The sequence below is a fragment of the Romboutsia sp. MSSM.1001216sp_RTP31141st1_G3_RTP31141_220114 genome (assembly GCF_039031195.1).
GTDB lineage: Bacteria > Bacillota > Clostridia > Peptostreptococcales > Peptostreptococcaceae > Romboutsia_C > Romboutsia_C hominis.
Genome location: NZ_JBCIUO010000002.1, coordinates 238837 through 296507, shown reverse-complemented (window position 1 = coordinate 296507; position 57671 = coordinate 238837). Strand labels below are relative to the sequence as shown.

51 protein-coding genes (1 of these 51 running past the window's edge) are annotated in these 57671 nt (G+C 27.3%); 42 read left to right on the top strand and 9 right to left on the bottom strand.

Annotation, left to right across the window (positions count from 1 at the left end; all coding sequences use genetic code 11):
* From ABCP60_RS06855 to ABCP60_RS06805, 11 genes are all read left to right on the top strand, one after another.
* Window positions 1-523, top strand: partial view of a glutathione peroxidase gene (locus ABCP60_RS06855; RefSeq protein WP_092923842.1) — the 3' portion only. It extends 11 nt beyond the left edge of the window; 523 of the gene's 534 nt are visible here — the last part of the coding sequence; its start codon lies beyond the left edge, outside the window; its stop codon occupies window positions 521-523.
* Between the two features lie 696 nt (window positions 524-1219).
* Window positions 1220-2275 carry an Ig-like domain-containing protein gene (locus ABCP60_RS06850; protein WP_092923845.1) on the top strand — a complete coding sequence of 352 codons (1056 nt, stop codon included), beginning with the start codon at window positions 1220-1222 and terminating at the stop codon, window positions 2273-2275.
* A 175-nt stretch (window positions 2276-2450) separates the two neighbouring features.
* Window positions 2451-3368, top strand: coding sequence for a UTP--glucose-1-phosphate uridylyltransferase GalU (galU, locus tag ABCP60_RS06845; protein ID WP_092923848.1), 918 nt, complete (start codon window positions 2451-2453; stop codon window positions 3366-3368).
* Window positions 3369-3513: 145 nt separating this feature from the next.
* Window positions 3514-4560 carry a UDP-glucose 4-epimerase GalE gene (galE, locus tag ABCP60_RS06840; protein WP_092927393.1) on the top strand — a complete coding sequence of 349 codons (1047 nt, stop codon included), beginning with the start codon at window positions 3514-3516 and terminating at the stop codon, window positions 4558-4560.
* Window positions 4561-4719: 159 nt separating this feature from the next.
* Window positions 4720-6948, top strand: a complete 2229-nt coding sequence (locus ABCP60_RS06835; protein ID WP_343101519.1) for a cell wall-binding repeat-containing protein — start codon at window positions 4720-4722, stop codon at window positions 6946-6948.
* Between the two features lie 110 nt (window positions 6949-7058).
* Window positions 7059-7670: a DedA family protein gene (locus ABCP60_RS06830; protein ID WP_195237145.1), complete on the top strand. Its 612-nt coding sequence runs from the start codon at window positions 7059-7061 to the stop codon at window positions 7668-7670.
* A gap of 326 nt (window positions 7671-7996) precedes the next feature.
* Window positions 7997-9472 carry a L,D-transpeptidase family protein gene (locus tag ABCP60_RS06825; protein ID WP_343101512.1) on the top strand — a complete coding sequence of 492 codons (1476 nt, stop codon included), beginning with the start codon at window positions 7997-7999 and terminating at the stop codon, window positions 9470-9472.
* An 87-nt stretch (window positions 9473-9559) separates the two neighbouring features.
* Complete coding sequence (locus ABCP60_RS06820; RefSeq protein WP_243248250.1) at window positions 9560-10783, top strand: DUF6080 domain-containing protein; 1224 nt, start codon at window positions 9560-9562, stop codon at window positions 10781-10783.
* Window positions 10784-10803: 20 nt separating this feature from the next.
* Window positions 10804-11706, top strand: a complete 903-nt coding sequence (locus ABCP60_RS06815; protein WP_343101511.1) for a decaprenyl-phosphate phosphoribosyltransferase — start codon at window positions 10804-10806, stop codon at window positions 11704-11706.
* Window positions 11707-11714: 8 nt separating this feature from the next.
* Window positions 11715-12359: an HAD-IB family hydrolase gene (locus tag ABCP60_RS06810; RefSeq protein WP_343101510.1), complete on the top strand. Its 645-nt coding sequence runs from the start codon at window positions 11715-11717 to the stop codon at window positions 12357-12359.
* Window positions 12360-12419: 60 nt separating this feature from the next.
* Entirely contained in the window at window positions 12420-12827 is a 408-nt protein-coding gene (locus ABCP60_RS06805; RefSeq protein WP_166505968.1) for a GtrA family protein, read from the top strand.
* A 2-nt stretch (window positions 12828-12829) separates the two neighbouring features.
* Here the strand turns inward: ABCP60_RS06805 and ABCP60_RS06800 are convergent, their stop codons facing one another.
* The gene (locus ABCP60_RS06800) at window positions 12830-13915 is read right to left on the bottom strand and encodes an acyltransferase family protein (RefSeq protein WP_343101509.1); all 1086 of its coding nucleotides are present in this window, start codon (window positions 13913-13915) and stop codon (window positions 12830-12832) included.
* 148 nt (window positions 13916-14063) lie between these two features.
* Between ABCP60_RS06800 and ABCP60_RS06795 the strand changes: the two genes are divergently transcribed.
* Window positions 14064-14312, top strand: a complete 249-nt coding sequence (locus ABCP60_RS06795; RefSeq protein ID WP_195581424.1) for a hypothetical protein — start codon at window positions 14064-14066, stop codon at window positions 14310-14312.
* A gap of 141 nt (window positions 14313-14453) precedes the next feature.
* On the opposite strand, the gene ABCP60_RS06790 is transcribed toward ABCP60_RS06795, so the two are convergent.
* Window positions 14454-15728, bottom strand: a complete 1275-nt coding sequence (locus tag ABCP60_RS06790) for an IS3 family transposase (RefSeq protein WP_195581423.1) — start codon at window positions 15726-15728, stop codon at window positions 14454-14456.
* A 564-nt stretch (window positions 15729-16292) separates the two neighbouring features.
* Here ABCP60_RS06790 and ABCP60_RS06785 point away from each other — a divergent pair.
* Both ABCP60_RS06785 and ABCP60_RS06780 read left to right on the top strand, forming a co-directional pair.
* Entirely contained in the window at window positions 16293-17930 is a 1638-nt protein-coding gene (locus ABCP60_RS06785; RefSeq protein ID WP_343101508.1) for a cell wall-binding repeat-containing protein, read from the top strand.
* 199 nt (window positions 17931-18129) lie between these two features.
* Window positions 18130-18456, top strand: a complete 327-nt coding sequence (locus ABCP60_RS06780) for a PIG-L family deacetylase (protein ID WP_343101507.1) — start codon at window positions 18130-18132, stop codon at window positions 18454-18456.
* Between the two features lie 50 nt (window positions 18457-18506).
* On the opposite strand, the gene ABCP60_RS06775 is transcribed toward ABCP60_RS06780, so the two are convergent.
* Together ABCP60_RS06775 and ABCP60_RS06770 are read right to left on the bottom strand one after the other, a co-directional pair.
* Window positions 18507-18677, bottom strand: coding sequence for a hypothetical protein (locus tag ABCP60_RS06775; protein WP_343101506.1), 171 nt, complete (start codon window positions 18675-18677; stop codon window positions 18507-18509).
* Between the two features lie 167 nt (window positions 18678-18844).
* On the bottom strand, window positions 18845-19201 hold the full coding sequence (locus ABCP60_RS06770; protein ID WP_092923892.1) for a helix-turn-helix transcriptional regulator: 357 nt from the start codon (window positions 19199-19201) through the stop codon (window positions 18845-18847).
* Window positions 19202-19382: 181 nt separating this feature from the next.
* On the opposite strand from ABCP60_RS06770, the gene ABCP60_RS06765 reads away from it, so the two are divergent.
* Window positions 19383-20174, top strand: coding sequence for a conserved phage C-terminal domain-containing protein (locus tag ABCP60_RS06765; RefSeq protein WP_343101505.1), 792 nt, complete (start codon window positions 19383-19385; stop codon window positions 20172-20174).
* A gap of 8 nt (window positions 20175-20182) precedes the next feature.
* Complete coding sequence (locus ABCP60_RS06760; RefSeq protein ID WP_343101504.1) at window positions 20183-21487, top strand: DnaB-like helicase C-terminal domain-containing protein; 1305 nt, start codon at window positions 20183-20185, stop codon at window positions 21485-21487.
* A gap of 35 nt (window positions 21488-21522) precedes the next feature.
* Here ABCP60_RS06760 and ABCP60_RS06755 read toward each other — a convergent pair whose 3' ends face one another.
* The 3 genes from ABCP60_RS06755 to ABCP60_RS06745 are packed head-to-tail and all read right to left on the bottom strand — an operon-like array spanning window position 21523 to window position 22185.
* Entirely contained in the window at window positions 21523-21672 is a 150-nt protein-coding gene (locus ABCP60_RS06755; RefSeq protein WP_092923898.1) for a YvrJ family protein, read from the bottom strand.
* Between the two features lie 4 nt (window positions 21673-21676).
* A complete protein-coding gene (locus ABCP60_RS06750) occupies window positions 21677-21904 on the bottom strand; it encodes a DUF2922 domain-containing protein (protein ID WP_195928472.1) in 228 nt (75 codons plus the stop codon).
* A gap of 56 nt (window positions 21905-21960) precedes the next feature.
* Complete coding sequence (locus tag ABCP60_RS06745; protein WP_092923904.1) at window positions 21961-22185, bottom strand: DUF1659 domain-containing protein; 225 nt, start codon at window positions 22183-22185, stop codon at window positions 21961-21963.
* A 182-nt stretch (window positions 22186-22367) separates the two neighbouring features.
* On the opposite strand from ABCP60_RS06745, the gene ABCP60_RS06740 reads away from it, so the two are divergent.
* Complete coding sequence (locus ABCP60_RS06740) at window positions 22368-22646, top strand: Mor transcription activator family protein (RefSeq protein WP_330383783.1); 279 nt, start codon at window positions 22368-22370, stop codon at window positions 22644-22646.
* Window positions 22647-22972: 326 nt separating this feature from the next.
* Window positions 22973-25288, top strand: coding sequence for a cell wall-binding repeat-containing protein (locus ABCP60_RS06735; RefSeq protein WP_343101503.1), 2316 nt, complete (start codon window positions 22973-22975; stop codon window positions 25286-25288).
* A 308-nt stretch (window positions 25289-25596) separates the two neighbouring features.
* Here ABCP60_RS06735 and ABCP60_RS06730 read toward each other — a convergent pair whose 3' ends face one another.
* A complete protein-coding gene (locus ABCP60_RS06730) occupies window positions 25597-25794 on the bottom strand; it encodes a hypothetical protein (protein ID WP_092923913.1) in 198 nt (65 codons plus the stop codon).
* A 542-nt stretch (window positions 25795-26336) separates the two neighbouring features.
* Here ABCP60_RS06730 and ABCP60_RS06725 point away from each other — a divergent pair.
* The 21 genes from ABCP60_RS06725 (at window position 26337) to ABCP60_RS06625 (ending at window position 54568) form a co-directional block, all read left to right on the top strand.
* Window positions 26337-26822, top strand: a complete 486-nt coding sequence (locus ABCP60_RS06725; protein WP_343101502.1) for an acyltransferase family protein — start codon at window positions 26337-26339, stop codon at window positions 26820-26822.
* 401 nt (window positions 26823-27223) lie between these two features.
* Window positions 27224-27853 (top strand): DedA family protein, encoded by a 630-nt coding sequence (locus tag ABCP60_RS06720; RefSeq protein WP_343101501.1) that lies wholly within the window; start codon window positions 27224-27226, stop codon window positions 27851-27853.
* A 566-nt stretch (window positions 27854-28419) separates the two neighbouring features.
* Window positions 28420-30063, top strand: a complete 1644-nt coding sequence (locus tag ABCP60_RS06715; RefSeq protein ID WP_240275582.1) for an EAL domain-containing protein — start codon at window positions 28420-28422, stop codon at window positions 30061-30063.
* Window positions 30064-30395: 332 nt separating this feature from the next.
* Entirely contained in the window at window positions 30396-32738 is a 2343-nt protein-coding gene (gene secA / locus ABCP60_RS06710) for a preprotein translocase subunit SecA (RefSeq protein WP_343101500.1), read from the top strand.
* Window positions 32739-33252: 514 nt separating this feature from the next.
* Window positions 33253-35220, top strand: coding sequence for an N-acetylmuramoyl-L-alanine amidase (locus ABCP60_RS06705; protein WP_271933815.1), 1968 nt, complete (start codon window positions 33253-33255; stop codon window positions 35218-35220).
* Window positions 35221-35387: 167 nt separating this feature from the next.
* A complete protein-coding gene (locus ABCP60_RS06700; protein WP_092923930.1) occupies window positions 35388-36071 on the top strand; it encodes an exopolysaccharide biosynthesis polyprenyl glycosylphosphotransferase in 684 nt (227 codons plus the stop codon).
* Window positions 36072-36151: 80 nt separating this feature from the next.
* Entirely contained in the window at window positions 36152-37186 is a 1035-nt protein-coding gene (locus ABCP60_RS06695; RefSeq protein ID WP_271933818.1) for a cell wall-binding repeat-containing protein, read from the top strand.
* 27 nt (window positions 37187-37213) lie between these two features.
* Entirely contained in the window at window positions 37214-38752 is a 1539-nt protein-coding gene (murJ, locus tag ABCP60_RS06690) for a murein biosynthesis integral membrane protein MurJ (protein WP_271892595.1), read from the top strand.
* 53 nt (window positions 38753-38805) lie between these two features.
* Complete coding sequence (locus ABCP60_RS06685) at window positions 38806-40509, top strand: phospho-sugar mutase (RefSeq protein WP_092923939.1); 1704 nt, start codon at window positions 38806-38808, stop codon at window positions 40507-40509.
* Window positions 40510-40582: 73 nt separating this feature from the next.
* Window positions 40583-41317 (top strand): glycosyltransferase, encoded by a 735-nt coding sequence (locus ABCP60_RS06680; protein WP_092923942.1) that lies wholly within the window; start codon window positions 40583-40585, stop codon window positions 41315-41317.
* Window positions 41318-41319: 2 nt separating this feature from the next.
* Complete coding sequence (locus ABCP60_RS06675) at window positions 41320-42465, top strand: polysaccharide polymerase (RefSeq protein WP_092923945.1); 1146 nt, start codon at window positions 41320-41322, stop codon at window positions 42463-42465.
* Window positions 42466-42476: 11 nt separating this feature from the next.
* Complete coding sequence (locus ABCP60_RS06670) at window positions 42477-43316, top strand: glycosyltransferase (protein WP_092923948.1); 840 nt, start codon at window positions 42477-42479, stop codon at window positions 43314-43316.
* Window positions 43317-43336: 20 nt separating this feature from the next.
* Window positions 43337-44515, top strand: coding sequence for a CDP-glycerol glycerophosphotransferase family protein (locus tag ABCP60_RS06665; protein WP_343101499.1), 1179 nt, complete (start codon window positions 43337-43339; stop codon window positions 44513-44515).
* Between the two features lie 23 nt (window positions 44516-44538).
* A complete protein-coding gene (locus ABCP60_RS06660) occupies window positions 44539-45288 on the top strand; it encodes a glycosyltransferase family 2 protein (RefSeq protein WP_092923954.1) in 750 nt (249 codons plus the stop codon).
* A gap of 16 nt (window positions 45289-45304) precedes the next feature.
* The gene (locus ABCP60_RS06655; RefSeq protein ID WP_092923957.1) at window positions 45305-46210 is read left to right on the top strand and encodes a glycosyltransferase family 2 protein; all 906 of its coding nucleotides are present in this window, start codon (window positions 45305-45307) and stop codon (window positions 46208-46210) included.
* Window positions 46211-46258: 48 nt separating this feature from the next.
* Complete coding sequence (locus ABCP60_RS06650) at window positions 46259-47011, top strand: glycosyltransferase family 2 protein (RefSeq protein WP_092923960.1); 753 nt, start codon at window positions 46259-46261, stop codon at window positions 47009-47011.
* 98 nt (window positions 47012-47109) lie between these two features.
* A complete protein-coding gene (locus tag ABCP60_RS06645) occupies window positions 47110-48405 on the top strand; it encodes a UDP-glucose/GDP-mannose dehydrogenase family protein (protein ID WP_092923963.1) in 1296 nt (431 codons plus the stop codon).
* Between the two features lie 45 nt (window positions 48406-48450).
* Window positions 48451-49539, top strand: coding sequence for a glycosyltransferase family 4 protein (locus ABCP60_RS06640; protein WP_343101498.1), 1089 nt, complete (start codon window positions 48451-48453; stop codon window positions 49537-49539).
* Between the two features lie 141 nt (window positions 49540-49680).
* The gene (locus tag ABCP60_RS06635) at window positions 49681-51132 is read left to right on the top strand and encodes a nucleoside-diphosphate sugar epimerase/dehydratase (protein WP_330383784.1); all 1452 of its coding nucleotides are present in this window, start codon (window positions 49681-49683) and stop codon (window positions 51130-51132) included.
* Window positions 51133-51218: 86 nt separating this feature from the next.
* Window positions 51219-52226: a C40 family peptidase gene (locus ABCP60_RS06630; protein ID WP_195581405.1), complete on the top strand. Its 1008-nt coding sequence runs from the start codon at window positions 51219-51221 to the stop codon at window positions 52224-52226.
* A gap of 254 nt (window positions 52227-52480) precedes the next feature.
* A complete protein-coding gene (locus ABCP60_RS06625; protein ID WP_343101497.1) occupies window positions 52481-54568 on the top strand; it encodes a family 10 glycosylhydrolase in 2088 nt (695 codons plus the stop codon).
* Window positions 54569-54682: 114 nt separating this feature from the next.
* On the opposite strand, the gene ABCP60_RS06620 is transcribed toward ABCP60_RS06625, so the two are convergent.
* Complete coding sequence (locus ABCP60_RS06620) at window positions 54683-55693, bottom strand: LCP family protein (protein WP_240275591.1); 1011 nt, start codon at window positions 55691-55693, stop codon at window positions 54683-54685.
* A 182-nt stretch (window positions 55694-55875) separates the two neighbouring features.
* Here ABCP60_RS06620 and ABCP60_RS06615 point away from each other — a divergent pair, with 182 nt between their 5' ends.
* From ABCP60_RS06615 to ABCP60_RS06605, 3 genes are all read left to right on the top strand, one after another.
* Window positions 55876-56511 (top strand): RsiV family protein, encoded by a 636-nt coding sequence (locus tag ABCP60_RS06615; protein WP_092923981.1) that lies wholly within the window; start codon window positions 55876-55878, stop codon window positions 56509-56511.
* A 16-nt stretch (window positions 56512-56527) separates the two neighbouring features.
* Window positions 56528-57040: an amidase domain-containing protein gene (locus ABCP60_RS06610; RefSeq protein WP_166505935.1), complete on the top strand. Its 513-nt coding sequence runs from the start codon at window positions 56528-56530 to the stop codon at window positions 57038-57040.
* 114 nt (window positions 57041-57154) lie between these two features.
* Window positions 57155-57671: accessory gene regulator B family protein (locus ABCP60_RS06605; RefSeq protein WP_343101496.1), on the top strand; the 517-nt coding region annotated here is incomplete at its 3' end.

The following is a 57671-nucleotide window of genomic DNA, read 5'->3' as shown; positions in this document are numbered from 1 at the left end:
TTTCAATGTACAAGAAATAGGTGGCAATGAGGCTACAATGAAAGACTATGAAGGAAAAGTATTACTTATTGTAAATACTGCAACTGGATGCGGATTTACTCCACAATATGAAGGTCTTCAAAAAATATATGATAAATACAATGATAAGGGGTTTGAAATATTAGATTTCCCATGTAATCAATTCTTCGGGCAAGCACCAGGAACTAATGAGGAAATAGTAACTTTCTGTCAACTTAAATACAATACTACTTTTAAGACTTTTGCTAAAATAGATGTTAACGGAGAAAATGCATCTGAGTTATACAAATACTTAAGAGAGCAAGCTCCAAATGCAGAAGAAGATGCTGCTTCAGAAGGTCTTTATGCTATGCTTAAGCAAGGTGGATTCACAACAGAAGGTGATGAAATAAAATGGAACTTTACTAAATTCCTTGTTGATAGAAATGGGAATGTAATAAAAAGATATTCTCCAACTTGTGAGCCAGAAAAGATAGAAAAAGATATTGAAAGCTTACTTAAATAGATTAATTAATACTTTAAGTAAATTTAAAGATTATTATAAAAATAGTATACAACCTAGAAGTATTAATAAAAACAAAATACTAAGTCAGATGACTTAGTATTTTTATAAATAAAAAAAGTATAATGAAAAATACAATTATTACATTAAAATCTATTGTATAAAAATAATATTTTTTAATTCGCATTATTAATATAATGCGAACTTGGGAGTAGTTTAGTAAAATAATATAAAAACCACATCCATTTACTATTAATAAGTAGATGAATGTGGTTTTTATATTGTAATTCTAGTTTGATTATACTATTTGATTATATATAATCAAAATCAATTAATTGCAATATAAGGCTTACAATATATTAATTATACTTTTCACCATATATTCCATAATATAGTATTGTTTTTCTTTGTTTTAGCATAAAAATTTTTAGAGTATAAATGTAGATCAAGATAAAAAGGCTAATGATATAGTTAGTGAATCATAAGAATATATAATAACAAGTAATAAAAAATAAATGAAATGATTTAATTATGAAAGGTATAAGTAAAAAGAATAAACTAAATTATTTGGTGGAGCTTTTTATAATTAATAATTTCACTATAAATAATAAAAGTTACAATACGTAAAATTAATATATAAAAATATCATAAAGTTTTAGATACTAGAATGGTAGAAAAGATACTATGGAGGAATAAATATTGAATCAGCGTGTGAAGCAGAATAAGGTCATAATAATGTTAATTGCTATATTTTTATTGGTTAGCATCAGTGAAATTAACTCTTATGCAGAGGAAAAATGCTATAAAGAATTAGAAAATATAGAACCAGAAAATAATGAAGAAACAATAGATGAAAAAGAAATAAGTGAGATTATAAACATAAGCGATGTAAATTTAAAAAGAGCAATAAATAAAGAATTAGATAAAAGTGATATAAACTCGTCTGTAACAAAATCAGAAATAGAAAGTCTTAAAAGTATAAGCTCAGATAATGGAAGCAATAAAAATATAAAAAGTCTGTCAGGCCTAGAATATGCAACGAATCTAGAAAGTATAGATTTATCAAATAATAATATAGAAAGTATAAATGAAATAAAAAACTTATTTACAAATGGAAAACTAAAAAGTGTAAATATATCAAATCAAATCATAGATCTTGGAACTGAGAGCATAATAGAAAATAAGTACAGAATATATAATAGTATAGATAATCTAGATAACAAGCAAATAGTACCAAACTATATAAGTGATAATGGAAAATATGTAGAAGGTAATGTACTGTGGGATGATTTAGAAAGCTTTAAAGATTATAACTTATACTATAACTTTGAAGAAAATGTAGACAAAGATGGGAAGCACTTAGTATTTGGTGGTAGAGCATATAAGTATCTTCAAGTGGGAGGAGATGTATCATCAATAAATAATGATAAACAAGAAAATAATCAAGAATCAAATAAAGGTGAAAATTTAGATTCAAGCGATGATAAAGATGTTGATAATGATAATATAACAGATAATAATATAGACAAAGATATAAATGTAAACGAAGTAAATATAGATAAAAAAAATAACTCTAATAATGAAGTGACAAATACCGATGATGATAAAATTGAAGACAGCAAAGAGAAAAGTCAAAAACAAGAAGTAAAGAAGGAAGAAAATAAAGAAGAAAGTAGTTTATTAACACCAGAAGTGATGACATCAATAGCTATATTTGGTATAGGTATAGGTATTAAATTTATGAATATGAAGTAGCATTATATTACTTTAAATGATAAAACTAGATAATTTAGTATAAAGTTTATCAAATAAACTTCATTAAATTGAAAATTGTTGTATAATATAGAATGATAATTAAAATGTTAATAACATTACAGATAAATATACAATAGAAAATTATTATATTAATTTATGAAGGGAAGTAAATGCGATGACAGTTAAAAAAGCTATAATACCAGCGGCTGGATTAGGAACAAGATTTTTACCAGCTACAAAATCTCAACCAAAAGAAATGCTACCAATAGTAGATAAACCAACTTTACAATATATAATAGAAGAAGCAATAGAATCAGGTATAGAGGAAATATTAATAATAACAGGAAGAAATAAAAAGTCAATAGAAGACCATTTTGACAAGTCTGTTGAATTAGAACTTGAACTTGAGCAAAAAGGAAAAACTGAAATGTTAGAAATGGTAAGAAATATATCTAATATGGTAAATATACACTATATAAGACAAAAAGAACCAAAAGGATTAGGTCATGCTATACATTGTGCTAAAAGTTTCATAGGAAACGAACCATTTGCAGTACTTTTAGGAGATGATATAGTTGACAATGAAACTCCTTGTTTAAAGCAATTAATAGGTGCTTATGATGAGTACAAAACAAGTATATTAGGAGTACAAGAAGTTGCTAAAGAAGATACTTGTAAATATGGAATATTAGATGTTAAACACATAGAAGATAGAGTTTATAAAGTTAAGGACATGGTTGAAAAACCAGCTGTTGAAGAAGCTCCATCAAACATAGCTATACTTGGAAGATATATAATAACTCCAGCTATATTTGATATACTTGAAAATCAAGAGCCAGGAAAAGGTGGAGAAATACAATTAACAGATGCTCTTAAGACTTTAGGAAACCAAGAAGCAATATATGCATACAACTTTGAAGGAAGAAGATACGATGTAGGAGATAAGTTTGGGTTCTTAGAAGCAACTATAGATTTTGCTTTAAAAAGAGATAACTTAAGAGATGATTTAATGAACTACATGAGAAAAATAGTAAATGAAGAAGATAAAAAAGAATTAGTATCAGATAAAGAAGTAGCATCAGATAAAGAGTAATAGTTTATATATTTAAATTCCAAAACAAAGACTAAAAACAATAATATATATTTAAACTATTAAGTATGCCTAGACATAAATTTATGCAAAAATATTATGACTAGGCTTTAAAAATAAAAAATATTAGAGAAAGAATGTGATGAATATGGCAGTTTTAGTAAGTGGTGGTGCTGGGTACATAGGAAGCCATACTGTAATAAAGCTATTGGAAGAAAACCATGAAGTAATAATAGTTGACAACTTATGTAATAGTAGCAAAGAGGTTGTAAATAGAATAATAGAGCTAAGTGGTAAAACTCCAAAATTTTATGAAATAGATATTACAGATAAAGAAAAGATGGATAAGGTATTTGAAGAAAATAATATAGATTCCATAATACATTTTGCATCACTTAAGGCTGTAGGAGAATCGGTATCTATGCCTATTGAATACTATTCAAATAATCTAATAACTACACTAGTCCTATTTGAACTTATGAAAAAATATAATGTTAAAAACTTCGTATTTAGTTCATCAGCAACAGTATATGGAAGTCCTAAAACTTGCCCAATAAAAGAAGACTTCCCACTATCAGTAACAAACCCATATGGAAGAACGAAATTAATAATAGAAGATATGATAAGAGATATATGCTATGCAGATAAAGATTTAAATATAGCTATACTTAGATATTTTAATCCAATAGGTGCACATAAGAGCGGAAGAATAGGTGAAGAACCAGTTGGAATACCAAATAATATAATGCCATATATAACTAAAGTTGCAGTAGGTCAGCTTCCATATTTAAATGTATTTGGAAATGATTATGATACAGTAGATGGAACTGGAGTTAGAGATTACATACATGTATTAGACTTAGCATATGGACATGTAAAAGCACTAGAAAAACTAGATGAAAATCCAGGTTTAGTTACATACAACCTTGGAACAGGGAAAGGATATAGTGTATTACAACTTGTAGAGGCATTTTCTAAAGCAAGTAATAAAGAAATTCCATATAAAATAGCACCAAGAAGAGAAGGTGATATAGCAACTTGCTATGCAGACCCTTCAAAAGCAGAAAAAGAGCTTGGATGGAAAGCTAAGTATGGAATAGAAGAGATGTGTGAAGATTCATGGAGATGGCAAAGTAATAATCCAAATGGATATGAAGTAAAAAAGTTTGATGAAGTAGCAATTGGCAAAGAATAGTATAAAAGCTATTTTAATAGGTTCTATGTAGAACATATTAAAATAGCTTTTTTAATTACAAAGAAAATAAATATTTAAGTAGATGAAATTTTGTTTAAAATTTATTATAAAAAAGCATAAAAAGGAAATAATGTAAAATAAAAATAATTAAAAGGAGAGATTGATATAAAAAAATTCATAAGTTTAGTAACTATATTAAGCACACTAATTCCCATACAAATATATGCATCAGAATGTGTAATAGGAGGAGAAAATAGATTTGAAACATCTATAGAAATATCTAAGAATTTTAAAATATCTAAAGAAGTAATAATAGTAAATTCAAAGTCAATTCCAGATATGCTATGTGCAAGTATATTAGCATCTCAAATAAACTCACCAATACTTCTAACTAAATATAACAAAATAGATAATAAAACAATAGAAGAAATCAAAAGGCTAGAAACAGAAAAAGTATATATAATAGGTGGGAAATCTGTAATTCATGAAAACGTAGAAAATCAGATTAAAGAAAATAACTTAAACATTGAAAGAATAAGTGGAAAAGATAGATATGAAACGTCAGTCCAAATAGCAAATAAAATAAACATCATAAGCAATGAAAAATGTGATGAAGTAATAGTTGTTAATGGACAAGAAACTTTAGTAGATGCAATATCAATAGCACCAGTAGGAGGAAGTAAAAATATCCCAATCATATTATCAAAAAGTGATAACATAGAACATGGTTATAAATGGATAAGAGATAAGTATATAGATAAGACTTATGTTATAGGAGGGGAAGATTCAATATGTAATGAAATATTGAAAAAACTACCAAAACCAAAGAGAATAAGTGGTAAAGATAGATATGAAACTAATGGGAAAATAATAAGAGAATTTTATCCTGATAAATTAAATAAAGTATACTACTGTAAAGGAAATAGTGAAGATTTAGTAGATGGAGTATTAATAACACCATTAGCTACAAAAGAACAATCACCTATTGTAGTATTAGGCGAAAGTATTGACAATACTCAAAAAGAAGTGCTAAAAGGAAAAGAAATAAAAAAACTTATACAAGTTGGGTATGGGATACATAAAAATGCAAAGAATGAACTAATTAGTATTAAAGAAAATTATAAACCACTAAAACCAGTAAATCCACCTACAAAACCAACACCACCGACAGAGCCATCAATAAAACCAGAAGAATCAATACCGCCAGCGCCAATAGAGCCACCAACAGAACCGGAAGAATCAATACCTCCAACGCCAATAGAGCCACCAACAGAGCCAGAAGAATCGATACCACCAACAACAATAGAACCACCTCTAGAGATAGAAGATAAATTATCACCCAATTATGTGAATCATAGTATTGATAATGAAAAGAGAATAATAAACATAGAATTTGATGAAGACATAGATAGCAATGTAGATTATATAAAAGAAAAAATAAAAATAGAAGTAGATCCTAATTGTATATTAAAATTAGAAAATAAAGATTTTAATACAACTTTAGATGAAGTAAAATATATTAAATTAAGTAAATATGATGATGTAAAAATAGATAACAACAACCTAATAATAAAATTACAAGAAGAAATTGTAGGTAAAGATAGTAAGATAATAATAGAAAAAGAAAGCATAAAAGATAAATATGGCAATATCATAGAAGAAGATATAATAATAGAAAACTTAGATGGAGTAGATAAAAATATAGCATTTGTAAAAAATGAAGATGAAATAAGAAAGTATATAAAAATAGCATCACAAGACAAGGAAACTATAATAAAACTAGAAAATCATATTAAAATAGCAACAAACAACTATTTAAATATAAATAATAAAGTAACTATAGATGGAAGTAATGGTGAAGAAAATTATAGTATAGAAACACTAAGTTTGCAAAATCCAGGAATATTTATAGGTCATGATGGAGTAGAGCTTAGAAATTTTAATATAAAATCAAGACAAGAATCTATATCTATACAAATGTGTTCAGATATAAAGCTTAAAAATATGAATATAGAAACACAATCGGAAATTTTACCAGCTATAAGTATTTCAAGTTCAAATGTTAAAGTAGATAATATTGTAGGAAATAGTAATAAATCTACAATTAGTTTAAATGAATCTTATATTAAAAATCGTGTATCAAAACTTATATTAGAAGGAAGGGTGACAAATAGTTTAAATGATGAAAATGTAATAAAATCAAGTGATACTATATACAGCAAGATCCCTTCTATATATGTTGAAAATAAAATAACAGAAGATGTAAATACACCTAAAAATAAAATAATATTAGGAGAAAATTTAGAGAAAGATTATATAAACAATAACTACGAAATAATTAATCAAAGTGATGAATACAAAACATATGAATTATATTTTGAAATATAAAATAACATAAGTTATTATAAAATATAGAAAATCTAACCATTTATGACTACTAATAGAAACTGTAATAATGTATAATAGAAACTGACTAAATTTATAAATGGAGAGATTCAATGGCTTTAGAACAGTTTTTAGAAGTTTTTATTAGAGAATATGGATTAATAAGTATGTTTTTATTAGTAGCATTAGAATATGCAAATTTTCCACTACCTAGTGAAGTAGTACTACCACTTATAGGTATGGTAGGAGCATCATATGATATGGATTTTGTGACGATACTTATAACAACAACAATAGCGGGAATAGTGGGATCTTTATTAAATTATTGGTTAGGAGCAAAATTTGGAGATGGACTTTTAGATTATATTAGAAAAAAGTTTCCAAAAACTAAAAAATCTCTTTCAGCATCTTATAATTTTATAAAAAAATATAATAAATCAGCTATAATGTTATCTAGATTTGTGCCTGTAGCAAGAACAGCTATTTCATTAGTAGCTGGAACTGTGAAAATGAATGTATGGTATTTTATACTATATTCAAGTATAGGAATACTTTTCTGGAACTTAGTATTAATAGGTGGAGGATACTTTATAGGAAACAAAGTATTAGCAAGTGGCGGAATTATAAATACTATAGTAATGGTGACAACAGTATTAGTAGTTGGAATAGTAATAATACTATTTATAAAAAACATAAAAAAATCAAACTGTAAAAGTAAAAACTAAGATTATATATTAAAAATATAATAGTAAAAAGTCCCTTGAGATAATATAGTTATTATTTCAAGGGATTTTTTATATAAAACATTTAGATAGTATTAGTTAAATTAGAAAATTGGATTTTTAATTGTAATAATATATATACAAATATATATACAAAGTAATAAAAAATTTAATTTCATAACAAAAAATAATGAAATAAAAATAATAAAATAAAAGTAAATGAAAAAACAAGGAAAAATAGCAATTAATAACACTAAAGGAAACCCCCTTAAATAAGTCTAACTAAGTAATTCAAGCAATATATTAGAAATCAGGGGGGAGGAATAAGAGTGAAAAAAAAGCTAAAAAAATACATATCTATAATATCAACAATGGTATTAATATTAGCATTTTCTTTTATAAACATAATAAACATAGAAGCAGCGAGTACACATCTATTAGTTATAAATTCAAAAACTAATAGGATGGGATATTATGTTAATAATAAGTTTGTTAGGGAATACATGGTGGCAACAGGCAAAAAAAGTACACCAACTCCACAAGGAAAATTTAAAATAGTAAATAAGATTAAAAATAGACCATATTACTCAGGGGGGATACCAGGAGGAGATCCTAGAAATCCATTAGGTGATAGATGGTTAGGGCTTCAAGTAGGCTTAACTTATGGAACAACATATGGAATACATGGAAACAATAATGAAAGCTCAATAGGTAAACATGTATCAGGTGGATGTATAAGAATGCACAACAAGGAAATTAGAGATTTATTTGAAAAAATACCAAATAAAAGTGAAGTAATAATAAAGTATACAGATCAAAGCTTTAAACAAATAGCAGCAGGCTATAAAATAAGTTTAACTGATGGAAATGAAATAAAAACAGGATGGCAAACTATAGGTGGAAAAAAATATTACTACAACTCTAAAGGACAAAAAGTAACAGGATGGCAGACAATATCAGGAAAAAAATACTACTTTGATGCTAATGGAGTAATGCAGACAGGTCTTAAAAACTTAAATGGAAATAGCTATTACTTTGCAAATGATGGGATAATGAGAACAGGATGGCAAGAAGTAGTAAAGGGAAGAAAAAGTTACTTTGATAGCAATGGAGTAATGAAAATAAAGTGGCAAGTAATAGATGGAAAAAAATATTACTTAAATCCATTAAATGGAGTGGCACTTTGGAATTGGCAATATCTAGATGGTAATAAATATTATTTTGGACCAGATGGAGTGTTAAGAACAGGACTTCAAACAGTAGGTAATGAAAAATATTACTTTGGAAATGATGGAATAATGAGAACAGGATGGCAAGAAGTCGTAAAAGGTAGAAGAAGCTACTTTGATAATAACGGAGTAATGAAAATAAAGTGGCAAGTAATAGATGGTAAAAGATACTATTTAAATCCACTAAATGGAGTATCATTATGGTACTGGCAAGAGTTAGATGGAAATAAATATTATTTTGGAAATGATGGAGTAGTAAGAACTGGTTGGCAAATAATAGATGGTAAAAAATATTACTTTAATCCAGATGGATCAATGCAACAAAGATGGGAAGAACTAGATGGAAATATGTATTACCTCGGATTTGATGGAACAGTTAGAACAGGATGGCAGAATATAAATGAAAAAACATACTACTTTAATGGTGATGGAGTGCTTCAAAAAGGAATAGTAGAGATAGATGGTAAAAGCTATTACTTTAATGAATATGGAGAGATGGAAAGAAACACAGTAGTAGGTAATGGAGTAATAATAGATGAAAATGGAGTGATAATTGATTTTGGAGAGGGGATGTAGAAATACATCCCTTTTTTCATATATAAAAATAGGGATTATATGGTATAATAAACAAGCTATAAACTTATGCAAAAAGGAGTGGAAACTTTGACAGAAAAAATAGCAAAACATAAATCAGAGATATTGTTATTTATATCAGTAGCAATTATATATTTAGCAATAGCTATAATATTTTATTCAAAAACAACAATATTCTATGATACAAATAATACGTATGATGTATTATTAGATACAGATACGGGTGTATTGTTTAATTGGAATACATTTGCGTTAGCGCAAGATAATAGTAAACATATACTATTCATGCAGATAGTATCATTAATTGGATATCCAATACATTTACTGAGTACGAACATAGCTACTAATTTTAATATAGGGTTTAACCATGTATATGGTATGGGGTTAATACTATTACAAATATTAGTAAGCTCAGCGTCAATAACAATGGTATATAGTACAATAAAGAAATTAAATATAAAAAGGGAAATACTAGCACTAATAATAAGTATGATGGTATTTTCATTCCCTCAAATATTTATGACTATGAATGTAGAGAGATTTATATATGGCCAGTTATCATTAGTATTCTTTGTATTCTTAGTAAATAAACTTAAAAATAAAGAATCATACTGGATAGATATAGCTGCAATACCTTTATTCGGAATAACTCTTACCAATATATATATGTATGGAATAAACTTATTATTAGAGTTTAAAATAAACATCAAAAAAATGGCAAAGCATATTGGAGCATTTGTATTAGCAGCTTATGTAATTATCGTATCATCAAGAGCATATAATAGCTTTTTCATGGTAAAAGATATAGTCAAAAGTGATACAAAATTTATACAAGTAATACCTATGTTTGAAAAACTAAAGATGACATTAGTAAGATTACTATACCCAACAATGTATTTTCCTAGTGCAAAATTTGAAAATGGGATGTTTTTACAACAAGGACTTCCTAATATGATATTTTTCCTAATATTTTTAGTATTATTTGTATGTGCAATAATAGGAGGTATAAAACACTATAAAGAAAGAATACCTCAATTATGTTTAGGGGCAATACTTGCGAATATAACATTACATGGAATAATAGGATATAACCTAAAAAATGCAAACATAATGGCAATATATTTTTCATTTGCAATAATAATACTTTTAGCTTATTTTGCAAAATCTTTACCTAAAAAATATACAAAAATATTCATTATATTCTTAGTAGTAGTACTAGTAACTATGATAATAAGTAATATACAAGGATTTTTAAAAATATTAGAAATAGGTATGAATAATTATCCTAAATAAGACACAAAGAAGGTGAATATATGCAAAATTTAAAAGAAGAAATTGTCATTGAAGATAGCATAATAAAAGAAAACATAATAGGTCAATACATAAAGCTTATGAGACCAAATCAGTACATAAAAAACTTATTTGTAGTAGCGGCACTAATATTTTCAAATAACATAGGAAATTTAGATTTAATATATAAAACAATAATAGCATTTATATCATTTTGTCTAATATCATCAGCTGTATATGTGTTAAATGATATAGTAGATATAGAAAAAGATAAATTACATCCTAAAAAATGTAAAAGACCACTAGCAAGTGGGAAAATAAAAATAAAAAATGCAGGAGTATTGTTAATAGGATTAGTAGTAGTAGCACTAGTTTTATCATCAAAAATAAACTTAAAACTAACAGCCATAATATTTATATACTTAATAAATAACCTATTATACTCATTTAAAATAAAAAATGTAGTACTACTAGATGTATTTTCAATAGCAATAGGATTTATATTGAGAGTATGTGCAGGTAGTGTAGCAATAGGAGTAGAATTATCAAGTTGGATAATATTATGTACATTCTTCTTATCTTTATACTTAGGGCTAGGTAAAAGAAAAAAAGAAATAGAAGGACTTAAAAATCAAGCAGGAGAACATAGAAAAATACTAAAAGAGTATAATCCAGAAATAATAAACCAAATGATGGGAGTAGTATTAAGTTCTGTGATAGTATGTTATGCACTTTACTCAACAAGTAATCCAGATAAACCTCAAATGATATATACAACAATATTTGTAGTATATGGAGTGCTTAGATATAACTATATAATAAATACAACAGAAGAAGGAAACCCAACTGATGTAGTATTAAAAGATAGAACTCTACAAATAAATGTGATATTATGGGTATTAAGTTGCCTATTAATATTAATGTAGGAGGGTATATGAAAAAGAAAGTACTATTACTAGATATAGACTATACAGTAATAAATACAGATAGTATGATAGACTTTATACTATACTCACTAAAAACAAAGCCATTAAAAACAATAATAAAAATACCATATATATTTATAACTCTAGTAGGGTATGCATTAAAGTTAACTAGCTTAAAAAAAGCAAAAGAAGCTGTATTTAGCCCAATAGTAAACTTTAGTGAAGAAGAATTAAAAGAATTTTTTGATAAAAAATTAAAAGTTAAGATAAATAAAAATATAAAAGACATAATAGAAAAATCAAAAAAAGATTCAACAATAATAATGATAACTGCATCACCAAAAGCATATATGAAATATTTCAAAGAATATAAATATGCAGATGAAGTGATAGGTACAGAATTATTATATGAAAATAATAGATATAAAAATGAAATAATAGGAAACAACTGTAAAGGGAAAGAGAAAGTAAAAAGAATTGAAGAAGTACTAAATAAACTAGATATAGAAATAGACTATGAAAATTCATATTCATACTCAGATTCAATGAGTGATATGCCAATGTTTGAATTAGTAAAAAATGCATATTTAGTAAACAAAAAAGATGGAAGTATAAAAGAAAAAATAAGCCATAAATATATACAAAAAGTATAGCTATAACCATTAACCACCATTATTAAAAATTGGTGGTTAAACACTAAATAGGAGAATAATATGGATATATTAAAAAAGTATAGAGAAAGCATCATGTATTTAGTCTTTGGGGGGCTAACAGTAGGTGTTAATATAGCTACATATATAGGATTAACAAGAATAATAGAATTAAACTATATGGTAGCAAATATAATAGCATGGATAGTAGCAGTAATATTTGCATATATAACAAATAAGTTTTTTGTATTTGAAAGTAATAATACAGAGCTAAAATTTTTAATAAAAGAATTTACGTCATTTGTAAGTTGTAGACTATTATCAGGTGTAATGGAAATGATATTAATGTATGTGATGATAGATATGATGGGAATAAATGACTTTATAACAAAGATATTTACAAATATATTAGTAATAGTACTAAACTATGTACTAAGCAAAGTAATAATATTTAAAAAACAAGCGTCATAAAATTATGACGCTTGTTTCATATCCATATTATTTTTTATATTTATATTAGATGAATTAAATTTAAGCTTAAAATTCTCAAACCTACCAAAAGTTTTGGCAAATATAATATTAATTAAAATAACAGCAACAATATTTATAAGAGTTAAAGCACATCTTAATATAAAGTTGTATCCAGTTAAATTAAATAAATATAGATAAATAGGCTGTAGTAATAAATAAGTAAAAGGTTGATATAAATAAAGGGTAAAACCATAAGCACTATAAATATCAACAATATTTCTTATATAAGGTAAATCCCCAAATTTTAATATAACTTTTCTAAACATATATAAAAAGCTAAAAGCAGTCATAGTAAAAACTAAGAATGCAAAATTTGGAGGGAATTTATTAGTAGACATATTTAAAACATATCTATCACCCTTAACAATTAAAACTAAAGCTATAAAAAGAATCAAAGATATAGCTATATTTTTGACTACTGAAATATTAACATCCTTAAATTTTGTATAGAAAAATCCTGTATAAATCCAAAAAGCATAGAAAATAACACTTTTAAAATCAATATTAAGAGTAGTATTTTCAAAATAGAATACTAATATTGCAATAAATAATAAAGGGATAAATTTAAAAATACCTTTTAGACTTTCAAATAACTTAAACATTGGGGGTATGAAAGGTACTAACAATAAGTACACAGGCATAAACCATAAATGCCAAGTAATAAAAGGTATGAAAACCCCAGGTTTCTTTAAAGGATGTAGTGTATCATATACAAATATACTTATAGGAGAATCAGTAATAGAAGTTCCTAAAATATAAGCTATATATTGAATGAAAATAACAAATAGTCCAAAAATAAGATATGGAACTATAACCCTTGGAACACGAGATATAAGGTATTTAATGTAGCTTTTTTTTGAGCTAAGAGAATAACTAGCACCAGTAATAAAAAATACCACAGCCATTTCAAATAAGAAAAGTGACTTTAAAACGTGATTAGAAACAGGGAACCAAAATAGAGTATGTATAACTCCAACTACATACATCATTATAAGACCGCGATAAATATCTAGTTTTTTGTCTCTCAAAATGTCAACTCCTTGTAAAATGTAATATATCCAAATAAATATTATACCATATATAAAAGAAATCTTAGATATATAGTTATTACTTTAATAAATATAAATAGATGAAACTGGTAGAACAGTAAATACTGGTTTTGAAAACTTTGCTGATATGAAGGATCAAATTATATATATTGAAACAGGAGCAGAAGATAGTGGATACGATGAAGGAAAAGATATTGCACTAGGAAGATTTACAGAATTTTTCAAAGAAGAGAATATGGGGCCAGGTACAATTCTAAATGATATGTATATAAAATATATAAAGATGATGTTCACTTTAGAAGTTGAGGTAGATGGAAAAACTGAAATTGAACCAGTAGCTTTAACTTGGAATCCATTAGCAAAGGATGTACAATAATAAACTTAAAATAAAAATATAAGATTTTAAACATATATTAAAATAAAGAAGGGATATCTAAAGTGGATCCGTTGTCAAGGACACTAGAAAAAGAGAGTTATTAAAAAGCTGATTTCTGTATTGTACAGGAGTTAGCTTTTTTTAATTCCACTGACAGCGATTATTATTATAATAATCCATATAATCATCTATTAAAATTCTAAGTTCTTCTATTGTGTTACAATTTTTGTAATCAATTTCATCTTTCATATGTCCAAAGAATGACTCCTGCGGAGCATTATCCCAACAGTTATCTCTTCGAGACATAGATTGGCCTAAGTTATTTTCTTTAAGTAGTCTTTGAAATATTGGACTTGTGTAATGAAACCCTTGATCGGAATGTACAAATGCATCTTTATGTAATCTAAATGGTTTTAATTTTATCAATTTATCTATAGTTTCAATTACAATGTCTATAGCTAAACTATTGGAAAGTTTATATGCTAGTATTTCGTTAGTTGAAGAGTCTTTTATGGTAGATAAATACGCCATTTTATTATTGCCGTACGGCATATATGTGATATCAGTTAACATTATTTTTCCAGGTATATTTTGTTTAAATGCTCTATTAAGCTTATTTGGAACAACCCTATGTGCCTTTGTCGCCTTAGCTATGCGTTTGTATGGATTAGCTTTACGTATTGGACAAATAATATTATATTTTCTCATTATCCTTTGGATTTTCTTTCTATTCATTATGATATTAAATTTATTCTTTAATACCATTTTTATAGATCTAGAACCTTTCTTATATCCGCGATAATTGAATGCTTTTAGAATAATTTCTTTTGATTTAAGATCGCTATATTCTTTCATATCTCTAGTTTTAAAGTTATTTAAAAATTTATAATAACCTGAAGTAGAGACATTAGCAATTTTGCATAAATATCTCGTCAACTTATTAAGATTAAAATCTTTAATTAAATTTTGTATTATTTTAAATATCTTAGATGGTGATAACTTATTATTTATCACCTGCCTTTCTTGTAGCTCGAGCTTTTTTATTAATTCAAGCTCCGCTTTGAGATACGCTATCTCAGCATCCTTCTTAGCAAGAACTTCTTCAATAGTTAACTCTCTATTAAGGGTTCTTCCTGAATTTAAAGATCTAGTATCATCTAAACCTAAAATCCCTTTATCTTTATACGCATTTCGCCATCTTAAACTAGCTGAATCTATTCGTTTAACACCAATCATCTCAATATCGAATCCTGCATCTTCAAAAATTTTTCTCGAATTTTTTCCATCTTTATATTCTGCAATAAACTGTAATTTAAATTCATTAGTATAAGTTATCCCTTTAGAAGTCATATTTTTTACGTATTTATTCTTAGATAACTCTAATATTTCATGTTCTTTAAATATTTTTTTAGTCATATTTTAATCACTCCTCAGTTAATATTTTACAAAAAAAGATCTTATATAGATAGACACGCTTTTTCTCGTGTCCACTATATAGGATCCATTTTAATATTTTGAACCTTCTTTTTTTATTATTATTTAGCATATTGAATAATTTGAACAAATAAAAATGGGCTCAAAAAAAGATATAAGTGGTCTTGGTTATAAAATTGGCAAAAAGATTATAGTTAGTAATAAAATAATAACATCAAGTTAGTAAAAAAAGTGTAATACATTTTACGACAAAAATATTTTAAAATAAAATTATTTATAAAACAAAAATAATAATTATGACATAAAAAGACATGAATGATACGGCGGAAAACATAAAAAAATGTATAAAAATAGAAAAATTAAAAATATAAAGAAAATAATGTGATAATATGCAGAAAAATGTAAAACGAAAATAGGTGAAAATTAAAAGAGATTATATTATTATCTATTTGTGTGAGAAATACAACTTTGTGAGAAATATGATAGACGGAATTTACATAAATAAAGAGATGTAATTATTTTATATAATTTTGGGGAGGAACGAACATGTTAAAGAAAAAGAATATAGCAATGGCAATGGCAGTTGCTACAGTTGCACAAGTTGCAGCACCGATAGTTGCGAGTGCAGATGAAGTTAAAAAAATAGAAATATCTGCAGGTGAAATAGAGAGAATAGCAAAAGTAGAAGTAGAATTACAAAAAGCAGCACAAAAAAAATATACAAATAATAAGTGGATACAAAATAGCCAAGGATCATACTTTAAAGAATACGTTAAGTATGAAAAAAATGAAAATGGAACTTTTGAAGATGTTCCAGTTTACAAAATAGAAAAGCAAGAAACAGCAACTAAAACTATAATAAAAGTTACTGATAGAGGTCATAGAGTAGGATTCGAAGGTGAGTACAATGCTATAGTTGACTTTGATGAGAAAGGGAAAAATATAGAGTCTAAATTAGTTGCAGAAATAGTTATAAATAAAGTTGGTGTAAATGAATATAATGTAGAAGCTAGCCAATTATTTAAAACAAATGGTAAATTAAATGATCAAGGTTTAAGGTTACAGGAAAGAATATTAGAGGCTAAAAAATTAGGCGGAAAAGTTGATGTACAAACAATTGCAAATAAAGAACAAACAAAAACAGGGGTTAAGGTAACTGTTTCAGGTGCACCAAATGCATATAACATGGTAGTAAATGTATGGGGAAGACCAGCAAATAATACTACAGATTCTATGGTATCAGCTTTAGCAGGTGTAGATAGATGTGAAACTGCAGTTCAAGTTAGCCAAGAAGGATGGAAGAAAGCTGAAAATGTAATACTAGTAGGATGGAATGGAACTCCTGATGGATTAACAGCGGCTCCTTTAGCAACAGCTATGGATGCTCCAATATTAGTATCTAACAAAACTTCTTTAGGAAAAGATACTAAGTTAGAGATAGATAGATTAGAAGCTAAAAATGTATATGTTGTTGGTGGGGAAAACACAGTACCACAATCAATAATAAATGAATTAAAAGCTATGGGAGTAAATGTAGAAAGAATATCAGGTTCAGATAGAATGAGAACTTCATTTGAAGTAGCTAAGAAGTTAGATTCAATAAATGATATAGACAGTGTTTACTTTGCAGGAGGATATAAAGGAGAAGGAGATGCTTTATCTATAGCATCAGTTGCAGCTAGAAGCCAAGAGCCAGTAATCTTACTAGAAGAAAATAGGATAGCTGATGATGTTAAAATATGGTTAAAAGGTGAAGAGTTAAACTCTGTATATATAATAGGTGGAACTTATGCACTAAACGAAAATATACAAAATGACATGGCTGGCTTAATAACTAAGCCACATGGAAATTTAGCTGCTCCAGAAAGAATTCAGGGAGCTAATGTTCAAGAAACTAACGCAAAAGTTATAGAAAGATTCCAAAAAGATGCACAATCTATCTTCATAGCTCAAGATGCAAACTTAGTAGATGCATTAGCTGCTGGACCATTAGCAGCTAAGAAGAAAGCTGCTTTAGTGTTAGCTACAAATAATGTAACTAAAGCTCAAGAAAATTCTATAAAGAAAACTTCAGCATACAAAGATCATAAACCAGGTCAAATAGGAGAAAAATTATATCAAGTAGGTCACGGTGTTCAAAGACATGTTGTTAGATTTATAGAGTCAATATTTACAGGAAAATAATATAGCATTATAAAACTCATTATATAAAATTGATAAAGTTAAAAATTTCGTATAAATATTTAATTTTATATTAAAGATAAATGGCATATCTTACTTAAGTAAGATATGCCATTTTACGTGTGCTAAGTATTTGACTATGAAAGCTCGCTGAGGTCTTGGTAGTTAGAAATGTTAGCTAAGTACAAAGGGAAAATTTTCAATGCTAGTTATATCAAAATGGAATCTACCAACTAGTCAGGTTAATTTACTGAACAACATTAAATTTAAAAATATATATAAAGTAGGAAGAAGGGTTGAAAATGTTGTTTTTAATGAAGTTGGTAAAGGGGATTCTGTTATATTTTTTATACCACATCAAGATGATGATGTGCTTAGTTTTTCAACTATACTTAAAAGATATATAGACAAAGGGTGTGATGTTAAAGTTGTACTTATGGCTAATGGTTCAAAGTCTAAGGCAAGGCTTACTTTAAATGGGGAAGATAATAGGATATGTGGAACTCATGGATATCTTTATAATCAATAATAAATTTATAAAATAATAATATAAGTAAAAGCCAGGTATATATCTGGCTTTTATCTATACATTTCATACATAATGCTAATTTTTATATAAAAATCTTTTTTATCTTCATCACTAAATTTATCACTAGAAAAAACAACACTAGCAACTTCCATTATCTTATCAAAGTCCTTAGCAGTAGGTGCTTTATCATCAAATTTAAGAAACTTACATTCAGTAAACATAAAAAATCCCCCTGAGTTTATTATTATAATTAAAATTGTTTAAAATGACATCAAATAACTAAAATAACAAAAATTTAAATAAATAGTATATATAGCATAGAAAAGTTCGTAAATTATAGAATATATGTTTTGTACTAAGCTGAAAAATTAGCCACGCTTTGCGTAGCCTATTTTAATGAATCAAAATAAAGTGTAGATAGCTCTTTAAATAGCTTGTCCTTTTCATCTCTACTAATATCTTTATCTTTAAAGAATCCTTCAACAAAATCTAAAAATTGGTCTTTTATATCTATATTAATATCTCTGTCTTCATTTATACATAGTAAGTAATCTAAAGATACATTAAAGTACAGGGCGAAATCTCTAAGTGCTTCTGTTTCTGGCTTTCTCTTGTCGTTTTCATATTGAGATATTGCTGACTTTGTGAATGTATAACCATATATCTTATTAAAATCATCTACTAACTCTTGTTGTTTTAGACCTTTTTGAATTCTAAGTTCTTTAAATCTTTGTCCAAAAGTCATTTTAAATCCACCTCACCATACTTAAAGTATAGTATAAAGTTTCGTTGGTGTAAACTAAAAAACAAATATTAGCAAAAAATATTAAAAATATATTGAAAGTTAACATAAATAGAACTACAATTTAATTAAAGATAACAAAAATAAAACTAATTAACAAATACAAAACTTAAAGGGGGATTTTATGTATAGTAAGTTAAATATTAGAGTCCTTAGGTTTAATACAATTAAGGATGTAGATAAGATTATTTTTAATCATTATCTTATGAGAAGGGTTAATGCTAATAATATTTACAAAAAACTTGAAACTGGGTATTTTACATTTACTATAAGTGGGGCAGTTAGTGAGCTTGGATTTTCTAAGGGCAAGGTACAAAGATTAATTAAGACCTTTGAGGAGTTAGGTATTATTAGTAGGGTAGTTAAAGGCAATAAAACTAATAAATGTTCTATATATAAATATATAACTGACTCTAGGCATGATACTAAAATTGATACAAAAATAATAACTAAAAATGATAATGATGCAAATTTAAGTGAAATATTATATATTAGTGATTTTAAGGACTTAGGGGATAAAGATTTTAAAGATTATATAGACAGTGATACTAATAATGATAATAAATGTGTAACTAAAGAAGGCAACTTAGAAAAAGATAATATAAATAAAAAAATAAATAATATATGTATTGATGTAATTGCTTATTTTAATAAAACCTGTAAAAAGAATTTTAAACCAACCACCAATAAAACAAAAAGCCTTATTAAGGCAAGGGTAAATGAAGGATTTGAGTTAGAAGATTTTAAGAAAGTGATAGATATTAAGTCAAAACAATGGATGTATAGTGATATGCAAAAATATTTAAGACCTGAAACTTTATTTAGCAATAAGTTTGAAGGGTATTTGAATGAAGAAATTTTAAATTATTCAAAAGAAGAGTCTGATGGAGAATGGGAAATTGAATTTGATTATTAGGGGGAACTATGAAGAAGTTTGATGCTATTAATATAGAGCAAAGTATTATTGGGAGCTTAATAAGTGATAATACATTAAATTTTAAGCTAGAGGAATTATATGAGGATTTATTCACTATAAATATTCATAAGTATATTTTAAATGTTATGAAAGTTTTGTATAAAAATAATATGGCTATTGATATTCAAAGTGTATATACAAAGCTTAAGGACAGAGATATTAATATAGAGATAAGCTATTTAACTGATATGGTAGCTATTGGAGAAAATTATTCTATAGATAGTCATATTAGAATTTTAAAGGACAAGTATTTAAGAAGAGAGATTATCAAAAATTGTACTAATCTTTTTCAAGACCTAGGTGATGATGAAGATATGGATTTGGTTGTATATAATTTTGAGAAAAGAATGAGGGAAATTTTAAATAAAAATACTCAAAATTATAATGATAGTGTTAAAGATATTTGTGAAAGATTGCTTGATTATTTAGAAAATGATGGGGATATGGGAATAAAGTTTGGTGTTGAATATTTGGACAATATTATAGGAGGGTTATTTAAAGGTGAGCTTACAACTATTGCTGCTAGAAGTGGTGTTGGTAAGACTGCCTTAGCTCTTCAGATTATGTTAAACTGTGTTTTTCAAAAGAAAAAGGTATTATTTATTAGTAGGGAAATGAGTAATGAGCAAGTTTTTATGAGAAATATTACAAAAAAGACTGGAATTAGCACCAAGAAAATGAAGAATAAGCAATTAGAAGAAGATGAGTGGAAATTGGTTATAGATACTTTTAAGGAGTACTCTAGTCAAAACTTAATGTATATAAATGATAAGATAAGCACTATTAGTGCATTAAAAAGAAGGATAAGGGAGTTAGAGCCAGATTTAGTTATTATAGATTATGTTCAGCTTATGAATGTTGAATCTACTATGCAAAATAGAGAAAGAGAAGTGGCTAGTTTGTCTAGGGAACTTAAAAATATAACTTTAGATTTTAATATACCTGTTATTCAGCTTAGTCAATTAAATGATGAGATGAAGGACTTTAGACCTTGGGGAGAGCGACCTATGAGAGATAGTAAGGCTATATTTCACGATAGCAACAATGTAGTATATATTCATGAACCTGTTAATTCTGATTTTGAGGATGCTATAAAAGCTATAGGTACAAATAGAGATAAGGTTATAAATTCTAGGAAAAATGGAATAAAGCTAGTTGATTTAATAGTTGCAAAATGTAGAGATGGGGAAACTGGATATAGGCACTATTGCTACAATGGAAAAAGACTTCATTTTCAGTCTATTAACTATTAATGTTTATTAGAGGAAAAATAAAAAGGAGCTAGCCTCTATTTAGAGACAGCCCCTATATTTTTAGAGAGTTCACTAATACTATCTGTTAGTTTAGTTAGCTTTCCTTCTATTCTAACTAATAAATACATAGAAAGAGCAATAGGAAAGCCAACATTAGCAATCAGATTTTGCAAGTTTTCTTCCAACTAATTATACAACTAAGTCGTATTCAGTAGTATCAGTTTGAACTACCTTAGCATCTACTAAAGCAGCTAATTCCTCTCCATTTACAACAAATACACCTTTTGATAAAACTAAAGTCATAGCAGACTTTATCTCAGATTCAGTTAGATTTTCTCTAGGATCATCTACTGATAAAGAAATATTTTTTCCATTTGAAGTTTTAAAAGTCATTACAAGTTTCTTTTTTATTTCCATAATATATCCCCCTAATTTTAATAATTAAATTTTAATAACATATAAAATAAGTAATTTTATTCTGATAAGGTATTAGTGTCTATTTTAGATACACTTAAAAGTGTGTTAGATTGAAGTGATGAAATTGCTGCTGCAACATCATATACATCTTGGTCTAGTGCATCTGGTGATATATTAGCATAAGTTTTACTTTTAACTATGCTTTTGCCAGTTTCATCATCCTTTCCACAATCATATCTTAATTTAAGTCCTGATGGGTTTTTAGTTACTACTACCGCCATAATAATCCTCCTTATATTCTTAGCAATTAGCTAAGTTATTTTAGCAAGTTGCCTTGCTTATACTTATATAATAGGTGAGAAAAATTATATGTAGTTATAATGTAGGTTGACAACTTATGTAAGGGATATATGTTTCTCAAATACTTTTGTGGAAAGAGGTATTTAGTGACACTACTATATAAATAGAAGGAAAAAGTAAGGAAAATAATAAAAAACAGGAGGAAAGTATGATAAGAGAAGACTTAGAGGCTTTATATGAGTTAGTTGGTGAAGAAGTATATTTAGAGATATGCAAACTATATGGAGGTAACAGTTTATATGTTCCAACTTATAGTAGTGCTATAAGGGATAAAAGGAATGAAGAAATTATTAAAAGATTTAATGGAGTTAATGCATCTATATTAGCTAGGGAATATAAAATGAGTGTAAATCATATAAGAAGAATAGTTAAATGTGGTTAAGATTTAGAAAAATATTTGTGAATAATGTTTGAAATGATAAAGTTAGAAATTGAATCTTTTGTTCAAAAATGTAGTGATTTCAAATAAAAAGGGGAAAGGTGTCGAAAAAAGGGGATAGCTTTAGCTATGTAATAGCAGTATATAGAGAAATTAAAATGTAAAAAAATGGATTTGAATGTTAGAAAATGTCGAAAAAAGGGGACTCCGCAAATTTGAAAGATTGGCTAAAACCATTGAAATAAATATTTTCCTGGACTATGATTAATCTTGTGAGAGATACAAAGACCTGAGAGATGTTAAAATAACATAAATCGGAGGGAAATATTATGAAAAAAAGAAATATGGCTATAACAATAGCTGCAGTTAGTGCGGCAACTTCAGTAGCTCCAGCCTTAGCTTTTGCTGATACTTTAGATAATCAAGTAATAGCTTCTACTGATGCTAACGCAGTTAATCAATTAAAAGGGGAAATACAAGGATTTTTAAACACTAAGTATACTAACGAAGCAAATATGTTAAAGGATGTAACATATCAAAATTCAGAAAAACAAAATTTAACAAAAGCTGTAGCAGGACAATGTGTTTATACTATACAAGTAAAATGTGAGAACGCTAAAAATAACATATCTAACTTAACAGATATGGATCAATTAGATGTTGCTTTAGCACAATTAAATAATACAGATAATAGATTTTTAAATATAGAAGTAATAGATAATGGACATAACACAGTTAATGGACAAATAGTTAACTGGAAAGAAGGAAAATACACTCAAGAAGAGGTACAAGCTCTATTAAATACACCATTAGATAAAGAAGCTGCACAAAAAGCACTAGAAACTGCACAACAAAATGCAAAAACAGCAGCAGATGCAGTAACAGCTGCACAAAGTAAAAAAGATGCAGCAGATAAAGCAGTAACAAGTGCAGGAGGTTCAGCTACAACTGAACAAAAGCAAGCTGCAGCAGCTGCAGCAACTGAATTAACAGCAGCGCAAGAAGCAAAAACAGCAGCAGATAAAGCAGTAACAGATGCTCAAGCTGCAGTAGCTAAAGCTCAAAGTAATACAGGTATAGAAGATGTAACAAAAGTAGATGATAATACTGTATCATTAACATTAAAAAATAACAAAACTCCATTAGTTATAAAAACAGGAGATACTATACTTAATTTACAAGCTCCTATATATTCTCAAGATAAATCAGGAAGCTACTTAGATAAAGATGGACAAGTAATAGCTGGTGTAACAACTAATGAACAAGCTGCTACTAATGACAATACAGTAGTAACTGGATTTGAAGTTGCGAGAGAAAATTTACAAACAGCTCAAAATGGACAACCAAGTGATTTTGAAGCTAATAGAAACTATGGTGTTGATTATAAAGCAGTTGCAACTACTAATTATAAAGCACAAGACTTATATGATTCTTCAATAGGTAGATTTACAGATGCAGGAAATCAATTATATAAATTTATAAAAGACTACAATGCAACAGCTCCAATAACTTCAGGAAACTTAGCTACTATAGGTGATGTTACAAACGGCACATTAACTATAACATTCCCAGTAGACAAAACTGAAGCAATGAAAAATAGTGTAGCTACAAATGCAGCTGATGGTGCATTTGCTAAAACAGTTATATCAGGAAGCAACAATGATTTAACTGCATTAAAACAAGCATTAACTAACAATGCTCCAATAAAAACATTAGCTGGTGCTGATAGAGATGATACAGCGGTACAAGTAAGTAAAGCTGCATTTACAGCTAATAACTCAGCACAAAATGTTGTTTTAGTTTCAGGAACTGCCTTAGCTGATGGATTAACAGCTACTCCATTTGCTGCAAGTAAAAACGCTCCAATATTATTAACAGGAAAAGATAAAGTTAATGATAAGACTATGGCAGAAATAGCAAGAGTATTACCAGCTAATGGAGCTAAAAACGTATATGTTATAGGTGGAGAAAACACTATATCTAAATCTGTTGAAACTCAATTAAAAGCTAAAGGATATACTGTAACTAGAATACAAGGTGACGATAGATACCAAACATCTTTAGCAATAGCTAAAGTTATGGAACCAACATTAAATGGAGACATATATGTTGCTGGTGGATATGCAGAACCAGATGCTATGAGTATAGCACCGATCGCTGCTAGAAAAGGAGCTACTAATCCAATATTATTAGCTAATGATAAAACTGGATTAAGTACAGATCAAATAAATTATATATCAGGAAATAAGGCTGCTAAATCATATATAATAGGTGGTGCTGATAGAGCTCCAGAATCTATAAAAACTCAATTAAAAGATGCTGGTATGACTAATGCTACAGAAAGATTATCAGGTGCTGATAGACAAGGAACTAATGCTGCAGTTATAAAAGAATTTGCTACAGCTGATAATATGAAAAACTTATATGTTGCTAAATCAGATAACCAAGGATTAGTTGATGCTTTATCTGCAGGTGTATTAGCTGGTCAAACTAATTCTCCAGTAGTATTAGCTACTAATGCTGTAAATGCTGAGCAACAATCAGTAATAAAAGCTAAAAACCCAACTATAACAAATAAGACTCAAATAGGTGAAGGTATAGCTGCTCAAGTTTGGTCAACTATAAATAACTTATTCACAAAATAGTATTTGTTTAATATAATTTCATCAATCTTCCTAAAAGAGTATAGACGAAAGTCTATACTCTTTTTAAAGTTGCTTATAGTTAACTTATTTAAGTATAAAACTAGTATAATAGCCATAGCAGCTATTATCGTAATATTTCATGTAGTTACAAGCACATTTAGATGATGGAAAACTTCTTTGAAATAATGAAACAAGAAATGTATTAAAAATTATAGAATTGAATAAGAATTAAAGATTGCATAAAGTAAAAATACTGGAATGAAAATTCATTCCAGTATAAAGTTCAATTTTGTGTCTTAGTACAATAACTAAATAGAGCTCTTTTTATTATCAAAATCATCCAACTGCCCATAAGCACAACAAAGCAACAAATAAAGCTCCTTTTTCCTATCAGCATCCACATTATCATCAACAAAAACCCTACTAGCTAAATTTATCATCTTATCATAGCTATTAGAGTACGACCCTTCAACATCTTTGTCCATAAAAATATCATTAAAAAACATAATAATCCCCCTGTTATAAAACTATATAAAATAAATTAAAATCTCAAATAGAAATTCCTATCTATAAATAATTGTATCACAATATGGAAACAAATGGTAAAAAAATAAAACAAATGTTTGGTAAAAACAATCACTCATTCCTAGTAAATGATATATAGATACATTAAAAAACAATCTATTGATATATATAGCATTTATAGTTTGTGCTGAAATAAATATTTAAAAGATTAGACATAAAAACTTTAAATAAAGCAAAAAGGCAAAAGTAAAAAATAGTGAAAAACATGGAAAATTATGTTGAAATGATTTTAGTATCTAATAGTTACTAGAGTAGATGTTAATATGATTTGAGAAAATCAAAAATTTCAAATAAATTGTAATTAATTATGGATATAACAATAATAGTTATATCCTTTTTATTTGCTTATACAGATACTTATATAAATTAAGGTTGGAATTTAAATATATTCTAAGCTATTCAATAAGGCACCTTAAATTTAGGTACAGGAAAAATTATAGGAGGTTAAGAATATAGGATAATTATGAGGGATGAAAAATTAGATATATATAGGGGTTTAATTATGATGTATATCATTGGATTTATACATACATTATATTGGTTTCCGAATTTTGGAACTAAAATTAAATCCTTCTTTCTTTTTGAGATGGCAGTTGTATTTTTTATAACTGGAGCAAGTTATTCATTAAGTAATAAAAAATCATATGGTAAATATATTATCTCAAGGATACCTAGAATATTAATACCATATTTTATATTTATAATACTATTTAATATTTTTATGCATGGAATTGTTGGATTTAATTTAATAAATGCTAATATAATGACTATACATTTTGGTTTTGCAATAATAATATTATTAGCACATTTTTGTAAGAATATTAAAAGTGAAAATATAAAAAGTGTAAATTTATTTTTAATTATAGTTTTGAATACAGTGATATTAAGTAATGGGCAAGGTTTTATAAAAATATTTAACTTAGGTGTACAAATGTTACCTAGACTATAAATTTAACAACAGAGAGATATTTAGGTCTTGGAAAAAGAAAGAGATAAATACTTTAAAAAGTAGTGCAAGTGATCATAGAAAGATACTTAAAGATTATAATGAAGAAATAATAAATCAAATGATTATGGTAGTTCAAAGTTGTACAATAGTTTGATATGCGCTTTATTCTGCGAGTAATATAGATAATCCTAATATGATATTTACAACTGTATTTGTAATATATGGTATTTTTAGACACAATTATATTATTAATATCAGTGATGAAGGAAAACCAACAGATGTGGTATTAAGTGATACTAGTTTAAAAATAGATGTTTTGTTATGGGTAGTAACATGAATTATTATATTATTATTCTAGTATATAATTTTCATGATAAATAATATAAGGGGAAATAAATTTAATGGAATTAAAGTTATTGATAGAAGAGTTTATAATAAATTATGGACTCATAAGTATTTTTATAATAGTAGCCCTTGAATATGCAAATGCTCCCTTACCTAGTGAGATAGTATTACCGTTTGTAGGAATACTAGCATTTAAATTTGATATGAATATATTTTTAGTTATACTAGTATCAATAATCGGTGGAGTATTTGGATCAGTATTAAATTATTATTTAGGATACAAATTAGGGCAACCACTATTATCATTTATAAAAAATAAATATCCAAAAACTAAAAAATCTATAAAAGCATCGTATAGATGGTTAGCAAAATATGAAAAAATATCTGTTATGTTATCAAGATTAGTTCCATTAGCTAGAACTTTTATATCTATAGTAGCAGGTGTTACTAGAATGAATGTATGGCAGTTTACATTGTATTCTGCAATTGGAATATCTGTATGGAATATAGTTCTTATATTAGTTGGCTATTTTATAGGAGATAATATGGATTTAATTGTTAATATAATGAATAAGTACTCTCTAGTAGTAGGAATAATAGGTATTTTAGTAATAGGATTTTATTGGATAACATTAAAAAATAGAAAAGAAAAAGATAGTGATAAATATATAAATCAAGAAGTATAATCATATCCTTTTACTTGCATATTATATTTGTTTTTATATTTTGTATGGTAAATAATATTAAAGTAATAGCAGAAGGTGTTTAAAATAAAGAGTAAGTAGATATTTTAAAGAATATAGATAATGATAATGTATTTAGATAATGATATTTTTATGCTCAGCCTCAGAGTAAAGGAAATATAAAATTAATAATATGTATAAAAAATATAATAGATAGTAGTAAAAGGGTGGTTTGTAAAAGCCATCCTTTTTTAGATAAACAATGTAAAAAAAATAGAACGAGCACAAAGGTAAGAAAAATACTAAAACATACAAAAAAATACAAAAAATACAAATAATATCAAAAAAGTGTTGAAATTTTGTAGAAAAGCATATATAAATATATAAATAAAATAATTTTAAAATTAAATTAAATTAAATAAAAATATTTGAATGATAAAATAATTTTGAATTGAGATTAATAAAATGTTATTTAACTAAAAATTTAAAATAGGAAATAGTATTAAATTTAAAAATGCAAGGAACTTAATTATAAAGTAGTATTTGAAACTTAGAGGGGAGAACTGAATGTGATAAAAAATAAGTTTTATAAAATCTTAATAGTAAATATATTACTTGTAATAGTTGCATTAAATTGCAGTATTTTATATGCCAATGAAAAAGATATAACCATAAAGTTAGGGGTATATAATTATGAACCATATTTTTATATTAAAGATGGAGAAGTTAAAGGGTATTATAAAGATATTTTAGATAAGATTATTCATGATGTTAATAAAAATAATACTAGTAATAAAAAGATAAAGGTTGAATATGTAAAAGGAAAGGTATCTTCATTAATCAAAGATTTAGAAGCAGGTAAAATAGACATTATGATGGACCTTCAGTATACAAAGGAAAGAAAAGATAAGTTTATTTATTCTAAAAATTATATTGGAGTAGAGAGAATATCAATTTACACTTATAAAGATTCTGAACCTGAAGATATAAAATATCTAGACAAAAAAAAGGTTGCTTTTATAAAAGAAGAATATGGATCACAATGGTTATTAGATTGTTTACAATCATATAATATAAATCCTATACCTATATGGGTAAATGATTATAAAGAAGCATTACAAAAGTTAGATGACAAATCTGTAGTGGCAACAATTTCCCCATCAGACGAAAATAAACTTGATAGATACAACGAAATTCAGCAGTTTTTATCAGGTCCTGTATATATAGCAGCATCAAAGGATAATAGATGGATTATAGATAAAATTGATAACACTATAGACAATTATACTAAAGAAGAGAAAGAGGAATTAGAAAAGATATATTTTAAATACTTTCACAATAAAATTGCAAAGAAAGAAGTTTTATTATATATAATATCCTCAATATTTATATTATTTATATTAATAAAATATATAATACCAGCTAAAAAGAAAAATAATCTAAGAAAAAAAATAAAAGATGACTTAATAAAAGATAGATATACAGTTTATTATCAACCAATAGTTAATCCTAAAAATGATAAAATTGTAGGATTTGAAGCTTTAATTAGATATATAAATTCTGAAGGCAAAATAGTACCACCACATTTATTTATAAATGATATTGAAAATAGTAATATGACTGAGGAGTTATCAATATGGGTGTTTAAAACCATATTAAGAGATTATGAGTGGTTTAAATTAAACACAAATCTAAAGGATGAAAAGTTCTATATTTCTATGAACATATCTTTTAATGAGATAAAAAGCAAAAAATTCTTACAAACAGTCAATTCTATAATTGAAATGGATGAGAGTTTTGAGAGTAAAAAGATTGTATTTGAAGTTGTTGAAAATATAGAATCAGAGAATTTAAAAGAAATAAAAAAAGGTATGGAGTTTTTACAAACTAAAAATATAAAAATAGCTTCAGATGATTTTGGCATTAAATATTCAAATCTAGATATATTATCCAAATTTAATTTTGACATGGTAAAAATAGATAAATATTTTATAGATGAGATTAAAAATAACGAATTTAATCATGAGGTTATAATGTTTTTAAGTAAGATATGCAAGCAATATAACAAAAGTATAGTATTAGAAGGTGTTGAAGATAAAGAACAAGTAGACATTATAAAAAATATAGACTACGATAATATATTTATACAAGGATATTTTTATGCAAAGCCTCAGAGAAAAGAGGATATAGATTTGATTAAAATAAGGAAATAACAAAAAGTTAATAAAACAATAATATAAAGCGAAAAGGAGCAGACATTGTCTGCTCCTTTTCAGTGTGAGAAATACTTGAAAAAAGAGATGTTTTAAATTTTTCAAGTATTTACATTATATACCACCTAAACATATATGTCTATATAAAAACTAAAATATATAATATAAAAATTATTAAAAAATAAAATGAGGTATGTAATTAATAGTTTTTACTTATATTAAGTAATTTTGGGATATATGGTATAATAAGGTTATAAATTAAAAAAACTAGTGATAAAAATGTATGTAACTAGACGAATTCTATTGAATATTAGGGGAGGCAGTAAAAATATATGTCAATTTTAGATAGATTAGTCAGTAAAGCTGATGAAAATGAAATAAAATCATTAAATAAAATTATAGATCAAATCGATAGCCTTGAAGAAAGTATGGTAGGCTTAAGTGATGAACAATTAAAGGGAAAAACTAAAGAATTCAAGGAAAGGTTAAAATTAGGCGAAACATTAGATGATATATTAGTAGAAGCTTTTGCAGTATGTCGCGAGGCATCAAAGAGAGTTTTAGGTATGCGTCAATATAGAGTTCAGCTAATAGGTGGTATAGTTCTTCACCAGGGTAAAATAGCTGAGATGAGAACAGGAGAAGGTAAGACATTAGTTGCAGTAGCACCAGTATATTTAAATGCTCTAGAAGGCAAAGGGGTACATGTAATTACTGTAAATGATTATCTTGCTAAGCGTGATAAAGAAATCATGCAACCTGTGTATGAGTTTTTAGGTATGAGTGTAGGGGTTATACTTGCAAACCAAGATCCATCTGAAAGAAAAGCACAGTATAATTGTGATATAACATATGGTACTAACAATGAGTATGGATTTGATTATCTAAGAGATAATATGGTAACTAATAATGAAGAAAAAGTACAAAGAGAATTAAACTTTACTATTATAGATGAGGTGGATTCTATACTTATAGATGAAGCTAGAACACCACTTATAATATCTGGTACTGGAGATGAAAGTAATAAGCTATACGAATTAGCAAATGCTCTTGTTAAGACCTTAATAGAAGAAGATTATGAGATAGAAGAAAAAGATAACACTATATCACTTAGTGATAGTGGTATGACTAAGGCTGAGAAATTCTTTGGTATAGAAAACTTAACTAACATAGAAAATATAGAAATATATCATCATATTAACCAAGCACTAAGAGCTCATAAGTTAATGGATAAAGATGTTGATTATGTAGTTAGAGATAATGAAATAATGATAGTTGATGAGTTTACTGGAAGAATAATGGATGGAAGAAGATATTCAGAAGGACTTCACCAAGCTATAGAAGCTAAAGAAGGTGTTGAGATAAAAAGAGAATCAAAAACACTAGCAACAGTAACATTCCAAAACTTCTTTAGAATGTATAAAAAACTTTCGGGTATGACTGGTACTGCAAAAACAGAAGAAGGTGAGTTTGAATCAACATACAATATGAATGTTGTTACAATACCTACAAACAAACCAATTCTTAGAGCTGACTTAAATGACTTAGTATTCAAAACAGAAGAAGACAAATACAATGCAGTAGTTAATGAAATAGAAAGAATACATAAAACTGGACAACCTGTATTAGTTGGTACTGTTTCTATAGATAAATCAGAATATTTATCTTCTTTACTTAAGAAAAAAGGTATAAAGCATGAAGTATTAAATGCTAAAAACCATGAAAAAGAAGCTGAGATAGTTAAAAATGCAGGTAAATTAAATGCAGTTACAATAGCTACTAACATGGCAGGTCGTGGTACAGATATATCTTTAGGGGCAGAAGATAAAGAAGAAGAAGTTAAAGTTAAAGAACTTGGAGGTCTTTATGTAATAGGTACAGAAAGACATGAAACAAGAAGAATAGATAATCAGCTAAGAGGACGTTCTGGTCGTCAAGGAGACCCAGGTACTTCAAGATTCTTTGTTAGTTTAGAAGATGAAGTTATAAAACTATACGGTGGAAGAAGTATAGAAAAAATAGCTAAAAAAATTACTCCAAATAAAGATGGCTCATTAGAAGGAAAGAGCTTATCTAAAGCAGTAGAAAGAGCTCAAAGAGGAATAGAAGGTAAAAACTTTGAAATAAGAAAAAACGTAATAAAATACGATGATGTTATAAATGAGCAAAGAAAAGTAATATATTCTGAAAGAAACAAAGTCCTAGATAAAGATGATTTAAGCGAATCAATACAAAATATGGTAAAAGATATAATAGAAGAAACTGCACAAAGATATTTAAGACATCAAAAGGATTACTATGGATTCTTAAATAGTCTAAATGCTAGTTTTATGCCAAAAGAATCTTTAATAATACCTGGTATGGACAAAATGACAGTTGAAGAAACAATTGATTACACTTATGATTTATCTAAGAGAGTGTATGACCTAAAGAAAATAATGATAGGGCCAGATAAGCTTAAAGAATTAGAAAGAAAAGTATTATTAGAAGTAGTGGATACTAACTGGATAGATCACATAGATACAATGGATCAGTTAAGACAAGTTATAGGGCTTTCGGCTATTGGTCAAAAAGACCCAGTTAAAGAATACACTATTCAAGGTTATGAAATGTTTGAAGATTTAAATAGAACAATAAGAATTGAAACTGTAAAATATTTATATAAATTTAACTAATTTGCTAATTCCCCTAAGGTATAATTTTTTATATATTAGGGGAATTTTATTTTTATATTATAAAAGTAAAGAGGTCATAGACTAAGTCTATGACCTCTTTTATGTGAGAAATACGGAAAAAAGAGATGTTAGAAATTTCTTTCTTCCTAAGACAATTATACTATAACTTATTTTAAAAGTCGAGTGAATAAGTAAATATTTATGTTAATTAATTACAAAAATGTAACAAAATATCATTAAATAAATTACTTAAATAAATTGAGAAAATAAATTAATTTATTAATTATCCTGCTTTTATTAATATAAAAATATAATTATAAAATTTATAAATATACGATAAATTAGAAAAAAAATTGAACAAATTTGAAAGTTTGATAAGTTAGTAAAAGTGTGTAAAAAATTGTAAATTTCAACGTTGTTGTGATATAATGTTACATATTGAGTAAAATTTGGAGAATTTTTGCTTTACAAAATTTGGAGAGAATATTAATTAAGTAAATTTGGAGGAATATTAATGAAGAAGAGAAGAAAGATGTTGTCAACAGGAATAATGGCAACTATGTTAGCTATGCCAACAATGGCTTTCGCTAACGAAACTAATGTTAACAGTTCAGATATAAATATAAACTTAGAAAAAAGAAGTGTTATATATGGAGACACTTCAAAAATAAGCATATCTTTTAAAGAAGACTTAAAAGCAAATAGCATAACTTTAAATTATTTATGTTATGACCAAACTTTAAGTACAACATTAAATTACAATCCACAAACTAAATCTTATGAAGGAACTATAAATTTCAATATAGACCCAGAATATTTAAATGTTTGGCAAATTGAAAATATAGTAGTAAATAGTGATGAAAATGCACAAACTTTAGATAAGTCTAAATTAAAAGAAATGGGATTAAACTTAGACGATTACAAAATAACTCAAGAATATATAGTATCAGATTTACCTAGCATGGCAAACTATATACAAAGAACTTCATCACCTGTTAAAAAGCTTGTAGGAAGCGATAATTTTGAAACAGCAGTTAAGATAAGTCAAGAAGGATGGAAAAATGGAAGCAACAAGTTAGTTGTAATAAATGGAGATAAAGTAGCTGATGGTATAACTGCAACACCACTTGCTGCAGTACACAATGCACCAATATTAACAGTTGGCCAAAATAATATACCAGATGTTATAAAAAATGAAATAAAGCGTTTAAATCCAAGTGAAATAATAATAGTAGGTGGAACAAATACTATAACAACATCAGTACAAAATCAATTAGCAGGAATAAACAATGCTAGAGTTAGTCGTATTGGTGGAGTAGATAGACACGATACATCTTTAAAAATAGCACAAGCTATGGATAATCAATATGATGTTCAAACAGTCTATTTAGCAGAAGGATTTAAAGGAGATATAGATGCTGTATCTATAGCAACAAAAGCAGGTCAAGATAAGCAACCAGTAATATTAACAGAAAAATACAAAGTTCCAACTGCTACTTATAACTGGTTAAAAAATGAAGGATTAAAAAATGCTTATTTTATAGGTGGACCAGAAACATTAGATACTAAGGTTATAGACCAAATAGCAGATATAACTAATGTAGCTAGTGGACAAAGTGTATATAAAAATAGAGTATATGGTGCAGATAGAAATGAAACTAACGCAAAAGTTATATCAAAATTCTATCCACAAGCAAATTTAAATGCTATGTTAGTAGCAAGATCTGATAAGCTTACAGATGCATTAGTAGCAGGACCACTTGGAGTAAAATTAGGTTCACCAGTACTTATAACTCCACAAACATATTTATCAAAATACCATGAAGCAAACCTAGATGCTAAAAATGCAGATATGGTTTATCAAATAGGTGATGGAATGAGACAAAGCGTTATAGATGATATAGCTTATAGATTATCACCTCATAATGCTGGTAGTAAAACTGTAGTTGTTGACCCAGGTCACGGTGGAAGTGACCCAGGAACTAGTAATTTAGAAAAAGATTATACGTTAGATACATCATTATCAACGACAGAATACTTAAGATCAAAAAATGTTAATGTAGTTCTAACAAGAGATACTGATAAATATATAACTCTAGCAGAAAGATCTAGCATATCAAATGCAATGGGTGCAGATTTATTTGTAAGTGTTCATTTTAACTCTTTTAATGGACAAGCAAGTGGTTCAGAAGTTTACTATAAATATAAAGACAGAAATGGTGGAACTAGTAAAACACTAGCTACTAATATATTAAATAGTATACTAAGCAAGTTTGACTTTAAAAACAGAGGAGTAAAAACTAGAACAACTGATAGTGGTCAAGATTACTATTCTGTAATAAGAAGAACTGATGCACCAGCTGTAATAGTTGAAAGTGCATTCTTAGATAACTCTAGTGATTTATCTAAATTAAATACATTAGAAAAAAGAAAGACTTTAGGTGTTCAAATAGGTAAAGGAATAGAACAAACTTTAAAGTAAAAATTTAGTCGAAAAATTTAAGAAAATAAGCAAAAGTATTGAAATATCAAGAATAATTTGAACTAATAAGCATTTATTTTATTGATTAACTACAAAATATTGAGTATAATATAAAAATGAGTCGAATTATATTTTATGCAAAATAACAATATATGGAGGCATAATATATGGATGATTATACTAGTGAGGGAAATGAAATGAATGTAACTACTTATAATAGTGAAAAAGAGCAATTATTCAACGATATCGATTACAGCTTAGTTAAAGGTTCAGTATTATTTAGCGTATATCAAAGAAGTTTAGATATAGTACTATCTTTAATTGGATTACTAGTAGGTGTGCCTATAATGATCATATTTGGTATCCTTATAAAGTTAGAAGATAAAGGGCCAATGACTTATAAGCAAGAAAGAATGGGCAAAGGTGGTAAGAGATTTTATATATATAAATTAAGATCTATGAGAACTGATGCCGAAAAATTTGGTGCTAAGTGGGCGGAAAAAGATGACCCAAGAATCACTAAAGTTGGACGTTTCATCAGAAAAACTAGAATTGATGAAATACCTCAACTATTTAACATACTTAAAGGTGATATGAGTATAATAGGTCCAAGACCTGAAAGGCCATCTTTTACTATTGAGTTTAATGAATACATTCCTGGATTTATAAATAGATTAGCGATAAAACCTGGTCTTACAGGATGGGCTCAAGTAAATGGTGGTTATGATATTACTCCAGAAGAAAAGTTGGTAGAAGATTTATACTATATAAGAAATAGAAGCATACTACTAGATATGAAAATACTTCTTAAAACTGTTAAGGTCGTACTAACAGGTGATGGAGCTAGATAATTTAAAACTTAGATTATTAACCTAAAAAGCTCTTTTTTTAAAGAGCTTTTTTTAAATTATAAAAAAGATAGGAGGTTAACATGATAAAGAAAAAAATTCTAACTTTACTGGTAGGCTTTGTATTTGCTACTACATATATAAATGTATATGCAGACTCTAATTATAAAAAGACGCTTATAAATGGAGATAACAAGCAAATATCTATGGAGCTTAATAAAAGTTATTTTAAAAAAGCTGATGAAGCAATAATTATAAATGAAAACGCAGGAGTAGATGCTATAAGTGCAACTCCATTAGCATACTTAAAAGATGCGCCTATTATAGCTGTAGATGGAAAAAAAATTAGTAATGATATACTTAATTATATTAAAGGATTAGAAGTTAAAGACGTAACTATAATCGGAGGCGTTAAAAATGTTTCAAAATCTGCTGAAAAACAATTACATGATATGGGAATAAATATTAATAGAATTCATGGAGAAAACAGATATGAAACCTCTCAAAGTATAGCTGAAGAAATGGGAAAAGAAAAAGATATATCAAATGTTGTAGTTATAAGCAATACTGCAGGTCTTGAAAATGCCATAGCAATATCTAATTTTGCTTGTAAAAAGAATGCTCCAATAATTTGGGCAGATGATAACTCTTTTAGAGATACTTCAGATTTTGTTGAAGAGCAAGAATATGATAATGTTTATGCAGTTGGAAATTCAGCTAGATTTACTTATGCAAGTAAAAATGAAATGAACAATGTTAAAATAATAAAAGAAATGAGTAGATATGAAACCAACATAGATACTATAAAAGAAAATAATAAAAATTTAGATACGATTTATACAGTTAATATTGATTATGGAAATCGTGCAGATATAAGTAAATATGTATCATTACCAGTAGTGGCAGCAAAGGAAGATATACCTATATTAGTTTGTAACGATAACTTTACATACCCTCAAGAAGAATTTATTAAAAAAAATGTAGATAAAGTAATAGAGGTTGGAGAAGCAGTAGAACCTTATAGTATTATCGATACATTAAAAAATAAATCGTTTATAAGAGTTTATATAATAATTTTAGCTATGATAGCAATTCTTATAAGAGGAGTTAAAGCCTAGTATATATACAAGTAAGGAGATTTAAAAATGTCAAAAACAGCTAAGGCAACTTTATGGATTATGATAGGTACTATGCTTTCTAAAATATTAGGATTTTTTAGAGAGATTGTACTAGCTAATTTCTATGGTACGAGTGCACATACTGATGTATTTTTAGTAACACTAAATATACCAGGTCTTATAATAGCAGTAATAGGATCGGCTATTGCAACTATGTATATACCAGTATATATTTCAACCAAAGAAAAACATGGTGAAGAAGAAGCTCTAAAGTTTACCAATAATATGTTAAATATTTGTTGTGTAATCGCAATTATAATAGCCATATTAGGATTATTATTTACAAAAGAGTTTATAGATGTACTTGCAGGTGGATTTACTGGTGCAAAATTTGATACAGCAGTCAAATTTACTAGAATAATGATGCCAGGAGTTATTTTCTTAAGTGCTAGTAAATTACTTAGCTCATATTTACAAGCTAATGATAAGTTTACAGTACCAGCGTTAATAGGTATACCTTATAATCTTATAATTATATTAGCAATAGTAGTAAGTACATTTACTGATTTTAAATTCTTAGCAATAGGTGCACTATTAGCAATGGCAAGTCAAATGATATTCCAAATACCTTTTGCATTTAAAAGTTCATATAGGTATAAACCATATTTCAATTTAAAAGAAGAAAATATAAAAGAACTATCTGCATTAGTATTACCTATGCTTATAGGAGTTGCAATAGGTCAATTAAACATAGCAGTAGATAGAGCATTAGCTACTACATTAGGAGACGGACCATTATCTGCTTTAAACTTTGCATCAAGATTAAATGACTTTGTAATGGCGTTATTTGTTGCCTCAATTATAACTGTTATATACCCAAAACTTTCTAGATTATCTAATGGAAATAATAAAGAAGGTTTTGTAAGCACTATTGTAAAAACTTCAAATTGTATAACATTAATTGTACTTCCAATATCAGTTGGAGCAATAGTACTTGCAGAACCAATAGTAAGGATACTTTTCCAAAGAGGAGCATTTGATGCAACATCAACACATATGACTTCTATCGCACTAAAATTATATTCATTAGGATTAATAGCAGTAGCAATTAGAGATGTACTTATAAGAGCATTTTATTCTTTATCGGATACGAAAACACCAATGATAAATGGTAGTATAGCCTTACTAATAAATATAGTACTTAACTTTATACTTATAAAGTTCTTAGGATACGCAGGACTAGCACTATCAACAAGTATTGCATCCATAGTAACAGTACTACTTTTATTTAGATCTCTAAAGAAAAAGCAAGGATATTTTGGAGGAGATAAGATAGCAAAAACAGGTATAAAGAGCTTAATAGCTTCTATAATTATGGGTGGAATAACTATAGTCTCATATAAGTACCTATATGCATTTATAGGAACTAGTAAAATAGAAGAAATAATAGCAGTTGCCTTATCTGTTTTAATAGGAGCAATAGTTTATGCAGCATTAATAGTACTATTTAAAGTAGATGAAGTTAAATTAGTATTTGATATAATAAAGAAGACTATAAAAAGATAAAAGGTAGTCGTAAATAACATATAAAAAGATGGACATAAAGAGAGGTCAGTATTATGGACTACAAATTAGCATATAAAAACTGGATAAATTGTTCTTACTTTGATGAAGAAACAAAAAATGAGTTAAGAGCAATAGAAAATGATGAAAAAGAAATACAAGAAAGATTTTATAAAAACTTGGAATTTGGAACTGGTGGACTAAGAGGTATAATAGGTGCTGGTACAAATAGAATAAACATATATACAATAAGAAGAGCTACTCTAGGAGTTGCTAATTATATACTAAAAAATATGGGAGAAGAAGGTGCTAAAAAAGGAGTAGTAATAGCTCATGATAGTAGATTTATGTCTAGAGAATTTACATTAGAAGCAGCTAAAACTTTAGCAGCTTGTAATATAAAAACATATATATTTGATGAGTTAAGACCGACTCCAGAACTTTCTTTTGCAGTAAGATATTTAAACTGTTCAATTGGAATAGTAATAACAGCTAGCCACAATCCAAAAGAATACAACGGTTATAAGGTGTATGGTCCAGATGGTGGACAAGTTTGTATAGATATGGCAAATGATATAATAGCTGAAGTCAACAAAATAGAAGATTATAGCACTATAAAAGCTATGGATTTTGATAAAGCTGTAAATGAAAAATTAATAGTAGAACTAAATGGTGATGTAGATACTGCTTTTATAGATGCAGTTAAAAAGCAAGTTTTAAGACAAGACATAATAAATGAATATGGAAAAGATTTAAAAGTAATATTTACACCAATACACGGTACAGGAAACAAACCAGTAAGAAGAGCTTTAAAAGAAGTTGGCTTTGAAAATGTTAAAGTGGTAAAGGAACAAGAAAATCCAGATTCTAATTTCTCTACAGTAACATATCCAAATCCAGAAGAAAAATCAGTATTTAATATAGCAATAGAAATGGCTAAAAAAGATGGTGCTGATTTAATACTTGGAACAGACCCAGACTGCGATAGAGTTGGGGTAGTAGTTAAAGATGCTAATGGAAAGTATTTTGTATTAAATGGTAACCAAACAGGTTCATTATTAGTTAGATATATAATTGAAAGTTTAGTTGATAAAAACAAATTACCATCTAATCCAACAATAATAAAAACAATAGTAACATCAGAACTTGGAGCAGAAATAGCTAAGCATTACAATGTTGATTGTTTAAATACATTAACAGGATTCAAATTCATAGGAGAAAAAATGAGTGAATTTGAACAAACTAATGAAAAGACATTCATAATGGGATATGAAGAAAGTTATGGATACTTAATAGGAACTCATGCAAGAGATAAAGATGCAGTTGTAGCGTCTCTTATAATATGTGAAATGGCAGCTTATTATAAGTCAAAGGAAATGAGTTTATATGAAGCTTTAGTAGATACATACGAAAAGTTTGGATACTATAAAGAAGATTTAAAATCTCTAACTTTAAAAGGGATAGAAGGTATAGAGAAGATTAAAGAAATAATGAACTATTTCAGAACTAGCAATATAAAAGAAATAGCTAATATAAAGATAGACAAAATTCTAGATTACAAAGAAGGTATAGATGATTTACCAAAAGCTGATGTACTTAAGTTTATATTAGAAGATAAAACATGGATAGCAGTAAGACCATCAGGAACAGAGCCTAAAATTAAGTTCTATGTTGGAGTAAATTCAGATAGCCATAAAAAATCAGATAAGAAAATTGAAGATATAATGAATGCTATAAGCACATTAGTGGAATCGATATAATTTAATAAAATAAAAACTTAAAATGTTAGGGATTAATCTCTAACATTTTAAGTGTATAAAAGGAGTGATAGAATTGATACCAAAGAAAATCCATTATGTTTGGATAGGTGGACCTAAAGGAAACATAGAGAATATATGTATAAATTCTTGGAGAGAAAAAATGCCAGACTATGAAATAGTAGAATGGAATGAGCATAATGTTGATATAGAAAAAGCCATAAAAGGGAAAAAATTCTTAGAAATATGTTATGAAAAGAAATTATGGGCTTTTATATCAGATTATTTAAGAATAAAGGCTCTTTATGAACAAGGAGGTCTTTATATGGATACTGATATGCAAGTATTAAAAGATATAACGCCTTTACTTGAAAAGAGTGATATATTACTTGGGTATGAGTGCGAAAAATATATAAATGGAGCAATAATAGGTTCTACAAAAGGACACAAGTTCTTAAAAGAATTGCTTGATTTCTATGAAGAAGATATTATGAATGTAGATTTTTATACAATTCCTAGAATAATAACTTACATATTAGAGAATAAATATGAAAAAATAGATAGAAATAAATTTAGTGATAATATAGCAGTATACAATGAAGAATTTTTCTATCCATTTAGTTATAAAGAAGATTTTTATTATGACTGTATAACAGAAAATACTTATAGTATACATTGGTGGGGAAAAAGTTGGGCTAAGAAAAGAAGTTACTTCTTAGAGAGTAAACACTTAAAAGGAGTAGACAAACTTGTTAAGTGTGCAAAAATATTTGCAAGTAATACTTTACTAAGTATTAAAAGGAGAAGATAATTATGCTTGAAAGATTAGAGAAATTTCATATAAAGGAGATATTATTTACTTTAGCTTTAATAGCTATAATATCTAGAAAATATATAATGACATTTGCAAATAGAGTAGTAAATACAGGTCCATTAGGTTCACTTTTATTTTATGGTTCTATGGCTATACTAGGGCTTATGTTTTTTATGGATTTTAAGAAAAATATAACAGAAATAATCTTAGTGCTAATATCATCAGTAATATATGTATTTAATGGAGAAGGAGCTATATTGGTGCTAGTGCTTCTAGCAATAGCTGGAAAGAAAATATGTGATAAATATATAGCTAAGAATTATTTAATTATATCGACTATATTATTGATAATTACTCTTATTGTATTTAATGCATTTCCATGGCTACAAACTAATAGTGAAGTTCACTATAAATATATAAAGTTTTTAAATATATTCATACCTAGATTAGATTTTGGTCTTGGAAATCCTAACTTCTTATACTTATTTATGGTTCCAATATACGTGGCATATATATTTTTAAGATTTAAAAATTATAATAATATTGATAGAATAATTATGTTTGGTTCTATACTTTTTATATACTCTATAACTTATAGTAGAACAGGATGCTACTCATTATTAGGAGGGCTAATATTTGTTGAGATAATGAAAAGAATTGATATACAAAACAATAAGATATTATCAAATCTTTTTAAGGTTACTCCAATTTTATTAACTATTATAAGTGTAGCAATAGGTACTATACTTACAGACAATGTTTTATTAAATAAATTATTATCAAGTAGACCAAAACTTTGGAATGTATATTTACATCAACAAGGTAATTTCTTAAGTTTATTTGGTAATAAATATAGCAAAACTACCATAGCATTAAATGCTCTAGATAGTTCATATGTGTATATATTATGTACACTTGGAGTTATAGGATGTGCATTTTTAATGTTTTTATTATATCATGGTATAGACAGTTTTATAAAAAAATCTAAAAAAGAGTACTTAGTAGTAGTATTTATATTCTTAATGTATGGATTTACAGAAAATATGCTTGTAAACTCAGCATTTAGTTTTGGGATAGTGCTTTTAGTAAAGGAACTTATATTAGAAGACAAATTTAGATTTATATTTGACAAAATAAGGAGATAGGAGAATTTAATATGCTAGTATCATTAATAATGCCAACTTTAAATAGATATGATGAAATATATTTATTAATGGATAGTTTAAAAAGACAAACTTATAAAAATTTTGAATTGATAGTAATAGACCAAAATAAAAATGATAAAGTTAAAGAAATAATAGATAACTATGTTAATGACATGGATATAAAATACGTAAAAAGTGATAAGCCAGGATTAAGCTTAAATAGAAATATAGGTATTGATATGGCTAAGGGTCAAGTAATAGGATTTCCAGATGATGACTGTGCCTATGAAGATGACACTTTAGAAACAGTAGTAAACTTTTTCAAAGAAAACGAAGACTATAGATTATTTAGTTGCAAAACTATGGACTTTAATAAAGTTGATTATTTTAAAAAGATGTATGATGGTGAGTGTGAAATAACAACTACTAATATAATGGATACATTAACATCTATAACATTTTTCATAAACTTTAAAAATGATAAGTATACTAAATTTGATGAAAAGCTAGGTGTAGGTGGGATATTTGGTTCAGGAGAAGAAATAGACTATGTACTAGATCTAATGAACAAAGGATATAAAGGAAGATATTTTGGTGAGAAGATAATATTCCACCCAGCAAAAAAGCATTCTAAATCTAAGGAAAAATACCAAAGAGACTTTAACTATGGTAGAGGATTTGGAGCACTTTGTAAAAAGGAAATAGTTTATAGAAAAAACTATAAATTTATAAAAGTAATGGGATATAAAATAATAAGAAATATTGGTGGTATCATATTAAATAAAGATAGAGACTATCATGATGCTACTATAAAGGGCAGAATAGAAGGATTTAGACAATACAAATTGTAAAAATACGATGAGGTAAATTTATGAACAAAATAAAGATACTAATGAACATGGTTGTGGCTGCAGCAATATACCCATTTAAAAAATCTAATTTCAAAGGAAAAAATATTTGGTTAATTGGTGGACATGCAGGTGATATATATGATGATAACTCAAAGTTTTTATATGAATATATACTAAAAAATCATAAAGAAATAGATATTTATTGGGTGATAGATGAAAGTAGTAAGGTAAAGAATAAAATACCAGGCAAAAAGCTTATAAAAGGAAGCGTAGAAAATTATTTATATTATTACAATGCACAAGCAATAATATTCTCGCATGCACCATCAGCAGATATAGCACCATATAACTTTGCAGTACCTGTGCTAAATAGATTCCACAAAAAAACATTTAAAGTGTTTTTAAATCATGGAGCTATAAGCTTTAAAAAGAGAAAGCCTATGAATGCAAAGCTTAAAAAATTAATAGATGAATTAATGAAAAGCTACAATATGGCAACAGCAATATCTGATTTTGAAAGAAACATAATGGTAAATGAGTGGATGATGGATGATGAAGCTGTTTGTGTTTTAGGTAGCGCAAGACAGGACAACCTTCCACTAAATAAAGAAGATAAAAGTAAAGACATATTGTATATGCCAACTTGGAGAGATTGGATAAAATTTGGTGAAGGTAAATTTACTGACACAGAATATTTTAAAAATATAATGATGTTTTTAAATGATGAAAGATTAAACAATGTGCTTGATGAAAAAAATGTAAATATTAAGTTTTATATGCACCATTTAATGCACGAATTTATAGATGATGTAAAATCCAATATAACAGGTAAAAGAATAGTATTTTTAGATAAAGATGTAACAGTAGCAGATGAAATAACATCTTCAATAGCTAATATAACAGATTATTCTGGAGTGGCGATGGACTTTTTATATATGAATAGACCGATACTTTTCTACCAATTTGACGTAGATAAGTATAAAAAAGAAGTAGATTCATATATAGATCTAGATAATGAAATGTTTGGATACCTAGCATACAATAAGGACCAAGCAGTTGATGAATTAATAAAATTAATAGAAAGCAATTTTGAAGTTAAAAAAGACCAAGAAGATGCTAGAAATAAATTCTTTGCATATAATGATAATCAAAATTGTGAAAGAATTTATAACTGTATAATAAAGAAATTAAACAAATAATATAAAAGTATGAGGAAGACGATATGAAAAAAAGTTTAGTATCTATAATTACTCCCATGTACAATTCAGGAAAGTTTATAAAATATACAATAGAATCTGTTTTAAATCAAACTTATGATTATTGGGAAATGCTAATAATAGATGATTGTTCGACTGACAATGGTCCAGAGATTGTAAAACAATATATGGAAAAAGACTCAAGAATAAAATATATAAGAGTAGAAACTAACCAAGGAGTTTCTAATGCAAGAAATATAGGATTAAGTCAAATGCAAGGACAATTTATAGCATTTTTAGATAGTGATGACATATGGGAAAAAAATAAATTAGAAAAGCAAATATCATTTATGAAGAAAAATAATTGTGTAATATCTTTTACATCTTACGAACTTATAAATGAAGAAAATAAAAAACTAGATAAGGTTGTTAGAGTACCAAAAAGTGTAGATTACAAAACCCTACTAAAAGGAAATATACTAGGTTGTTTGACAGTTGTAATAGACAGATCAAAATTAGACTTTAAGATAAAAATGAGTGGTGCTAAACATGAAGATTATGTACTATGGTTATCTATACTTAAAAAAGGATATTTAGCTTACGGAATAGATGAAGTTTTAGCACAATACAGAAAATCAGCAACATCTCTTAGTGGAAATAAAGTAAAATCAGCAATGTGGACTTGGAACATATACAGAAATATAGAAAAAATACCACTACATAAATCTATATACTACTTTATAAACTACGGAATAAATGGGATAAAAAAAAGTTAGGAAGGACATAAGATAAATGTATAAATATAAATTTACTATTTTTACACCAACTTATAATAGAGGGTATATATTAGCTAACCTTTATGAAGACTTAAAAAAGCAAACATATAAAGACTTCGAATGGCTAATAGTAGATGATGGTAGTACAGACAACACTAAAGAATTAGTTGAAGAATTTAAAAATGAAGGAATATTAAATATAAGATATATAAAGAAAGAAAACGGTGGAAAGCATACAGCTATAAATACAGGGGTAAGAGAAGCTAACGGAGAGTTTTTCTTTATAGTAGATAGTGATGATGGATTAATGCCTGATTCTATGGAATTAGTAGAAAAAGAATGGGAAAAGTTAGATAACAAGGAAGAGTTTTGTGGTGTAGTAGGTCTTTGCGCTAGAAAAGAAGACGGACAAACTCTAGGTACTGAGATTCCAAAAGAGCATAAAATAAGTCATTTTGCTCAGTTATATTATAAATTTGGAGTAAAGGGAGATAAAACTATAGTATTTGTAACTGATATATTAAAGAAGTATCCATTTCCTGAAAGAGAAGGAATAAAATTCCTGCCAGAAAGTGTTGTATGGTATGAAATTTCTAAATATTATAAGGTAACATGTATAAACAAACACATGATAATAAGAGAATATTTAGAAGATGGATTAACTAAAAATATCCTTAAAAAAAGCGCCTTAAAAGGAAGAGCTTTAGAGTATTTATATTTAACAAATCAAAATACTTATCCAATAAAAGATTTTCCATACATGTGGATTAAGAATTATATAAACTTAGCTAGATATTCATTATTATCAGATAGCAAGTATTTTAAAGAAATAAATAAAATAGGGGATAAAATAATGTATATACTATGCTTCCCTTTAGGTTATTACAAATATTTAAAGCAAAGAAAATTTGTAAAGGAGTAACTTATTAATAGCAAATAAGATTGCTACTAGATAAGGAGAGTATAAAATATGAACGAACCATTAGTATCGATAATAACTCCTGTATATAATGCAGAAAGATTTCTAGGTGATACAATAAAATCGATACAAAACCAAACATATAAGAATTGGGAACTTGTATTAGTTGATGATTGTTCAAAAGATAAATCTTCTGATATGATAAAAGAATTTCAAGCTAATGATGACAGAATAAGATATATAAAGCTTGAGAAAAACTCAGGAGCATCTGTATCGAGAAATACAGGAATAAAAAATGCAAAAGGAAGATTTATTGCATTTGTAGATAGTGATGATATATGGCAACCAGAAAAGTTAAAAATACAAATAGAATATATGCTAGAAAATAAATTAGGGTTTACATTTACATCATATAGATATATGAAAGAAGACGGGAGATTAACAAAGAAGGTTGCAAAGGCACCTAAAAAAATAAACTACAAAGGACTATTAAAAAATACAATAATAGGATGTTCAACTGTAGTTATAGATAAAGAAATAGTTGGTGAGTTTAGTATGCCATTAGTAAGAAGAGGTCAAGATACGGCAACTTGGTTACAAATACTTAAAACACAAGATTATGCTTATGGTATAGAAAAAGATTTAGTAAACTATAGGCTAGTGGGAGATTCTTTATCAAGTAATAAAATAAAAGCACTTAAAAGAACATGGAATACTTATAGAAACGTAGAAAAATTAAGTGTACTTAAAAGTTCTTATGTATTTTGTTTTTATGTAATTAATGCAATTAGGAAAAGATTATAAAATATACACAAATTATATTTATAAAGAAATTTGAAATTTTCCTCCCTTAAACAAACTTAAGTGAAGGAAATTTTATATACATTTTGGAGGAGAAAGTCATGAAAATTGCAATAGCTGGAACAGGATATGTTGGTTTAGTGACAGGAGTATGTCTAGCTGAAGTAGGACATGAAAATGTAGTATGTGTTGATGTTGATGAAAAAAAGGTAAATCTTATGAAGTCAGGTATAGCACCAATATATGAAAAAGACTTAGAAGGTTTAATGAAGAAAAATTATAAAGAAGGAAAAATAGATTATACTACTAACTACAAAGAAGCATATAAAGATGCCGATGTAATAATGATAGCAGTTGGAACTCCAGAAAGAAGAGATGGCTCTGCAAACTTAGACTATATAAAGAAGGTATCTAAACAAATTGCAAACTCAATAAAAAAAGACACTTTAGTAGTTATAAAATCTACAGTTCCCATAGGGACTAATGAAAAAATAGAAAAGTTTATAAAAAATAACTTAAAAAATAATGTAAAAGTAGAAGTAGCATCAAATCCTGAGTTTTTAGCACAAGGAACTGCTGTAAGAGATACTTTACATGCATCTAGAATAGTAATAGGTGTAGAAAGTGACTGGGCTAAAGACATATTAGAAAGTGTATATAGTCCATTTAATCAACCAATAGTAGTCACTAATAGAAATAGTGCAGAAATGATAAAATATGCATCTAATGACTTTCTAGCGCTTAAAATATCTTTTATGAATGATATAGCAAACCTTTGTGAAATAGTAGGAGCAAATATAGAAGATGTAGCTAAAGGAATGAGCCTAGATGAAAGAATAGGAGATAAATTCTTAAAAGCTGGTATAGGATATGGTGGTTCTTGTTTTCCAAAAGATACAAAAGCGCTTCACTGGCTGTCTACTCATAATGGATATGAGCTAAAAACTGTTAAAGCTGCAATAGAAGTAAATGAAGCTCAAAAACTTAGATTAGTAAAAAAATCAGCAGAGTTAATTGATAACTTTGAAAATCTAAAGGTAGCTGTATTAGGTCTTACATTTAAGCCAGGAACAGATGATTTAAGAGAAGCACCATCTATAGTAAATATTGAATATTTATTAGAAAGAGGTGCCAAGATAATAGCTTATGACCCTGTTGGTATAGAAAATGCTAAGAAGATATTTAAAGATAATATATCTTATTCTACAAGTATAGATGAAGCAATAGAAGAAGCAGATGTTTGTTTCATAATGACTGAATGGAAAGATATTCTAAATTATGATATATCTAAATACAAAGAAAAAATGAATAAACCTTTAATACTTGATGGAAGAAATTGCTACAAAATGGAAGATATGAAAAGCTTAGGTATAGAATACTACTCTATAGGTCGTTAAGTAGAGATATTTTAATATTAGTATAAATCAAGAAAGGTAAATAATATGAAAACTATATGTTACTTAGCAGATGGGTCAAATCCACACACTATTAAATGGTGTGATTACTTTAAAACAAGAGGATATAATATACATGTTATATCCTTAAATGGTGGAAAAATAGATGGGGTTAAGGTACATGACTTTAGCGCTAATGTAGAAGAATTAAGAAATGAAAGTATATTAAAAAAATCAAGCTATATAAAGTATATAGGTGAAATTAAAAAGCTTGTACATGAGATAAAGCCAGATATACTACATGCACAATATGCAAGTAGCTATGGATTTATAGGAAGTTTTTTAGGATATCATCCATACATAATATCTGTATGGGGAACAGATATATATGATTTCCCTAACAATGGAATAATACAAAAGCAAATTATAAAGCATAATTTTAGAAAATGTGATTATATATTTTCAAATAGTAGAGATATGGCAAAGGAAGCAAATAAATACACAAACAAACATGTAGATGTAACTTTCTTTGGTGTAGACATGGATAGATTTAAGCCTATAGATGTTAAAAAAGATGACACATTTACAATAGGAATAATAAAAAGCCTTGAGAAGAAGTATGGAATAGAATATCTTATAAAAGCATTTAAAGAATTAAAAGATGAATATCCAAATAAAAAACTAGCATTAAAAATAGGTGGCTCAGGAAAAAATGAAGAAAACCTAAGAAATTTAACTAAAGAATTAAAGTTAGAAGATAGTGTTGAATTTTTAGGGAGAATAGCACCTGATAATATTGCTAAGACTTTCTCATCTTTTGATGTTACAGTATTCCCATCATTAAGAGAAGGATTTGGAGTTGCAGCTATAGAATCTCAAGCTTGTGAAGTTCCTGTAATAGTTACTAATGTAGGGGGACACCCTGAATCATTAGACAACAATAAAACAGGATTTATAGTTGAGCCTAAAAACCCTACACAAATAAAGGAAGCTATAATAAAGTTTATGAATGATGAAGATTTAAGAATAAAAATGGGAAAAGAAGGCCGTGAGTTTGTAAAAAGCAATTACGAAATAAATCTAAACTTTGGAGATATAGCTAAGATATATGAGAATATATTAAATAAATCTAAATAAATTATACATTTTTTATTATTAATGATATAATAAGCATAGTTAGTGGCTTAGTCTTAAATAAACGCTGTTTATAGGGGGCTAAGCCTTATTTTGTAATTTCTTTGCAAAATTTGTAGTATGGAGGGGATTTATTTGAGCAGTATGAATTTATCAAAAGATAATATATCAAGAGTCTTAATTATTGGTGGAGGATGTGCTGGTGAGATGGTAATACATGAACTAGAAAGAAATCCACAATTAAACAAAAAGGCTATAGCAATAATAGATGATGATTTATCTAAAATAGGCAAAAAAATTAATAATATAGAAATAGTTGGAACAAGGGATGATATAGATAAGGTTATAGAAGAATACAATATAGATGAAATTATATTTTCAATAGCAAATATATCAAAAAAAGAGAAAAAAGAAATAATGAACATCTGTAAAAATACAGAATGTAAAATAAAAACAATACCGGGGATTTATGAAATAATAGATGGAAAAGTTGATATAAAACAAGTTAGAGATGTAGATATAACGGATTTACTGGGAAGAACACCTATAGAAGTAGATTTTAAGATAATGGGTCAATATATACAAGATAGTACTGTATTAGTTACAGGAGGGGGAGGTTCAATAGGTTCAGAGCTTTGTAGACAAATATCTCGTTTAAGACCTAAAGAACTTATAATAGTAGATATATACGAAAATAACCTATACAATATCCAACAAGAGCTATTAAGAGCTTATGGAGATACCTTAAAAGTAAAAGCAATAGTAGCATCTGTAAGAGAAGAAAAAAGAATGGAAAAAATATTTGAAAAGTACAGACCAAATGTAGTATTTCATGCAGCAGCACATAAGCATGTTCCTTTAATGGAATTTAGTAAAGGAGAAGCTATAAAAAATAATATATTTGGTACTTTGAATGTAGCTATGCTTGCTAGTAAATATAATGTTAAGAGATTTTTACTAATATCTACAGATAAAGCAGTAAACCCAACTAATATTATGGGTGCTACAAAAAGAGCTGCTGAGATGATAATACAAACTCTAGATGAAAAAAGTGATACAGAGTTTGTTGCAGTTAGATTTGGAAATGTGTTAGGAAGTAATGGAAGTGTTATACCATTATTCAAAAAACAAATAGAAGAAGGCGGACCAGTTACTGTAACTCATCCAGAAATAATAAGATACTTTATGACAATAGAAGAAGCAGTAGGTCTTGTTATACAAGCAGGTGGTATGGCAAAAGGAGGAGAAATATTTGTACTTGATATGGGAGAACAAGTAAAAATATTAGATCTTGCTAAAAACTTAATAAAGCTTAGCGGACTAGAACCAGATATAGATATTGAAATAAAGTTTACAGGATTAAGACCAGGTGAAAAGTTATATGAAGAACTTTTACTAGAAGAAGAAGGGTTAAGTGATACAAGACATAAAAAAATATTCATAGGAAGTAGAATAGAGTTTGATACAATGCAGCTATTTGAAGGATTGGACAAGCTTTATCATTTAGTTAAAGAAGAAGATGAAGATGGATTAGAAGAGGCTATGAAAGAGCTAGTATCAACATATAAAAATCCAGAAGAAGTAAATGTATTATAAAAAAGTAACAAAATTGTTACCGTTTATTTGAAAAAAATGTAAAATAGTGATACAATTAATTTATAAAAAATAATGAGGGGTGAATTATGGGGATAAGAAAAGAGAAGAGAAATTTAATAACAAAGGCTACAAGTATGATGATACTTTCAGGTAGCTTACTTATAACTGCTAATAATCAAGAAGCTTATGCTGATACAGCATCAAGCCAATCATATATAAAAAGTACTATACAAAAAGGAACAGTATACAACTGTGGTTCATTAAATGTAAGAAAAGGACCAGGAACATCAAATTCTATTATAACAAAGGTATACTCAGGAAACACTGTTGAGATACAAGAGAAAAATAGCAATGGATGGTATAAAATAAAGACTCCAAATGGTCAAATAGGTTGGGTTAGTGGTGCTTATATAAGATTAGCATCAAATAATAACCAAGGTAGTAGTGTAGCTAGCAGCCAACCTACTCAAGCTATAAATAAAAATGGAGTGGTATATAACTGTGGTTCATTAAATGTAAGAACAGGACCAGGAGCATCAAATTCGATTATAACAAAGGTATACTCAGGAAATAGTGTTTATATACAAGAAAAACACAGTAATGGTTGGTACAAAGTAAAAACTTCAAACGGCCAAGTAGGTTGGGTAAGTGGATCTTATGTAAAAATACAAGAATCAAATAATAACCAAAACAACAATCAAAATAATCAAGTAACAAATAATAATAAAGCTAAGAAAATAGTAGATTTAGCTCATAAGCAATTAGGAAAGCCATATGTATGGGGTGCAGAAGGCCCAAGTAGCTTTGATTGTTCAGGATTAACATCATATGTATACAAAAATGGTGCAGGTGTAAAATTACCTAGAACATCTAAATCTCAAGGTACTGTTGGAAGATATGTTAGCAAAGCTAACTTAAAGCCAGGTGATTTAGTATTCTTTGCATCAAATGGAAAGACTATAAATCATGTTGGTATATATATAGGAAATTCGAAAATGATACATTCTCCTAAGCCAGGTCAGAATGTTAGAATAGATAGTATAAGTTCTGGATATTATGCGAAAAACTACTTTACAGCAAGAGCTGTATTATAGAATATAATAAACTTATATTAACTAAAGATAATATCAAAAAAATATTAGGGTATTTTATTAGGGCTAAAGCTCTGATAGAATACTCTTTTTTAGTAAAAATAAGCTATAAAAATATTAATTAAAATAAATATAGTAAATAAATTTTAAAACAATAGAAATTTTTGTGACATAGTATATAAATTGACTGGATAAATGTGTTTCTATATACTATAAATTAAGTTTAAAATTTGGATTTTATATAATAGGGGGAAAAAATGAAAAAATTAAAAGCATTTATAGTATCTTTTTTAATGATACTATCAGCATCAACTGTCAATGTATCAGCAAGTGATAAAGAGATGAGAGCAGCTTGGATATCAACAGTTTACAACATGGATTGGCCTAGTAGTAAAAATAATGAAACTGCTCAAAAAAGAGAGTACATAGAATTATTAGATAAGCTAAAATCTGTGGGAATAAACACAGTAGTAGTTCAAGTTAGGCCAAAGGCAGATGCTATTTATAAATCAAATATAAATCCTTGGTCAGAATATTTAACAGGTACTCAAGGAAAAGACCCAGGTTATGACCCATTACCATTTTTAATAGATGAGGCACATAAAAGAGGTATGGAGTTTCAGGCATGGTTTAATCCATATAGGGTAACAACTAGCGGAACAGACTTAAGTAAACTAGCAAGTAACAATCCAGCTAGATTACACCCAGACTGGGTACTTAAGTGTAAAAATGGAAGAAATGAAGCGCTTATATACAATCCAGGGCTTCCTGAAGTTAGAAAGCATGTAGTGGATTCTGTTAATGAGGTTGTTAAAAATTACAATATAGATGGAGTTCACTTTGATGACTACTTCTATAGAAGTGGTATAGATGATAGTGACACTTATAATAAATATAAAAAGCCAGGACAAAGTATAGAGGACTGGAGAAGAGAAAATGTAAATACTTTATTAAAAGAAGTTAAAAATTCCATAAAAGAAATAAAGCCAAATGTAGAGTTTGGAGTAAGCCCAAAAGGTATATGGAGAAATAAAGATAGTGATCCAACAGGTTCAGATACAAGAGGAGCAGAGAGTTATTCAGAGGACTTTGCAGATACTAGAACTTGGATAAGACAAGGCCTAGTAGATTATGTAGTTCCTCAGCTTTATTGGCCAATAGGATACTCTGCAGCTGATTATTCAAAATTAGTTAGCTGGTGGGCAAATGAAGTAAGAGGATACGATGTAGATTTATATATAGGACAAGGTGTATACAAAAATGGGACAGGAGATTACCCAGGTCAAGATGTAGCAGGAGAAATTAAAGAACAAATAAACTTAAATAGACAATACAGTGATATAAAAGGAAGTATGTATTTCTCAGCACGTGATATAGTAAAAAATTCTAAACTTCAAAGTGACATGAAAGACCTTTATGTAAATAATATAAAAATAACAGAGCTTAAAGGAGAAGATAGATACGAAACAGCGTGTAAAATAAGCAAAGAAGGATGGAAAGAAGGAGCAAAAACTGTAATACTTACAAATGGTAATTCAGTAGTAGATGGAGTAACAGCTACACCACTTGCATCAGTAAATGATGCTCCAATATTACTAGTTCAAAAAGACGGTATACCAACTTCTACAAAAGATGAAATCAAAAGATTAAATCCAAGTAATATAATAGTTATAGGTGGAGAAGGTTCTGTAAATAATAAAGTAATGGATGAATTAAAATCTATATTACCAAGTGTGTCATTAACTAGAATAGGTGGCATAGATAGATATGAAACATCTCTTCAAATAGCTAAAAGAATATCAGAAAAAGTTGATATAAATAAGGTATATTTAGCAGGTGGATATGGTGAAGTAGATGCATTATCTATAGCATCACAAGCTGGTATAGATAAACAACCTATAATATTATCTGGAAAAGATAGTTTAAGCGAAAATGTATATAATTGGTTAAAATCACAAGGTATACAAGAGGCTTATTTTGTAGGTGGAAAAACTGTATTATCTGATGAAGTTATAAAACAAGTAAATAAAATAACTTTAAATAATGTATTAAATAATAGAATATCTGGTGATGATAGACAAGAAACTAATGCAAAGATAATAGGAAAGTTTTATCCTCAAAATAAATACAACACATTACTAGTAACAAAAAGTAACCCACTAGTAGATGCACTAACAGCAGGACCATTAGCTGCAAAACTTAATTCTCCTATTGTTATCTTAGGAGATACTATTAGTGAAACTCAAAAGACTGTATTAGGTGTAAAAAATACACAAAGCATACACAAAATAGGTGGGGGAATAAATGATACTGCCTTTAATAATGTAGTAAATTTAGTTAAATAATAGTAGATTGTTAATAAAAAAGAGTTATTCTATTTAACTAGAATAACTCTTTTATTTATATAATTATAATAAAAACACCCTATAAAAGTTTATAGGGTGTTTTTAATTAAAAATCTATTTCATATTAGGATTATCTTTAGGCATTATATCCTTGAAGATAAAGTCATGTAGTATATCTAAACTATCTGGAGTAAATTCAAGTACCCATCCAGTTTGATGACTTATAATATGACCTGTACTGTGAACACCATCATCTATAGGGAATTCCATTTGCTTTAACTCTAAATTACCCATACTTAAAACTTTAGTACCTAATCCTATTATTTCAGTAGGACTCATGTTAGTTCTAACATAAGGAAGTATAGTATTTAATAACTCAGGGTATTTAGTTACAGGTAAATTCTTAACTCCGTTTATTAGACCTTGTATAACATTTCTTTGTCTTCTATCTCTTTCAAAAGCAGAGTCATTCTTTCTTATACGAGAGTAAGAAAGTAATTGGTATCCATTAAGTTTTTGGTTACCAGCATGTTCTATATACTTAATTTCACCTTTATTAGGGTCATTATCCCACTTATAAGTTTCTGGTATAAACTTATTCATTTCTTTTATTTCATTTTCTTTAACATCTACTTCAACGCCACCTAATGCATCAACTATATCCATAAATGAATAGAAGTTAACAGTAGCATAGTCTTGAATATCAACTTCGAAGTTTTTCTCGATAGTTTCTATAAGTAAGCTTTCTTTTCCATATGCATAAGCATGTGTAAGTTTTTGTTTTCCATGTCCAGGAATATCAACATATGCGTCACGAGCTAGTGATGTAAGTTTTAAACTCTTATTCTTGTTATCAATAGTAAGTATCATCATCGTATCAGATCTTGATGTCTTTTCACCAGGTCTTTCATCAGTACCTATTAATAGTATATTAGTAATTCCTTTTTCATTTTTATATTGATTGTTGTTCAATATATCTGAGTTTACACTAGAATCATGAATACTATTTAGTTTAAAGTATAGATATCCAAAGGCTGCTAAAGGAAAAGCAACAACTAGTACAGCCAAGAATATAACGAACTTTGCCAAAGGTGAAAGCCTTTTTTTATTCTTCTTTCTCGACAAAATAATCCCTTCTTTCTTTATCATTTTCCAACAATATACTTATTATATTAAAGTATAGCAATATATTCAATAGTATATATGTAACAAAAAATATACAAATATAACTTTATATATAATATATATCAAAATAAAGAACCTATTCATATAAAGTAATAAAGGTAAAAATAAAGAGGTGGAAGTAAATGTTATATGTTGATAAAAACCAAATCAACGAAGTGCATAAAGGAATATCTTATAACTTGAACTATCCAATTATACAAACTGAAGGTATAAACCATAATAAAGTAAATAAACTTAACAAAGATATGTATGAAGATGTAGAAACATTTAAAGAAGTTATAGAATTACAAAATGAATTTGACTATATAAACATAAATAAAAACATAATGTCAGAGTATAGTGTACATTTAAATACTGAAGATATGATAAGTATAGTTATAGAGTTTTCTCAAATAGCTGGACTATATGGAATAAGTTATATAAATTCATATAACTATGATTTAAAAGAAGGTAAATATATAACATTAGATGATTTATTTAAAAAAGACAGCTACTATATAAAAAGGATAAATGAAAAGATAATAGATAATATAGACTCTATACTAGAGAGGTATTGTTATGATGAAGAAGATATTGAAGGTTTTTTAGGAATAACAAAAGACCAATCTTTTTATATAGAAGAAAATGCAGTGGTCATATGTTTTTCTAGTTATGAGTTTGATAAATTAATATCTACACCGATAGAATTTAAGATTAGTTTTTATGAATTTGAAGATTATTTAAGTGATTATGCAAAGAAAAAAATATGCAGAAAATAATTTTTAGGGGGATAATATGCTAAAAGAATATGATAGAGAAAAAGCAGTAGCTTATGCTAGAAAATGGGCACTAGATCATAATCCTGATTATGCAAACTATGAACTTTATGGAGGTGACTGCACAAATTATATATCGCAGTGCCTAAGGGCTGGGAATATTCCTTTTGATAATATTGGAGAACATGTACTTAAAAAATGGTATTGGTATAGTGAATATTCAAGAACTCCAACTTGGACAGCAGCAGAGCCTTTTTATAAATATGTAGTAGGTAATAATAGCATCTCAACTGAAAACTATGGAGTATATGCAAGAGATGCAGTATATAATGAATTAGAGCTAGGAGATATAGTGCAACTTGTATATGATAATGTAGCATATCATGCAATGATAGTTACAGACATAATATTAGAAGGTGAATATTTATTAGATTACCTTATATGTCAACATACTTATGATTTACTCGATTATCCCCTTAGTTTAAAAGAGGGAGAGAGAAGATATATAAAAATATTAGGATATTACCAATAATATGAAATATATTGTTGAAATAAAAGTGTTCTCTAGCTATAATATTACAGAGAACATTTTTATTTTAAAATATTAATTTATAAAAAAATTAAAATATATAAAAAGGGAATATAAATGATTAGAGAAAAAATAAGAAGTTTTACAGAAGATGTTTGTGATCATAATGGATACACAAACGAAGTAAAAGAGGAAATTGAGTATACATTAAGTATATTTTTATTTGAAATAACAAAAATATTTATTGTTATATTATTATTTTCTTTATTAGGTCTTTTTAAAGAGATATCTTTAGTAATGATTGTCATGGGACTTACAAAACCATTTACAGGTGGATATCATGAAAGTACACAAATTAAATGCCTAGTAGCAACAATTATTCTATCAGGGATTATTATTATTTTATCTATAAATAATAATTTAAATTTTATTAGTATTATACTATTAAATTTAATAAATATATTTAGTGTATATCATCAAGCACCAATAATTAATGAAGATATGCCACTTACTAGGGAAGATTTAATAAGAAAAAATAGAATTATTGCAACAATAAGTTGTACTATATTCTTTATAATAGCTTTAATATTAAGCTCAAAAGGAATTTATAGTAGTATTATAACATGGACATTAG

Bases quoted from the DNA above. Each gene is read 5' to 3' on its own strand.
- galU (WP_092923848.1), top strand. From the start codon at position 2,451: ATGACAGTTAAAAAAGCTATAATACCAGCGGCTGGATTAGGAACAAGA.
- galE (WP_092927393.1), top strand. From the start codon at position 3,514: ATGGCAGTTTTAGTAAGTGGTGGTGCTGGGTACATAGGAAGCCATACT.
- ABCP60_RS06830 (WP_195237145.1), top strand. From the start codon at position 7,059: ATGGCTTTAGAACAGTTTTTAGAAGTTTTTATTAGAGAATATGGATTA.
- ABCP60_RS06815 (WP_343101511.1), top strand. From the start codon at position 10,804: ATGCAAAATTTAAAAGAAGAAATTGTCATTGAAGATAGCATAATAAAA.
- ABCP60_RS06810 (WP_343101510.1), top strand. From the start codon at position 11,715: ATGAAAAAGAAAGTACTATTACTAGATATAGACTATACAGTAATAAAT.
- ABCP60_RS06805 (WP_166505968.1), top strand. From the start codon at position 12,420: ATGGATATATTAAAAAAGTATAGAGAAAGCATCATGTATTTAGTCTTT.
- ABCP60_RS06795 (WP_195581424.1), top strand. From the start codon at position 14,064: ATGAAGGATCAAATTATATATATTGAAACAGGAGCAGAAGATAGTGGA.
- ABCP60_RS06790 (WP_195581423.1), bottom strand. From the start codon at position 15,728: ATGACTAAAAAAATATTTAAAGAACATGAAATATTAGAGTTATCTAAG.
- ABCP60_RS06785 (WP_343101508.1), top strand. From the start codon at position 16,293: ATGTTAAAGAAAAAGAATATAGCAATGGCAATGGCAGTTGCTACAGTT.
- ABCP60_RS06780 (WP_343101507.1), top strand. From the start codon at position 18,130: ATGCTAGTTATATCAAAATGGAATCTACCAACTAGTCAGGTTAATTTA.
- ABCP60_RS06775 (WP_343101506.1), bottom strand. From the start codon at position 18,677: ATGTTTACTGAATGTAAGTTTCTTAAATTTGATGATAAAGCACCTACT.
- ABCP60_RS06770 (WP_092923892.1), bottom strand. From the start codon at position 19,201: ATGACTTTTGGACAAAGATTTAAAGAACTTAGAATTCAAAAAGGTCTA.
- ABCP60_RS06765 (WP_343101505.1), top strand. From the start codon at position 19,383: ATGTATAGTAAGTTAAATATTAGAGTCCTTAGGTTTAATACAATTAAG.
- ABCP60_RS06760 (WP_343101504.1), top strand. From the start codon at position 20,183: ATGAAGAAGTTTGATGCTATTAATATAGAGCAAAGTATTATTGGGAGC.
- ABCP60_RS06750 (WP_195928472.1), bottom strand. From the start codon at position 21,904: ATGGAAATAAAAAAGAAACTTGTAATGACTTTTAAAACTTCAAATGGA.
- ABCP60_RS06745 (WP_092923904.1), bottom strand. From the start codon at position 22,185: ATGGCGGTAGTAGTAACTAAAAACCCATCAGGACTTAAATTAAGATAT.
- ABCP60_RS06735 (WP_343101503.1), top strand. From the start codon at position 22,973: ATGAAAAAAAGAAATATGGCTATAACAATAGCTGCAGTTAGTGCGGCA.
- ABCP60_RS06730 (WP_092923913.1), bottom strand. From the start codon at position 25,794: ATGTTTTTTAATGATATTTTTATGGACAAAGATGTTGAAGGGTCGTAC.
- ABCP60_RS06725 (WP_343101502.1), top strand. From the start codon at position 26,337: ATGAGGGATGAAAAATTAGATATATATAGGGGTTTAATTATGATGTAT.
- ABCP60_RS06720 (WP_343101501.1), top strand. From the start codon at position 27,224: ATGGAATTAAAGTTATTGATAGAAGAGTTTATAATAAATTATGGACTC.
- secA (WP_343101500.1), top strand. From the start codon at position 30,396: ATGTCAATTTTAGATAGATTAGTCAGTAAAGCTGATGAAAATGAAATA.
- ABCP60_RS06705 (WP_271933815.1), top strand. From the start codon at position 33,253: ATGAAGAAGAGAAGAAAGATGTTGTCAACAGGAATAATGGCAACTATG.
- ABCP60_RS06700 (WP_092923930.1), top strand. From the start codon at position 35,388: ATGGATGATTATACTAGTGAGGGAAATGAAATGAATGTAACTACTTAT.
- ABCP60_RS06695 (WP_271933818.1), top strand. From the start codon at position 36,152: ATGATAAAGAAAAAAATTCTAACTTTACTGGTAGGCTTTGTATTTGCT.
- murJ (WP_271892595.1), top strand. From the start codon at position 37,214: ATGTCAAAAACAGCTAAGGCAACTTTATGGATTATGATAGGTACTATG.
- ABCP60_RS06685 (WP_092923939.1), top strand. From the start codon at position 38,806: ATGGACTACAAATTAGCATATAAAAACTGGATAAATTGTTCTTACTTT.
- ABCP60_RS06675 (WP_092923945.1), top strand. From the start codon at position 41,320: ATGCTTGAAAGATTAGAGAAATTTCATATAAAGGAGATATTATTTACT.
- ABCP60_RS06670 (WP_092923948.1), top strand. From the start codon at position 42,477: ATGCTAGTATCATTAATAATGCCAACTTTAAATAGATATGATGAAATA.
- ABCP60_RS06665 (WP_343101499.1), top strand. From the start codon at position 43,337: ATGAACAAAATAAAGATACTAATGAACATGGTTGTGGCTGCAGCAATA.
- ABCP60_RS06660 (WP_092923954.1), top strand. From the start codon at position 44,539: ATGAAAAAAAGTTTAGTATCTATAATTACTCCCATGTACAATTCAGGA.
- ABCP60_RS06655 (WP_092923957.1), top strand. From the start codon at position 45,305: ATGTATAAATATAAATTTACTATTTTTACACCAACTTATAATAGAGGG.
- ABCP60_RS06650 (WP_092923960.1), top strand. From the start codon at position 46,259: ATGAACGAACCATTAGTATCGATAATAACTCCTGTATATAATGCAGAA.
- ABCP60_RS06645 (WP_092923963.1), top strand. From the start codon at position 47,110: ATGAAAATTGCAATAGCTGGAACAGGATATGTTGGTTTAGTGACAGGA.
- ABCP60_RS06640 (WP_343101498.1), top strand. From the start codon at position 48,451: ATGAAAACTATATGTTACTTAGCAGATGGGTCAAATCCACACACTATT.
- ABCP60_RS06635 (WP_330383784.1), top strand. From the start codon at position 49,681: ATGAATTTATCAAAAGATAATATATCAAGAGTCTTAATTATTGGTGGA.
- ABCP60_RS06630 (WP_195581405.1), top strand. From the start codon at position 51,219: ATGGGGATAAGAAAAGAGAAGAGAAATTTAATAACAAAGGCTACAAGT.
- ABCP60_RS06625 (WP_343101497.1), top strand. From the start codon at position 52,481: ATGAAAAAATTAAAAGCATTTATAGTATCTTTTTTAATGATACTATCA.
- ABCP60_RS06615 (WP_092923981.1), top strand. From the start codon at position 55,876: ATGTTATATGTTGATAAAAACCAAATCAACGAAGTGCATAAAGGAATA.
- ABCP60_RS06610 (WP_166505935.1), top strand. From the start codon at position 56,528: ATGCTAAAAGAATATGATAGAGAAAAAGCAGTAGCTTATGCTAGAAAA.